This window comes from Nonomuraea typhae (genome assembly GCF_009760925.1).
Taxonomy (GTDB): domain Bacteria; phylum Actinomycetota; class Actinomycetes; order Streptosporangiales; family Streptosporangiaceae; genus Nonomuraea; species Nonomuraea typhae.
The window spans coordinates 337129-391741 of record NZ_VRLV01000001.1 but is presented as its reverse complement, the minus strand read 5'-3'; the positions used below and the strand labels follow the sequence as shown (position 1 = coordinate 391741).

Here is a 54613-nt window from a genome sequence, read left to right as displayed (position 1 = left end):
GATGCCGCGGACCACGCCTGCCTCGGCTGCGGCGCGCTTGGCGGCGCTCTGCGCGAAGTAGGCGGCCCACGGGGAGAGCTGGGGCTCGGCTTCGGGGAGGAGATCCCAGGCGCTGCGCAGGCGGCGTCTGCGGCCCTCCGTGGGGCGGGGGTGGGCGGCCAGGACCGCGGCGGCCGCCCTCAGGGCTGCCATATGGGCTGCTACGTATCGTGTCGCCGGGGTGCGGGCCGTCGTCGCCTCGGCCAGGCAGGCACGTGAATCCGCCAGGTGTGCCCGGACCGCGGGCGACAGCCGGGGGCCGGTGGTCTCTGTCTGCCGTCGGGACATCTTGCGCGCCTCCTTGGGGTTATGAGGGCTGCCGGCGTTTCCGCCGGTGGTGCTAACACTGTCAGAGCCCACCGACATTTCCGCCGGGCGGCCGGACGAGGAGCTTCCCCTCACCCCGTCCGGCCGGGACGCGCCCACTCGTCTCCGCCGACGACGAGGACGCGCCCTTTCGCCCGTGGACCCTGATCGCGGAGCCCCGCCATGGGGATGGCGATGCACCCGCGACCAGGTCCTGCAGACGTGAGCCGCGAGCCTCACATCCAGGATCGAACATAATTTCGATCACCTCGGATGTCAACCGATTCGCGAACACGGGTTCGATCACCCAGCAAAGATCGCTCACCTGACTTGCTCCACCCAGCTCACCGCCCCGACTAACTCGCCGCCTCACCCAGCTCACCGCCCCATCCGGCTCGTCGCCCCACCGCATACGGCTCTACGCGCCGGTTCGCCACACATGCCTCCCCGCACACACCTCCCCGCGCCTCGAGCGCCGCGCCCAGTTCACCGGCGACGGCCACCCGCGTCGCACCCCGCCGAGCCGACACCATCGCGGTCCCGCCCCGGTTCAGCCCCACCCGACTCACTCCACCCGGCCAAACCCCACCAGCCCGCAAGCAGCCAAGACCGGCCCGGCGGAGCAAACCTGTAGATGATCGTTTGCCGGGGCGTGGTGCAGCCTTCACCAAACGGACGGACGGAAACCGAAGGATCTACCGCGCAACACCCGACAATAGGAGCTTTGCGTGCGTTTCCCCCTTCGTGGCGCGGTCGTCCTCGCGGCCCTGGCCGTCCTGGGTTCCACCCAGGTCGCCGCCCTGGCCGCCACAGATCCGACCACCACCCCAGAACCCCAAGAAGTCCAAGAAGTCCAAGCACCCCAGGAATCGTCCGCTCACGGACGCAGGGACGTCGACGTCCAGCTGCTCTCCCTGACCGACTTCCACGGCTACATCCGCCCCCACAACGACACCGCCAACGGCACCATCCGGGACGCCCAGGGCAAGACGATCGTCGTCGGCGGCGCGCCGTACATCGCCACCCACCTCGAGAAGCTGCGCGCCGGCAAGCGCAACACGGTGACCTTCGCCACCGGGGACAGCTTCAGCGGCTGGCCCGCCGAGGTCGCGCGGCATGCCGACGAGCCGACGATCGAGTTCTTCAACAAGATCGGCGTCGGTTTCAACGCGGTGGGCAACCACGAACTGGACCTGTCGCTGGACTTCCTGCGCGAGCACATGGGCAAGGGCCGCTGTTTCGGCGAGCGCGAGGTGGACAGCTGTTTCCGCGACTCCGACGGCCGGCGTTTCCGCGGCGCGCGCTTCGACTTCGCCACCGCGAACATCACGCGCAAGGGCAGCACGCGCCCGGTGCTCAAGCCGTATGTGGTGGAGTACTTCCAGGGGGTGCCGGTCGGGTTCATCAACCTGACGACGCCGACGACGGTGGAGGGCTCCACGTCGTTCCAGCCGTCGCTGGACAACCTGCCGCTGGTGGAGACGGCCAACAAGTACGTGGCCGAGCTCAAGCGCCGCGGTGTCGAGGCGATCGTGGTCAACCTCCATGAGGGCGGTACGGCGGGCGGCGTCTATGACCGGTGCAACGCCAGTCCCAGCGGGCCGGCGTTCGACTTCGCCCGGCAGGCGTCGCCGGAGATCGACGCGATCGTGACCGGGCACTGGCACACCCAGTTCGTCTGCTCGGTGCCCGACCCGGAGGGGAATCCGCGGCCGGTGGTCGAGGCGGGGTTCCACGGCAAGCTGATCAACGAGATCAACCTCAAGATCGACCGGCGCACCCGTGACGTGATCCGTGAGGCGACCACCGCCGTGAACCACCCGGTGACCCGCGATGTCACGCCGAATCCGGGCATGGTGAAGATGGTGGACTACTGGGTGGCCAAGGAGAAGCAGACCTCCGCCCGCCGGGTCGGCACCATCACCGGCGACCTGACCAGGACCCGGGACGCCGACGGCGAGAGCACGCTCGGCAACGTGGTCGCCGACGCGGAAAAGGCCGACAGCGCGGACGCCGAGCTGGCCATGCTGGCGGTGGCGCCGCTCAAGGGCGCCCAGTCGCTCCGCGGCGACCTGCTCTTCGCCAAGGGCGCGGATCCGGCCGACGCCGACGGCGCGGTGCTGCTCGGCGAGTCCTGGAACGCGTGGGGCTACGCCAACCCGGTCGTCACCGTGAGCGTCAAGGGCAGCCAGATCGAGCAGGCCCTGGAACAGCAGTGGCAGACGCAGGCCAACGGCACGGTCGGCTTCGCCCCGCTCGCGGTGTCGGGCAACGTCCGCTTCTCGTATGACACGAGCCGGCCCGTCGGCGACCGGATCGCCCCCGAGCGCGTCCTGATCGACGGCAAGCCCCTGGACACCGGCCGGACCTACCGGCTGGCCCTGCTCGCCTTCACCCTGCTCGGCGCCGACGGGTACACCGCCTTCGCCGGCTACACCGACGCGGTCCGCGGCAGCCGGGACTACGAGGCCCTGCGCGCGTATCTCGCGAAGGGTCCCGTCACCCCGCCCGCCCTGGACCGCGCGGTGGCCCTGACTGCGCCCTGAGGCCCTCCGAGGGCGCCCTGACCACCCAGGGCGCCCTACAAGCCCTACAAGCCCTACAAGCCCTACAAAGCTCCGGAAACTCGCAAAGCACGGAAAGCCTGGAAGCGCCGAAGCGGTAAGCCTACAAACCCGGCAAGCCCCGCCCCTACACCCGCGCCGCGATGCTGATCGCGCCCGACGGGCAGGCGTGCACGGCCCGCTTCGCCACGCCCTCCTGCTCTTCCGGAACGGGTGACACGAGCACCACGACGGTCCCGTCCTCCTCGCTCTGATCGAACACCGCGGGCGCGGTCAGCGCGCACATCCCGGCCCCGATGCATACATCCGTGTCTGCCTTGATCTCCATGGTTATCTCTCTACCAGGTGACCGGGAGGCTATGCACACCGTATATGGCCATATCAGAGCGCATCGGCACCTCGGAGGGCTCGCACGCCAGCCGCAGCGTGGGGAAGCGCCGCAGCAGGGCGGGCAGCGCGATGCGCATCTCGATCCGGGCCAGCTGCTGCCCCAGGCACTGATGGATGCCGTGACCGAAGGACAGGTGGTGGCCGGCCTTCCGGGTGACGTCGAGGGTGTCGGGTGCGGAGAACTGTCCCGAATCCCGGTTGGCCGAGGGGATCGAGATCATGACCGACTCCCCCGCCTTGATGACGTGGCCGTCGATCTCGACGTCCTCCAGCGCCGCCCGGACCGGGCCCGCGTGGATGATCGACAGATAGCGCAGCAGTTCCTCGACCCCGCTGTCCACCGTGGATGGGTCGTCGCGCATGAGCGCGAGCTGGCCGGGGTTGGTCAGCAGGGTGAAGGTGCCTAGCCCGATCATGTTCGCGGTCGTCTCGTGCCCGGCGACGAGCAGTAGGAGCGCCACCCCGATCAGTTCGTCGTTCTCGAGGTCGAGCAGGCCGCTGAGCAGCGCGTCGTCGGGTTCGGCGCGTTTGCGCGCGATGAGCTCGTCCAGGTATCCGGCCAGCTCCTGGAAGGCGCCCATCAGGACGCCGGGGTCGGACTCGAGCGCGAGCATCCTCTCCGAGGCGCTCTGGAAGGTCTTCCTGTCCTCGTACGGCACGCCGAGCAGTTCGCAGATGACCAGGGACGGAATCGGCAGCGCGAAGTCCTTGACCAGGTCGCTCGGGGGCGTCATGGCGGCCAGCCGGTCCTCGGTGATCTCGGCGATCCGGGGTTCCAGCATCTTCATCCGGCGGACGGTGAACTGGCCGGTGAGCAGCTTGCGGAAGCGGGTGTGGTCCGGCGGGTCCATGCGCAGGAACATCCCTGGCTGCCGCCTGACGTCCTTGACCTGCTTCACGAACTCCGCCCGGGCCGGGATCGGCTGGTGCTGCAGTTCGGGGCGGTTGCTGAAGCGGTTGTCGGCGAGGATCGCCCGGGCCGCGCCGTACCCGGTGACGAGCCAGCCCTCGTGGCCGTCGGGGTAGGTCATGCGGTGCAGGACGTCCTGGGCGCGCAGGACGGCGAACTCGTCGGGCGGGTCGAGCGGACGCTGCCGTCGCATGGGGAAGGTTGTCATGCACTCCAGAAAACCGCACTTGATGCAAAACCTCAATGGATGCAAAACATAATCCGGTGTAGAGTTTCGCCATGACAGGGCTACGCGAGCGCAAGAAGGCGCGCACCAGGCACGCGCTGATCGCGGCGGCGCTGCGGCTCTTCGCCGAGAAGGGCTACGAGGAGACCACGCTGGCCGAGATCGCGGCGGCGGCCGACGTGTCCACCCGGACGTTCTTCAGCTACTTCGCCAGCAAAGAGGACGTGCTGTTCTTCGACGGCGAGGAGCGGCTGCAGGACGTGCTCGACATGGTTGGAGAGCGCGAGCCGGGCGAGCCGTTCACCTCGCTGCTGCGGCGGGTGGCCAGGGCGAGCCTGGAGCGCCACGCCGACCCCGAGAACCTGACCCTCGCCCTCAGCCCCGAGCGCCTGCACCTGGTCATGTCCGTCCCCGCGCTGCAGGCCAGGGCGTTGCGACTGCTGTTCGACAGCCAGCTGCGGCTGGCCAGGCGCCTGCACGCGGCCTACGCGGGCGAGATGTCCCTCGTCGAGGCGGCGGCGGCGGTGGGCTCGCTGGTGGGGGCGGCCAAGCTGGCGGTGATGGCGGCCGTCGAACAGGGCGACTCGCTGGAGGAGGTCGCGGCGGCCGCGTTCACGGCCACCGATCTCGCGCTGCGCGGGCTGGAGAGCGTCACGGACGTCCGCGGGCTGTCCAAGGCGGGATGAAGCCCTCCAGCGCGGGCTGAAGCCCGTCGCGGACGTCCGCGGAGCCGACCCGCGCGGGCTGAGCCCGTCACGCACGTCCGCGCGCCGTCCAAGGCCGGTTGACCAGGTCCGTGATGGTCACGGCCGCCGCGCCCCTGGCCCACGCGTGCGCCGGCAGCGGCCGGGTCACGAGCGGGCAGCCGCCGGCGGCGCCGAACGCCTGAGGCCCGTAGGCGGCCCTGATGTGCTCGGCCAGCAGGCCGGGCACGGCCTCCCCGGCGACCACCACCTTCTCCGGGCCGAACATGTTGACCATGGCCGCGATCCCCCTGCCCACGGCCCGGCCCGCGGCGGCGAACGCCTCCCGCGCCGCCCGGTCCCCCTCGGCGGCCAGGGCGAGGGCCTCGGGGAAGTCCACGCCGCGGCGGGCGGCGATGGCGTGCTCGGCGGCGATCGCCTCCACGCAGCCCCGTCCGCCGCAGGCGCAGGGCGGCCCGGCGCCGTCCACCGGGACGTGGCCGATCTCCCCGGCCACGCCGTACCCACCCTCGACCAGCGCGCCGTTGACCACGAGCCCGCAGCCGACCCGGGCGCCCACCGTCACCAGCGCGAACGAGCGGGTGCCCACACCCTCGCCGAACCACTGCTCGGTCACGGTGAGCGCCTTGACGTCGTTCTCCACGGTGACGGGCAGGCCGGTGGCCGCGCGCACCAGCGCGGCCAGGGGCACGTCGCGCCAGCCCTGGGACGGCCAGCGCCGGACGACGCCGGGGGCCTTGTCCACCTCGCCGGGCACCGCCACGCCGAGGCGCCGCACCGGAGGCAGGGTCTGTCTGAGGGCGGCCAGGGCCTCGGCGATCGCGGCCGCGACGGCCGCGGGGCCGGTGCCGGCCGGCCGTACCCGTCGCGTGCCGCGCACGCGGGCGCGCAGGTCGGTGACGACCGTGACCAGCTCGCCCGCGGTCACGCGCACCCCTGCGGAGAACTCCCGCTCGGCCCGTACGGCCAGCGGCGCCGCGGGCCGCCCGGACCCGGGCACCGCCCGGCCGACCGGCAGTTCGTCGAGGTAGCCCGCGGCGAGGATGGGCCGCACGGCCTTGGTCACGGCCGCGGACGACAGCCCGGTCATCCGCGACACCTCGGTCCTGGAGAGAGGCCCGCGGGTCAGGACGGCGGCGAAGACGGCGCTGGCCGCGGGCGTCAGCGTCACGGAGTCCATGGGCGCTCAGAGCCGTACCGGCAGGCCCGTCTCGATGGACGCGTTGGCGGCGATGCCGATGCCGGCGGCGCGGATGCCGTCGACGTGGCCGGCGCGGCGGCCCAGCGGGTCCGGTGCCGGGGTGCCGAACAGATCGTCCAGCAGGAGCCGGTCGCCGCCGCCGTGGCCGCCCTCGCCCTGGGGGATCTCGATCTCCCGGGCGGGCTCCCAGTGCCGCTGGAGGACGAGCCGCTCGCCGCGCACGCGGCCCTCGGTCAGCCGCCGGGCGCCCTTGCCCAGGCGGGCGGCGGAGGAGGGGTCGGCCCATTCGCGTTCGACGACGTCGAGCTCGATGCGGCCGAGGGTGCCGTTGAGCGCGACGCGGTAGCCCTCCCACGGCGCGTGGGCGTTGAGGGAGTAGGTGAGCATGGCGCGGGAGTCGTAGCGGACGAGCACCGCCATCGTGTCCTCGATGGTGACGCCGGGGGCGAAGACGTCCTGGTCGCGGTGGTAGCCGTCCTCGTGTTCCGCCCGCAGGTAGAGCCGGTCGAGGCGGGGGTCGGCGGCCAGGTCGATGGAGTAGCGGTCGGCGCCGATGAGGCCGGAGCCGCGGCTGCGCGGCGGGCGCGGGCCCGGGGCGTTGGCCTCGCCGTAGAAGCGCAGGTCGCCCTGGGCGTAGACGGTCTCGGGGGCGGCGTCCAGCCACCAGTTGACCAGGTCGAAGTGGTGGCCGGACTTGTGCACGAGCAGTCCGCCGGAGTTGGCCTTGTCGCGGTGCCAGCGGCGGAAGTAGTCGGCGCCGTGCATGGTGTCGAGCAGCCATTCGAAGTGCACGGAGGTGATCTCGCCGATGGCGCCCTCGGCGATGAGCCGCTTCACCGCGGAGTTGCGGGGCGAGTACCGGTAGTTGAACGTGATCGTCACCTCGCCCGCGGCCTTGGCGATCGCCGCGCAGCCTTCCGCGGTGATGGCCAAGGGCTTCTCGACGATGACCGCGCAGCCGCGCTCCAGGGCGGCGACGGCGTAGCCGTGGTGGGTGTGGTCGGGGCTGGTGACGATGACGACGCCGGGGGCGGCCGCCGCCAGCATCTCGGTGAAGTCGCCGTAGGCGGGCACGTCCGGGTCGTAGGAGGCCATGCGGGCGGCGTTGGGGTCGCAGAAGGCGACCAGCTCGCCCGCGTGGCTCCAGTCGCCCTTCAGCGCGTTGACGTACATCCCGGCGCGGTGGCCGAGCCCGGCGATGGCGTAGCGGCGGGTCACAACTGCTCCTTACGCAGGCGGATGAGGGCGCTGGCGTAGTCGTCGTGCGGGAAGGGGGGAATCAGGCCGCGCGCGGTCAGCAGCACGCCGTGGTGAACGGCGCCGGTGTCCTCGTCGCGGTAGCGGGCGTCGGGGTCCAGCCCGGACAGGCGCAGCGGCACCCCGGGCGCGCCGAACGCCGCCGGGCCCTTGTAGGCGAGCACGACGACGCGGTCGCCGAGCGTGTACTGCACGGCCCCGCGCAGCCGCCGCAGCTCGCCGTGCTGGACGACGTCACGGATGTCCTTGTACATGCCGACCAGCGCGGCGGCCTCGTCCAGCTCCTGCTCGCTCCAGTTGAGCAGGTCGCCGCCGAGGCCGAGCACGCCGGCCATGGCCACGTGGAAGCGGTAGGCCAGCGAGGTGCGACGGCCGGTGAGCGGGTTCGGGCTGTCGGTGACCCAGGCGGCCATGGCGCCCGCCGGGTAGATCTGGGTGAAGCCGTGCTGGATGGACAGGCGGTCGGCGGCGTCGGCGTTGTCGGAGGTCCAGACCTGGTCGGTGCGGGCCATCATGCCGAGGTCGGTGCGCCCGCCGCCGCCCGAGCACGCCTCGACGCGCAGGTGGGGGTGGTCGGCGCGCAGGCGGTCGAGGATGGAGTAGACGGCCCGCACGTGCCCGGCCCACATCTCGCCCGGATCGGCCTGGGTGAAGGTGCGGTTGCAGTCCCACTTGAGGAAGTCGATCGCGTGCTCGCTGACCAGCCGGTGCAGCCACTTGTGCGCCCAGTCGGCCACCTCGGGGCGGGAGAAGTCGAGGAAGAGCTGGTGGCGCAGCTCGGTGCGCTCCCGGCCCGGCTGGTGGATCACCCAGTCGGGATGCGCGCGGTAGAGGTCGCTGTCGGGGTTGACCATCTCGGGCTCGGCCCACAGGCCGAAGCGCATGCCGAGCCGGTGCACCTCCTCGATGAGCGGGGTCAGCCCGCCGGGGAAGCGCTCCGGGTTCGGCCACCAGTCGCCGAGCCCGGCCCGGTCGCTGGTGCGCCCGCCGAACCAGGCGTCGTCCATGACGAACACCTCGGCGCCAGCCCGGGCGGCCAGGGCGGCCAGGCGCTTCTGGCTCTCCTCGCCGACCTCGAAGCCGACCGCCTCCCAGGAGTTGTAGAGCACGGGCCGGGTCTCGCGCGCCGCCGGCCGTACGTGCTCGTTGACGTAGTGGTGCCAGGTACGGCTGGCCGCGCCGTACCCGCCGGTGGAGTAGAGGCCCGCGAAGACCGGCGTGGTCCAGGCGGCGCCCTGCCAGGTGAGGCCCTCGTGGCCGAAGCCGCCGGTCCAGGACAGGCGGCCGCCGGGGGTGCGGGCGACGGTGATGCGCCAGCTTCCGCTCCAGGCCAGGGCGGCGCTCCAGACCTCGCCGTGCTCCTCGGTGGCCTCGCCCGCGTCGATCATGAGCCAGGGGTTGGCCTGGTGGCTGGTGATGCCGCGCCGGCTGGTCAGGACGGTCTCGCCGACGGGCGGCTCGGCGCGGCGCAGGGTGTTCTCCGCCGCCCAGCCGCCGGTGGCGTGGCTGAGCCGGTAGCCGGGCAGCGGGGGCGGGTTCCAGGCGGCGGAGTCGCAGCGCAGGAGCGTGACGGGTGCTTCGGCGGCGATCTCGGTCCAGCGTTCGATGACGTCGGTGTCCGGCCGCAGGCGGTAGTGGAGGGTGACCTCGGCTGGGTGGACGCGGTCGCGCAGGCGCAGGGTGAGGTGGCCGGCGTCGATCGTGTGGCCGGTGTAGCGCCACTCGATGCCGGTGTCGCCGCCGGGGAAGCGGATCTGCAGGGAGGCGGCGCCGAAGCGGGCGCCGGCCTCGGTGAGCAGTTCCTCGCCGGTGCCGCTCTCGTCGAAGCTGCTGCCCATGAAGGCGGCGGGCTCGGGCAGCGCGGCGGCCTGGTCCGCGCTCAGCCTCGGACCCCAGTGCAGGCAGACGGGGGTGTCGTCGTCCTTGAGCCCGACGACGTAACTCGTGCGGGGAGTGGAGAGCAACCAGCGGCGGCGCGCCGCGTCGAAGGTCACGAGGCTCATGAGCTGGAGCCTAGGCACGGCCCTCCACGAATTCAATTCTTGACGAAGTTAATTACTGCTACTATGCGCTCATGCTCGATGCCTCGCGCGGGAGGGCCACGATCACCAGTCCGGCCTCCGCCGCCGTCTTCACCATGGTCCTCACGCAGGGTCCCGTCTCCCGGGTGGAGATCGCCAGGCGCACCGGCCTGTCCTCGGCCGCCGTCACCAAGGCCGCCCGGCCCTTCATCGACGCCGGCTACCTGTTCGAGATGGCCGCCACCGAACGCACCGGCCCCGGCGCCGGGCGCCCGGCCAGCCCGCTGGCCATCCAGCCCGGCCGCGAGTTCTTCACCGGCGTGAAGATCACCCACGACGACCTCATCGGGGTCGTCACCGACCTGCGCGCCGACGTCGTGGCCACCGCCCACCGCCCGCTGGCCGGGTGTGAGCCCGCCTACGTCGTGGCCGAGCTGGCCGCGCTGGCCGGCGAGCTGCGCGCGCTCTCCCCCGCCTTCGGCGAGCGCTGCCACGCGCTGGGCCTGGCCGTCTCCGGCGACGTGGACAAGGACACCGGCCTGGTGCGCTACTCCCCCTTCCTGCGCTGGCACGAGGTGCCGCTCGGCGAGCTGGCCGGGGCGGCGACCGGGCTGACGGTCACCGTCGAGAACGACGTCAAGGCGCTCACCGTGGCCGAGCACTGGTTCGGCGAGGGCGTGGGCGCCTCGTCGTTCGCGCTGGTGACGGTCGGGCTCGGCATCGGCTGCGCGGTCGTGGTCGAGGACCGGCTGGTGGCAGGGGCACGCGGGGTGGCCGGGGAGATCGGGCACGTCCCGGTCGGCGGGGACAGCCCGCCCTGCCACTGCGGCGGGCACGGCTGCGTGGAGGCCATCGCCGGGACCCCCGCCGTGGTCGAGGCGGCCCGCGCCGCGCTCGGCGACGACGCGCTGACGCTGGACGGGGCCATGGCGGCGGCCCGCGCCGGCGACCCGGCGGCCACCGCGGTCTTCGCCCGCGCCGGGGAGGCGATCGGCCGGGCGATGGCGGCCATGGCCAACCTCATCGGGCCCGAGCGCATCATCGTCAGCGGCGACATGCCGGGACTGGCCGCCTACGAGCTCTTCGAGGACGACGTCAGGAAGGCGTTCACCCGGCAGGCATTCGGTGCGGCCGCCGACTGCCGCCTCGTGCTGCGCCCCCAGCCGTTCGAGCAGTGGGCCCGCGGCGCCGCCGCGGTCGCCATCCAGACCCTCTTCACCCTCCAGGAGAGATGAGTGACCGCGACCATCTGGCAACCCCACGACAGCGCGGCGGCCGGGCGGGTGGTGGAGTTCCCCCTGGGCGTGCGCGACCTCACCGCCCAGGCGAGCTCGGCGGCGGGCCTGACGTGGGAGGTGGCCGCCCTCGGCCCCGGCGTGGCCGAGGTGCGCGTCACCCCGGACGCGCCCGCGGCCGTGCGGGTGGCCTGGCGGGTGCCGTGCGTGGACGTGACCGCGTTCTGGGTGCCCGACAGCGGCGAGCACCGGGGCCTGCCGCCCTTCTGGCGCAGGCCGCGCCGGACGTCCCTGGAGAAGGGCGCCCCGGTCGGCGCGCTCATCGGGGCCGGGGACGTGTCGCTGTGCACCTACGCGCTGGCCGAGGTGGTCAGGCCGGTGCTCATCAGGACCGGCGTGGTGGAGGAGACCGGCGACTTCGGCTTCTGGGCCGAGCACGAGGCGGCCCCGGACGCGGGGCTGGTGCTGCGCCTCGACTTCGGCGGCGGCCACTTCGCGCGGGCCCTGGACGCCGTCGTCTCCTGGTGGGGCGCGCACGAGCACCCGCAGGCGCCGCGCGCGGCCCGGGTGCCCGCCTACTCGACCTGGTACGCGATGCAGCAGCACGTGACCGCCGAGAGCGTGGAACGGCAGGCGGCGGCGGCCGCCGCGCTCGGCTGCGAGGCGATCATCGTGGACGACGGCTGGCACAGCGACGACCGGGGCCGGGGCTACGGCTACGTCGGCGAATGGCGGCCCTCCCCCGCCTTCCCCGACATGGCGGCGCACGTGGCGAAGGTCAAGGCACACGGCCTGGCCTACCTGCTGTGGTACGCGCTGCCGTTCGCCGGCCGCCACACCGCGCTCTGGGACCGCGTCCAGGACTACAGCCTGGCCCGCAAGCCCCACATGAACGCCGTCGTCCTCGACCCGCGCTACCCGCACATCCGCGCCCTGATCACCGGCAACCTCGCCCGCGCCGTGGACGACTGGGGCGCCGACGGCCTCAAGATCGACTTCATCGACCAGTTTGCCGTCGAGAACCCGCCGGAGCCGGGCCCCGAGGCCGACTGCGCCACCGTCAACGAGGGCGTGCGCCGCCTCATGGCCGAGCTGGCCGCGCGGCTGCCGGCCGGCGCGCCGATCGAGTTGCGCCAGCCGTACACGAGCCCGGGGCTGTGGCGGCACGCCTCCATGATCCGCGCCTCCGACTGCCCGCTGAGCGCCCTGCACAACCGGCAGCGCACGATCGACCTGCGCCTGATCGCCGGGCCGCTGGCCGTACACGCGGACATGCTGATGTGGCACCCGGCCGAAAGCGCCGAGCACGTGGCCGTGCAGCTGATCAACGTGTTGTTCGCGGTGCCGCAGATCTCGGTGGACCTGACCGCGCAGAGCGCCGCGCAGACGGCGGCGCTGCGCTTCTGGCTGGGCTTCGTCAAGGAGCACGCCGAGGTGCTCCAGCGCGGCGTGCTGACGCCGTCACGGCCGGACCTGCACTACCCGCTGGTCACCGCGGAGGGCGCCGGCGTGACGGTGGCCGCGCGGTACGCGCCGGTGCCGGTCGAGATCCCGGCCGGGGGCACGCTCCTGCTGGCCAACGCCGACGACAGCACCGCCGTCCTGCTGCGCTCCCCCCTGGCCGGTACGGCTGCCGCCACCGTGTACGACTGCCGGGGCGAGGTCGTGAGCCGGGGCGCGCACGCGTTCGAGGCCGCCGGCACGCACCAGATCACGGTGCCCACCGGCGGCCTGCTGAAGCTGGTCACTCCTGGATGACCGACAGCACGTTGCCCGCCGGGTCGGTGAACCAGGCGATCGGCGGCCCGCCCTCGCGCATGATGCCGGCTTCGTCCTGCTCGAAGCCGGGGTAGCGCGCGAAGCGCACGCCGCGCTCGGTGAGCTGCCCGACGGCCCGGTCGATGTCGTCCACGGGGAAGTTGAGGACGGTGTAGGTGGCCGGCTGGTGCGCCTCGCCCTTGGGGTAGACGAGGATGTCGCGCTCGCCGGCCACGTGCAGCGTGAGCATGCCGTGCTCCTCGGAGACGCGCAGGCCGAGGACGTCCTCGTAGAACGCCCTGGCCTTGGGGACGTCGTCCACGGAGAAGCCGCTGAACGCCTTGGTGTCGCCGAACATCACGCAGCCCCCATCTCGGCCTTGGTCTGCTCGCTGAGCTGGATGATCTGGACGTAGTTGCCGTCCGGGTCGACCGCGGTGGCGAACAGGTTGCCGTCGCGTTCCTCGAGCGGGGCCAGCCAGGTCACCCCGAGCCCGTCCATGCGGGCGGCGACCGCCCTGGCGTCCTCGACGTCGAAGTTGATGATGATCCGGCCCGGTTCCGGGTTCTTGGCGCTGACGTCGTCGCGCTGGTCGATGAGCACGTGGAAGGCGCCGAAGCGCAGGTAACGGTAGGTGTCGCCGACCATGGACGACTCGGCCGGCTCGAGCGCGCCGACGTACCAGTCGCGCAGCCGGTCGGGGTCGGTGCTGGCCAGCAGCATGCTGCCAAGGGTGGGGCTCATGGCTCCTCCAGAGTCTGTGTCGTCGTCTCCTTTCCCATGCAGACCCCGGAGGAGGCCGGAAGTCATCGGTGGCGGTCGAAATATTGCGCTTGGTAGAGCGAGGGCGGGAACAGGCCGGGCCGGTTGGCGCCCTCGATGAAGCCCGCGGGCTGGGCGAACGGGCCGTCGCCGGTGATCGTCCCCTTGCAGCCGATGGCGTGGTTCTGCGCGGTCGGCGGCTTCTGGACGATCAGCCTGCTGGTGGACACGTCGCAGTTCCAGGCCACGGAGTGGGCGGCCGACCAGCCGTGGGAGGTGCCGTAGCGGCCGCGGTTGTACAGGCCGAGCGTGTAGTCGTAGTGCGGGTCGACGTCGCGATGGCCGTCGAAGAGCAGGCCCTGCGTCCAGCGGCGGTGGCCCTCGCTGGAGTTGAGCGCGTGCTCGGCGAGGCCGCGCAGGAACACCACTCCGGACACGGTGCTGTGGCCGTTGGAGACGAAGGCGTGGCGGGCCTTCGAGGCGTGGCAGTCCTTGAACAGGACCTGCTGGGAGTAGGTGTAGGTGTTGAAGTTGTAGCGCCTGCTGCCGGTGATCTGGCTGACCGGGTCCAGGGCCCGGCAGTTCTGGATCGTGGCCCGGGTGGTCTCCTGGGTGGCGAACCCGGCCTGGGTGAAGTGCAGCGCCGTGCAGTCGCGCACCCAGGCGTCCTCGCAGCGCAGCAGGTAGATCGCGTTGTAGGCGTGGTTCTCGTCCTGGTCGGGGTCGCCGGTGTACTCGATGTCGACGCGCAGCCGTTCCACGCCGGCCTCGGTGACCAGCCCGGCCCGGTCCCAGGTGTAGAGGAAGGACGGGCCGTGGGCGCGGTCGAGGTGGTTGAAGACCGGCACGTCGACGGTCACTGTGGTGCCGGTGACGTCGCGGACGTAGCGGTTGTAGGGGATCGGGTGCTCGCCGGGCTTCCACGGCGGGCCGACGTCGTGGCCGCCGTGGTCGATGGCCTTCAGCCACTCCTCGGTGCAGGGGTGGGTGATGACGATGTTGTCGCCCGGCCGCAGCGCGCCCGGATCGGCGACCTGGAACTCCCGGGCGCCCACCTGGACGACGTCGGTGGTGATCTCGGTGCGGGTGCCGGGCACCTCGCCCCTCCAGCCGCCCCCGGCGGCGCCGCCGACCACGATGACGTTGCGGTTGGCAGGCGTGTTGCCGGTGGCCTTGATGATCGTGTTCGCGGCCGGGTCGTCGCCGTCGCCCGTGCCGCGCAGGACCAGGCCGTCGGCCCGCACATACACCGTGCCCGCCACCGGATAGAGGCCCGGCAGCAGGAGCAGGGCGCCGCGCCGCTCGCGCGGCAGCGCCGCCACCTCGTCGAGCGCCGCCTGGATGTGGGCGGTGTTGTCGCCCTCCACCGGCCGGATGACCTTGACCGTGCGCACGTGCGGCAGGGGCCGCTCGCCGTTGCGGTACCCGGCGTGGCTGAAGTCGGGGATGCGGTTGCCCTCGGCGTCGGCGGTGTAGGCCAGGCGGCCCCGCCGGTCGTAGCGCACGAGGCTGGACTGCCACAGCGTGCTCGCCTGCGCCGGGCGGGCGCCCGCGGCGGCGACGGCCAGGGCGCCGCCGGCCGCGAGCAGCCCGCGTCGGGTGAGTTCCATGCTCCGCTCCTAGCTGATGACGATCTTGTCGAGTTCGGGGGTGCGCGCGGTGAGGTTGAAGAAGCGGATCTGGTTGACGCCCGCGATGAGCGGCACCGGGACGGTCACCGTGGTGATCCTGTCCGGCGTGCCGGTCATGGGCACCTCGATCGAGTCGGCGCCGTTGACGCTGATCCGGTACGCCTGGGTGCCGTTGACCACGGCGTGGATCGTCAGCTGCCTGGTCGCGGCGGTCTCCGACAGGATGCCCTTGACCACGGTGTAGTCGTAGGTGTTGCCGCCGATGAGGATGGTCTTGAGCCCGCCGGAGCAGATTCGGCAGTAGACCGGCTCGGCGGCGCCCTCGAAGATCGTGCCCTTGCGCTCGGCCTCGTAGGCGCCGGCCGCGGTGTCCGGCGGCGGGAGCCGTACCGGCGGATTGACCGGGCCGAGCGTCCACGCCTTGAGGTCGCGCACGAGCATGTGGGTCTCCTGCAGCCCGGCGCTTCTGATGCTGCGGTAGATGCCCCACTTGGGACGGTTGTACTGCTCCTCGGTCCAGTAGAGGTCGATGTCGTCGATCCGCTGGTCCACCAGCGTGCGGTGCCCGTCCTTGAGCACCCAGCGCATGTAACCCCGGTCGCTGGACTTGATCTCGACCGTGGTGGTGACCCACCTGTCCTGGATCTTCTCCAGGTCGTAGGAGGCGAAGCCGTGCGTGGCGTTGTCGGGCAGCGTCCAGTAGCGGGCCTCGATCTTCTGCACGCCGTCCTTGATCGGCAGGGAGAGCTGGGCGACCGGGGTGCCGATGTCGGAGGTCTTCAGCTGCCAGATGTGGCTGAAACTGCTCGTGGCGTCCAGCGTGCCGGGGATGTACATCTGCCAGCTGATCCGCCAGGTCTCGTCCTTGCGCATCTCCAGCGCGCGGCCGCGGCCGTCGCGCATGCCGCGCACCTCGTTGCGCTGGCGGTCGCTGCCGTCGCGGTCGATCGTGTGCATGTCGAAGCGCCAGCCGTTGCCCTCGGTGGAGACGTGCGGCGCGGCCTCGGCGTGCGAGCCGCGCCGGTCGTCCTCCGGCGCCTCGAAGGCGTTGAGGCCGTCCCGCCAGGGGCTGGGGTTCCAGCGCAGTTCCCAGCGCTCGCCCGCCGCCTGCGCGGCCGACGGGGTGAAGGCGGCCAGCAGAACCAGCGCCGCCGCGATCCGCTTCATCATCGAACCTCTCCCACGGCGTAGACGTTGCCGGTCTGCACGGTCTGGTCCTGGGTGCCGGTGTTGGTCTCGGCGATCATCCGGACCGGGTCCCTGCCGCCCTCGATGACGTTGCCCTTCTGGAGCTTGGTGTCGGTCCAGACGTACGGGCCCTGGCGCCAGTGGCGGCCGCGGTCGAGGGTGAAGGTGGTGATGCCCGGCTCGCTGCCCCTGGTGGTGTACACCCGGAGCGTGTGCGGGCCGATCTTCTCGCTGTCGAGCAGGCCGTACTCCTGCGTGAGCCGGGTGAACTCCCACCGGCCGCCGGTCCAGCGGCCCGCGGTGAGCCAGGGACGCTGCCCGCCGGTCTGGTTGTCGTAGAAGACGATCACCGGCGTGCCGTCGGCCATGACCTGCACGGAGTGGGTGAACCCGGTGCCGTGCAGCAGCTCGCGGTTGCTGCGCCAGACGATCGCCCTGGTCAGCATCTCGCCCTGGTCGAGCCGGTCGCCGAGGTCCTCGCCCGCGGCGGTGGAGAAGCGCCGGGTCGCCGGGTCGAAGACGGCGTAGAACACGTCGTGGATCTGGGTGCCGTGACCGTGCACGTCCGGCCTGCCTCCGCCGGCCATGGTCCAGAGCATGTGGAAGCGGCCGCCGTGCTCGGTCATCTCGGCGACGTAGACCTCGTCCATGTTGTCCTCGCGCTCGGAGCCGAGGATGTAGGGGTGGCCGGTCAGCTCGCCGGAGCTCTTCCAGGTCGTGCCGTCGTCCGTGGACACGAGGTACTGCAGGGGGCGGTCGTCGACGAACTGCGTGCTGTCGTCCTCCTTGAGCGTGTCGCGGAAGAAGACGTAGACGTCGCCGTTGCGGGCCTTCAGCGCCATCGGGTACGAGGCGTGATAGGGCGCCACGTCGCCGAGGCTCCGGTCGCTCCAGGTGCCGTCGAGCGCGCGGGTGGCCAGGCGCAGGGGCGAGTTGTGCGCGCCGTGGAAGACCAGCAGGCGGCCATCGTCGGCCTGGACCATGACCGGGTAGTTGTGCTTGTCCTTGAAGGAGGAGCCGATCTTGACGGGCGTGCTCCAGCGTCCGCTTCCGTGGTCGTAGTCCTGGACGTAGGCGTCGGAGTCCTTGCCCATCCAGGAGACGTGGGTGCGCCGCGCCTTCGGGTCGTACAGGCCCGCGCCCATAGGGCGGCGATCGCTGTGGACGCGGGCGTGGGTGGCGGTGGTCTGCGCGACGAGGGCGCCGCCGGGTAAGCGCTGGGGGTCGGCCTGCGTGGGCGGGGTGAAGACGCCGAGGGCCAGGGTGGCCGCCGCTACGACGGCGCCGATCCGGGTGGGGTGCACGGGGTCCTCCTTCCGGTCAGGACGGCCGGCGCCGGGCCAGCCGTAAGGTGAAGCCGCCGTTGGCGGCCACGGGGACGTCGAGCTTGGCGCCCGCGACGACCTGGGTCTCCTCGACGGCCAGGCCGTCGTCGGGGGCGTCGTGGTAGATCTCGGCCGCCCACTCCCCCGCGCCGAGGAAGCCGAGCGGGACCGTGACGACGCGCGGGCCGCCGGCCGTGCCGCAGGCGACGTACCACTCCTCGCCGGAGCGGCGGGCCAGCACCAGGTGGTCGGCCGGGTCGCCGGCCAGCAGGCGGGTCTCGTCCCAGGCCACGGGGACCCGGCGGAGCAGGCGCCGGGCCACGGGCCGCGCGCCGTACGCCTGGATGCTGTCGGCGAAGTGCTGCACGCCCGACTCGAAGAGCACCGCGAGGGCGAGTTCGAAGCCGGCCGAGATCGTGCGGACGGCGGTGAAGGTGACGGGGGTGAAGTCCATCGGGCCCTGCACGTTGCGGGTGCAGGCCAGCGTCAGGTAGTGCGCGGGCGGGTAGAGCGGCTCCTTGCCGGGTCTCGGCTTGATCCACTCCGCGCCCTTGACCGCCTCCGCGGTCATGAAGTGCGGCCAGGTGCGCTCGGTGCCGCGCGGGATCGTGCCGCCGTGGAAGACGACCATGAGCTCGAGGCGGGCGGTGGCCTCGAGGATGGCGTCGAACCAGCGCATGCGGTCCTGGCCGTCGGACTCGGTGAAGTCGATCTTGACGCCGACGGCGCCCCATTCCTTCCAGAGCGCGAGCTTCTCGCGGTGCTCCAGCGGGGTGTCCACGTGCTGCCAGTGCGACCAGAGCCAGACGCCCACGCCGCGCTCGCGGGCGTAGGCGATGAGCTCGGGCATCCACTCCTTGTTCCAGCCCGCGTCGGCGAGGATGTACGGCCAGCCCATGGTCGCGGCGAAGTCGGCCCAGACTTTCTGGGCCTCCAGGTCACGGGTGGAGGGGCCGTCCGACCACCACGACCAGGCGGCGGCCCCCGGCTTGATCCAGGAGGTGTCGGGCACCCGGGACGGCTCGGCCAGGCTGGTGACCAGGTCGCCGGCGAGGATGCTCGCGAGGTCCCCCGCGATGATCGTGCGCCATGGGGTGACCAGGGGGCTCTCGGCGGTGACGTAGGGGTCGGGCAGGTCGAGGCGGAAGGCGCGGCCGTCGTGGCGCAGGCGGCTGCCGGCGTACCCGCTGCCGAGGTTGGACTCGGTGACGAGCATCCAGGTCTCGCCGATCTGGAAGAGCGACGGGTAGCCGTAGAGGATGCGGCCGGCCTCGGCGACGGTGGTGTGGTGGTGGATCTCCTCGTAGTCGCAGCGGCCGTTCTCGTAGGGCAGGAGGATGGCGCGGGCCTCCCCCGGCACCACATACTCCGAAATTTCCTCGCATATCGTGACGGGGCCCCGCCAGCCGACCCGATACCGGTACGCCACGCCGCCCGAGCCGATCCGCACCTGGAGCTCGAGGCCCTGGGCGAAGGACAGGGTCCATTCCGTGGCGGTGTAGCGGTGGTGGCGGCTCTTGCCGGTGACCGTCTCGTACTCCTCCTCGACGGCCCGTTCGGCGATTCCGGCGAACTCCAGCCCGCGGGTCAGGTCGGCGTGGGCGGCTCTGAGCCCGAGGCGCGACGGGCTCACGATCACCCGGCCGGCCCGCCGTACCTCCCATGAAAGCTCGCCGTCCGGCGAGAGCTCGATCACGGCTTCCAGATCGTCGGCAGCACACGTCCATTTGGGCATGAAAGCCTCCATGGCTAGCTCACAGTGCGCCTGAGCCTAGGTTGCAAGCGATTGCAATTCAATTCTTGACGAAGTTAATTACCAGGTCTACGGTACGGCCATGCCCCTGAGTCATCGGACCTTTGAGGCGAGACTGGCCGAGTTCCGTGAGCAACGCTTCGGACTGTTCATCCACTGGGGTCTGTATGCGCTGGCGGCCCGCCACGAATGGGTGAAGCAGCGCGAACGCCTCACGGACGCCGCCTACCAGCCCTACTTCGACCACTTCGACCCGGACCTGTTCGACCCCGAGGCGTGGGCGGAGACGGCCGCGGCGGCGGGCATGCGCTACATGGTCCTGACCACGAAGCACCACGACGGCTTCTGCTTATGGGACTCGGCGCTGACCGGCTACTCGGTGGCGCACACGCCGTACAAGAAGGATCTCGTCGGCTCGATCGTCGACGCCTTCCGCGCCCGCGGCCTGGGGGTGGGCTTCTACCACTCGCTCATCGACTGGCACCACCCCGACTTCCCCGTCGACGGGCTGCACCCCCGGTTCGGCACGGAGGAGGCCGAGGAGGCCCCCGCCCGCGATATCGCGAAATATCGCTCATATCTGCATGGTCAGGTCGAGGAGCTGCTGACCCGCTACGGCCGGATCGACACGATGTGGTTTGACTTCTCCTACTCCACCCGGCGGCGCGGCGGCCGGCTCACCCCGGGCGGCAAGGGCGCCGCCGACTGGGACTCCCCCGCCCTTCTGGACCTCGTGCGCCGGCTCCAGCCCGGCATCCTGGTCAACAACCGGCTGGAGATCCCCGGCGACTTCGTCACCCCCGAGCAGTTCCAGCCGCCGCAGCCGCCCGGCGAGGTGTGGGAGGCGTGCCAGACCCTCAACGGCAGCTGGGGCTACGACCGCGACAACCACGACTTCAAGCCCGTGGACCTGCTCGTGCGCATGCTCGTCGACACGGTCGCCAAGGACGGCAACCTGCTGCTCAACGTCGGCCCGAACGGGCGCGGCGCGTTCGAACCCCGGGCGCTGGAGACGCTGCGGGGCATCGGGGAGTGGATGCGGCTGCACGGCCGCTCCATCCACGGGGCGGGGCCGAGCACCTTCACGGCGCCGCCCGACTGCCGTTACACGCAGAAGGGCGACCGGCTCTACCTGCACCTGTTCGCCTGGCCGTACCGGCACGTGCACCTGCCCGGGCTGGCGGGCAGGGCCCGCTACGCGCAGCTGCTCGACGACGCCTCCGAGATCCGCTTCGTCACCACCGACCCGGCGGTGGACAGCGGCAACACCAGGCTCGCGCCGCTCCCGCCCGGCACCCTCACCCTCCAGCTACCGGTGCGGCGGCCCGACGTGGCGGTGCCGGTCATCGAGATCTTCCTCTGAAAGGTCACCCCCATGGACACGAACCTCAGTCGCCGCCGGATGCTGGCCCTGGCCGTGGCCGCCGCGAGCATGCCCGTCGTCGCCGCCTGCGGGGGCGACACCCGCCAGCAGAAGCAGGCCGCCGCGCCGGTGAAGACCGGCATCCAGACCATCGACCCGAACCGCCCCGGCAACGACACCTGGCCCTTCGCCGAGGCCGAGGCCCTCAACAACTCGCTGACCTGGCCGAAGACGAACGTCGCCGACCCGGCCGCGAAGGTCGTGATCACCATCGCCAGCACCTCGGACGTCATCGCCGAGGTGCGCAACATGCAGTTCGACCACTTCTTCAAGAAGCGTCACCCGAACATCGAGATCAAGCGCGAGACCTCGACCTTCGACGGCTTCCTCACCAAGTACATGGCCCAGGCCGCGGGCGGCAAGCTGCCCGACATCATGTACAACCACTACTCCTGGACGCAGAACTTCATCAGCAACGACATCGTCGCCCCGCTCGACGACTACATCGCCAGGTCACCCGGCTTCGCCCGCGACGACCTGCCCAAGGCGGGCCTGGCCTACTTCGAGCGCGGCGGCAAGCTGTACGGCCTGCCCACCGACATGGCACCCAAGCTGCTGTTCTACAACAAGGACCTCTTCGACAAGGCCGGGCTGGACTACCCGGACGAGACGTGGACCATCGAGAAGATGATCGAGACCGCCAAGAAGCTCAAGAGCGGCTCCGGCGCCTCCAAGATCTACGGCTTCTCGCCGACCCCGCAGCCGGCCCCCGACCTCTCGACGGTCTTCCTCATGCCGTACGGCGGGCGGTTCCTGTCGGCCGACGAGACGCAGGTCCAGATCAACTCCCCCGAAGCGGTCAAGACCATGAGCATGTGGCTCGACCTGCTGCTGAAGGACGGCGTCACCCCCAGCCTGGCCGAGCTGCAGCTCCTGGAGAAGGTGGACCCCTGGAAGTCCGGGCACGCCGCCCTGCACATCAACGGCGCCTGGATCATGACCGAGCTGGCCAAGCAGAAGGCGTTCAAGTGGGGCGCCACGCACGTGCCCAAGGGGCCGAACGGCCGCCACACCCCCGCCGTCGGCAGCGCGCTGGTCATCACCCAGGGCTCCCAGCAGAAGGAGGCGGCCTGGCTCTACATCTACGAGTACCTGTCCAGCTCCGGTTACCGATTCCGGCGGATCAGCGCGCCCGCCCGCCAGTCCGCGTGGATCCCCAACGCCGAGGCGCTCGGCATCCCCAAGGACGTGGCCGAACTGGTCAAGGAGATCCTGGCCGACTACGCCACCAGCGACGGCGTGATGCGGCTGCCCGCGACCAAGAAGGCCGTGGACACCGCCAAGCCCATCTGGGAACGCGCGATGCTCGGCAAGATCGACGCGAAGGCGGCCCTCGACGAGATCGCCGCGAAGGTCGGCCCGCTGCTCGCCGAGAACAAGATCGCGTGATGGCCACGCTCGCCCAGCGCGAGGCGCGGCGCTTCCACCTGTTCGTCTCCCCCTGGCTGCTCGGGTTCATCCTGTTCACCGGCGGCCCGATCCTCGCGGCCATCGTGATCAGCTTCATGAGCTGGAACCTGCTCAGGGCGCCGGAGTGGGTGGGCCTGGCCAACTACCAGCGCATGTTCGCCGACCCGGAGTTCTGGGAGTCGATCGAGAACACTGTGCAGTACGGCGTCGGGTACGTCGTGCTCGGCGTCACGTTCACGTTCGTGATGGCGCTGCTGCTCAACCAGCCGCTGCGCTTCCAGGGCCTGTTCCGGACCGTCATGTACATGCCGTCGGTGGTCTCCGGGCTGGCCACGGCGCTGCTGTGGCTGAACATCCTGCACCCCGACTACGGCCTGATCAACAAGATCCTGGCCACGGTCGGCATCACCGGGCCCGGCTGGCTGGCCTCGCAGGAGTGGGCCATCCCGGCCCTGGTGCTCATGGCGGTGTGGGGGGCGGGCAACACCATCGTCATCTACCTGGCCGGGCTCCAGGGCATCCCGAAGTCGCTGTACGAGGCGGCCGAGATCGACGGGGCGGGCTGGTGGCGGCGCTTCTGGAGCGTCACCGTGCCGATGATGTCGCCGGTCATCTTCTTCAACGTGGTGACCGGCTTCATCGGCGCCCTCCAGGGCTACGTGCTCATCCTGGCCATGACCGAGGGCGGGCCGGGCAACGCCACGATGGTGCTCGGCCTCTACATCTACCGCCACGCCTTCGTCTACTTCGACATGGGGTACGCCGCCGCCCTGTCGTGGGCCATGTTCGCCATCATCATCGCCGTGACCGGCATCCAGTTCGCCCTGGCCAGGCGCTGGGTGCACTACGAGTTCAAGTGAGGCCCCGCCCATGCTGCTGAAACGAGCGGAACCGAGGATCCTCACCCCGGCGCAGACCGAGCGCATCAGGCGCGCGCAGCGGGCGGGCGCCTACGTCATGCTCATCGCCAGCACCGTCGTGTTCGTGCTGCCGTTCCTGTGGATGATCACCACTTCGCTGAAGTCGGACGCGGAGAACCTCGCCTTCCCGCCCCAATGGCTGCCCGACTCCTTTCACTGGGAGAACTTCGTCCGCGGCTGGGCGGGCTCGCTGGACTACACCCGCTTCATGCTCAACACCGTGCTGATCACCGCGCTGTCGATGGTCGGCAACCTCATCTCCTGCGTCCTGCCCGCCTACGCCTTCGCGCGGATGCGGGCGCGGGCCTCCGCCCTGATGTTCGGGGCGCTGCTGGCCACCATGATGATCCCGCGCGAGATCACGCTGGTGCCCAAGTTCATCCTGTTCTCCAACATCGGCTGGGTGGACACGTACCTGCCGCTGATCGTGCCCGAGTTCTTCGGCGTGGCGCTCTACATCTTCCTGCTGCGCCAGTTCTTCACCACGATCCCCCAGGAGCTCATCGACGCCGCCCGCATCGACGGCGCCTCCGAGCTGCGCATCCTGTGGAAGATCATGCTGCCGCTGTCGAAGCCGGCGCTGGCGGCGATCTGCCTGTTCTCCTTCGTCGGCAACTGGAACCAGTACCTCGAGTCGGTCATCTACATCAGGACCACCGAGAAGTTCACCCTGCCCATGGGGCTCGGGCTGTTCACCGACCAGTTCGCCACGCAGTACAACCAGATGATGGCCGTGGCGCTGATCGCCATGATGCCCATCGTGGTCATCTTCTTCATCGCCCAGAAGACGTTCATCCGGGGCGTCACGCTGACCGGAATAGCGGGAAGGTAGCCCGTGGAGTATCGACGGTGCGGGCGCAGCGGGCTGCTGCTGCCCGCGATCTCCCTCGGCCTCTGGCACAACTTCGGCGAGGGCCGCACGCTGGAGTCCCAGCGCGCCATCGTGCGCCGGGCCCTGGACCTCGGCATCACCCACCTCGACATCGCCGACCGGTACGGCCCGCCGCTCGGCGCCGCCGAGCGCACGTTCGGCACGATCTTCCGGCGGGATCTGCGCGGCAGGCGCGACGAGATCGTCGTCACCACCAAGGGCGGCAACCCCATGTGGGAGGGCCCCTACGGCGCGGGCAACTCGCGCAAGCACCTGCTGGCCACGCTGGACCGGTCGCTGGAGCGCCTCGGGCTGGACCACGTCGACGTCTACTACCTGCATCGCGACGACCGGGAGACCCCGCTGGAGGAGCAGGCGGGCGCGCTGGACCACATGGTCCGCAGCGGCCGCGTGCTCTACGCGGGCGTGTCGAACTTCGCGCCCGATCGGACGGCGGCCATCGCCGGGCTGCTGCGGTCGCTGGGGACGCCCCTGCTGGTGCACCAGCCGGCGTACTCGCTGCTGCGGCGGGAGATCGAGGGCGAGCTGCTGGCGGTGCTGGAGCGGGAGGGCGTGGGGTGCGTGGTCTACTCGCCGCTGGCCCAGGGGCTGCTGACCGAGCGGTACCTGGAGGGCATTCCGGCGGACTCGCGGGCGGCGGAGGGGAGGTTCCTGACCGCTGACCGGGTGACGCCGGAAGTGCTGGCCTTCGTCCGAGCATTGTCTGAAATTTCGGCAGATAGAGGGCAGTCGGTGGCGCAGCTCGCGCTGGCCTGGGCCCTGCGCGACCCCCGGGTCACCTCCGTGCTCGTCGGCGCCTCCAGCCCCGAGCAGCTCGCCGCCAACGCCGCCGCGATCGGCCGCCTCGCCTTCACCGGCGAGGAACTGGCCGCCATCGACCGGGCCGCCAAGGAGAGCGGCGTCACCGGCTGACCCCACAGACGGCGTGCGCGTCCGGTGCCAGGGACGCGCACGCCCCCTTCTCCAGGAGGCCGATCGGCATGCGCAGAAGCACCCTCGCGGAGTACGGCGGCGGCGTCACGTTACCCGGCTACCGGGTGGAGTCCGGCGGCGTCTCCTCCCTCGCCCCGGGCGAGGTCAGCCACGCCCGGGGCCGCCACACCCATCCGGACCCGGAGATCTTCCTCATCCTGTCGGGCGCCGGCCGCATCCACCTCGACGGCCGGGCGGAGGACTTCGCCGCCGGCGACGTGCTCATCGTCGAGCCCGGCGAGGATCATCACCTGGAGGCGGTCACCGGGGTCGTCACCACGTGGCTCCACCTGGAACCCGTCCCGTGACCCCGCCCCGCCTGCCCGAGCTCGGCCTGGGCGGCGGCCCGCTCGGCAACTACCTGCGCGCCATCACCGACGACCAGGCCGGCGCCGTCGTCGAGGCGGCCTGGGCCGAGGGCATCCGCTACTTCGACACCGCCCCCTATTACGGTCTGGGCCTGGCCGAACGCCGCCTGGGCGCGGCCCTGCGCGGCCGTGCGCGCGCGGAGTACGTCCTGTCCACCAAGGCCGGCCGCCTGGTCCGCCCGGGACCCGGCCGCCCGGACGGCTTCGTCGTCCCCGACGACCGCCACGCCGAGTGGGACTTCTCCCGCGACGGCGTCCTGCGCAGCCTGGAGGAGTCCCTGACCCGCCTGGGCACCGATCACGTGGACATCCTGCTCATCCACGACCCGGACCGCCACTGGCCCCAGGCCCTCGACGAGGGCTTCGCCGCGCTCGCCGAGCTGCGCTCGCAGGGGGTGGTGAAGGCGATCGGCGTCGGCATGAACCAGTCGCCGATGCTCGTGGACTTCGTCCGGCGGGCCGACCCCGACGTGCTGCTGGCCGCCGGCCAGTGCACGCTCCTGCGCCGCCCGGCCTTCGCCGAACTGCTGCCGCTGTGCCTGGAGCGCGGCATCCCCGTGATCGCCGCCGGCCTGTTCCACCGCGGCCTGCTGGCCGATCCGCCGCCCGAGCCGCCGGCGGAGCTGCGCCCGATCCTGGCGGCCTGTGACGACTACGGGGTGCCGGTGGCCACCGCGGCCATGCGCTTCCCGCTGCGCCATCCGGCGGTCCGCTCGATCCTGATCGGCGCCCACACCGCCGGGCAGGTGCGGGCGAACGTGGCCGGCTTCCACCGGCCCGTGCCGGAGGGGTTGTGGCAGGCGCTGGGCGGCGCCGTACCGGAAGGCTAGGAAGCGCCGACGACGGCGGCCACGCCGGCCTCGAGCGGGTAGGGGCGCTCGGCGGGCAGCAGCGGCGAGACGTCACGCCCCGCGCGCAGCTCGGCGTGCACCCGGCCGGCCAGCGGGGTGACGTCGTGGATGGCGGTGATCCACTCGTCGGCGTAGCGGCGGACCGCCTCGCCCGACAGCCCGATCTGGATGGAGCGGTAGGGCAGCGGGTTGTGGTGCGCGTCGCGCTCGGGGTCCCACTGCACGCGGACGGGGCTGCGCCGTACCTCCTCGCCGCCCTCGTGGCTGAGCGTGGCGTGGGACAGCGCCCAGGCGAAGCCCGCGCGGGTGATCTCGATGGCCAGCACGCGCGCCTGGCCGGGCTTGGTGGCGTAGCCGCAGCGGTACATCATCCAGAGAAAGGAGGGTTTGATCCAGGTCATCCGCTCGCGCTTGAACGGCGGGACGAAACGCTGCGCGGCCAGCGCGGGTACGGCGATGGCCGGGTCGTACGCCTGGTAGACGGTGATGGTCTCCTCCGTGTAGACGGCACGGACCTGCCGATAGGGCATGTTCATCCCCACAGCGTGGCCAACCGGCCGCGACACGCGCAACGCGATTTGTCGAGACTCGTAGCCGCCGTTCGTGTAGAGGAAAAGGGTCCGCGTCCGCGAAGGAGTGCCCACGATGACGTTCACCGGCGAGGAGCTCGCCTACCTGCACGCCCATTCCCTGGCCAGGCTCGCCACCCTGGGCGAGGAGGAGCAGCCCGACGTGATGCCGGTCGCCTACGAGTTCGACGGGACGCACTTCTGGGTGGGCGGCGGCGACGGCGTGGTGAGCACGCGCAAGTTCCGCAACGTGGCCGCCGGACGGACCAAGGTGGCGCTGGTGGTGGACGACCTGCCGTCCCCGGACCCGTTCGTGGCGCGCGGGATCCGCGTGTACGGCGTGGCCGAGCAGCCCTTCCACCGCACCGGCATGGTCGGGCCCGGCACCTACCTGCGCATCACCCCCACGGTGTCGTGGAGCTGGAACCTGGCCGGCGAGCCGGTCGGCGAGACGTGGTACGACTCCCGCCGGGCCGTCCATCGGCCCTGAGCTGTCGGTGCCGGGGCCTAAGGTGGGCGGCATGACGCGGAGCTGGGATGACGCCGACGTCGGGCGCGTGGGCGAGCGCATCGCCGAGCTGGCCGCCGGGCTGCCGGGCGTGGTGGTCGAGGAGTCGTTCGGCCACCTCTCGATCCGGCTGGGCAGCAAGCGGCTGGCCTGGGTGCTGGTCGACCACCACGGCGACGGGCGGCTCGCGCTGTGCGTGAAGGCGCCGCCCGGCGAGCTGGAGTCGCTGCTCGAGGCCGACCCGGCCCGCTACTTCCGGCCGAAGTACGTGCGGCACTGGGTCGGGGTGGAGCTGTTCGAGGTGGCGCCCGACTGGGCGGAGATCGGGGCCCTGCTGGAGCAGGCCTGGCGCATGCTGGCCGGAAAGCGCGCGGTCCTGGCCTACGACGCGGCCAAGGAGCGGTAGCCCTCGCCGAACACCCACGGATCGGCCTCGCACTCGGCCAGGAAGTCGCCGGGGAAGCCCGGCTCGAACGCCGCCGCTCCCTCCAGCGCCCGCAGCGCCTCCTCCGTGAGCGTCACGTCCGCCGCGCCCAGGTTGTCGGCCAGCTGCGCGGCGTCCCGGGCGCCGACGATCGGATGCACGAACGGGTGCCGGGCCCGCGTCCAGGCGATCGCCACCTGCGCCGGGCTCGCGCCCGTCTCCGCGGCCACCTTGACCACGGCCTCGGCCACCGCGTGATCACGGGCGGTCAGCGTGCCCGGATCGACCCGGGTACCCTCCCCCGCCGCCCGCCCTCCCCCGCTGAACTTGCCCGACAGCACGCCGCCGGCCAGCGGCCCCCACGCGGCCACGCTCACCCCGAGCGCGCCCGCCATCGGCAGCAGTTCCCGCTCGACGTCCCGCTTCAGCAGGCTGTACGGCACCTGCAATCCGGCGAACGGCGTCCACCCGCGCCACTCCGCCAGCGTGTTGGCCCGGCTCACCACCCACGCGGGAGCATCTGAGATGCCCACGTACAACACCTTCCCGGCGCGCACCACGTCGTCCAGCGCCCGCATCGTCTCCTCCAGCGGGGTGCGCCGGTCCCACAGGTGCACCCAGTACAGGTCGAGGTAGTCGGTGCGCAGGCGGCGCAGGCTCCGCTCCAGCGAGTGCACGAGGTTCTTGCGATGGTTGCCCGCCGCGTTGACGTCACTCTGGTCGCGTGACAGGGAGTACTTCGTGGCCAGCACGAACCGGTCCCGCCGCCCGGCCAGCAGCTCGCCCAGCACGCTCTCGCTCTCCCCGTAGGCCGAGGCGGTGTCGATGACGTTGCCGCCCGCCCGCTCGTAGGCGTCGATCATGGCCCGGTGCTCCTCGGGCGCGCCGCCCGCGTAGAAGCCCATGGCCTTTCTCCGGGCCAGGCGTGAGGCGACGCCGCCCGCCGTCGCGGGGTTCCCGGAGTGGCCGCGCCGCCGTACCCCCGGGCTGCGCCGCGCGGAGCTGGCCGCCGCGGCGGGCGTCAGCGTGGACTATCTGACCCGCCTGGAGCAGGGCCGCGACCGGCGGCCGTCCACCGAGATCCGCACCGCGCTGGCCGACGCGCTCTCCCTCAGCGGGGACGAGCGCGTGCACCTGCACCGCCTGCTGAAGGCGTCCTCCGGCATCTGCGCGATGAGCGCACCGCTCTCGCGCGAGGTGCGTCCCACGGTCGCGCTGCTGCCCGCCCGGGTCGGCACCGAACGCTGGCGCGACCCGGACGGCGGGGAGCTGGTGCTCCCCTACGAGACGCTGGACCTGGCCGGGGCCGACGACCAGCGCCTGGTCGTCTACCTACCGGCCGACGTGCCCGCGTACCCGCTCAGATCCCGAACGGCGCCGCGTACCGGATGACGCCGGCCGGCGGCGCCTGCGCCGGGTCGAGGGAGAGCGCCATGAGCGCCTCGTCGGGCACCTCGAAGCTCACCCCGATCCCGTGGGCGGAGGCGCGGCCGAACCCGAACCTCGGGTAGTACCCGGGATGCCCGAGGACGACGACGAACCGCTCGCCCATGGCCGCGGCCTGCGCGAGCGCGGCCCGGATGGCCGCCCCTCCGGCGCCGGAGCGCTGGTGCCCGGGCAGCACGGCCACCGGCGCCAGGCACAGGGCCGGCGTCTGCCCGATGTGGCAGCGGGTCAGCAGGGCGTGCCCGACGGGCCGGTCGCCGTCGTCGACGGTGACGATGGACAGCTCCGGGATCCAGGAGGAGTCGGCCCGGAGCGCGTCGACGAGGTCGGCCTCGCCCGGGGTCTCGAACGCCGCCAGGACGATCTTCCGGATGGCGGGGACGTCGGCCGGGGTCTCGGCGCGCGTGATCCACTCAGTGTGTGGTGACATGATGTCCGTTTCGTGGTTGATGATCGCACCCGGCCGTGGCCGGGTGTGGATGGGCGAGGTCAGGCCGTCGCCCGGGGCGCGAGGATGGTCCGGACGCTGGGCACGGCCTTGAGCGCGGTCATCAACCTCACCTCCCGAAATCTCCACCTTGATCCGCACGAAACATCGACACCCTACCATCGTCCTCACTGGGTAGAGTTCATCTATGTAGATGGCAGCTACATAGATGGAGACTCCCATGTTCATCGGCAGGAGAGCCGAGCTGGCGCTGCTGGACAAGCGCCTGGCCCGGGTCAGGGAGACGGGCGCGGGAGTCGCCCTCGCCCTGCGCGGGCGGCGGCAGGTCGGCAAGTCCCGGCTCGTCCAGGAGTTCTGCGATCGCGCCGGGGTCCCCTACCTCTTCGCGACGGCGACCAAGGGCGCCTCACCGGTCGACGCCGTGGCGTCGTTCCTGTCCGACCTGCGGGAGTCGGAACTGCCCGCGCAGCCGGACCTGGTCCCGGCCGGGTCGGGAGGGAACTGGCCGGACACGTTCCGCGCGCTGGCGGCCGTGCTGCCCGCGCGGCCGTGCGTGCTCGTCCTGGACGAGGTGCCCTGGCTGTCGGAGCAGGACGGCCTGTTCGAGGGCGCCCTGCAGACCGCCTGGGATCGCCTCCTGGCGCCGCGCCCCGTCCTGCTGCTGCTCCTGGGCAGCGACCTGCACATGATGGAGCGCCTGACCGCCTACGACCGCCCCTTCTACGGCCGCGCGGACAACCTGGTGCTCGGCCCGCTCAACCCCGCCGACGTCGCCGGCGGCCTCGGCCTGGACGACGCCGCCGCCGTCGACGCCCACCTGGTGACCGGGGGGCTGCCCGGCATCGTCCGGACGTGGCCACGGGGCCTGTCACCCCTGGAGTTCCTGCGCCGGGAGGCCGGCGACCCGGGCGCGGCGGTGTTCGGCGTCCCCGAGGCGGCCCTGATGGCCGAGTTCCCGAATCCCGACGTCTCGCGCCGGGTCCTGGAGGCGGTCGGCGCGGGCGACCGTACCCACGCCAACATCGCGGCCACCGCGGGCAACCGGGGCGCCTCGCTGCCGTCCGGCACGCTCTCCCCGCTGCTGCGCCGGCTCACGGAGGAGAAGCGGGTCCTGGCCCTGGACGAGCCCGTCTCGACCCGGCCGGGCAAGCCGGGGCTGTACCGGGTCGCCGACAGCAGCCTCCGGCTCTACCTGGGCGTGCTCCGCGCCGTTCAGGAGCAGGCGCGGCGCGGGCGGCCGGAGGCGGGCTTCCGGCTCATCGAGCGCCGCTGGCCGGCGTGGCGGGGACGCGCGGTCGAGCCGCTGGTGCGGCAGTCGCTGGAGCTGTCCCCGCGGCTCCCGTGGCCGGAGGTCGAGGCGGTGGGCGGCTGGTGGAACCGCCGTTTCGACCCCGAGGTCGACCTGGTCGGCGCCGACCGCGCCCCGATCGCGGGGCAGGTGCGCTTCATCGGATCGATCAAGTGGCTGAACTCCCCCTTCGACGCCCACGACCTCGCCGCCCTGAGTCGCTCGGCGGCCCAGGTGCCCGGCTACGACCCCGCCTCCACCGGCCTGGTCGCCGCGGCGCTCAACGGGCTGGCGCCCGGCCTCGGCCCGCGGGCTGTGGATCTTCTGTGGACCCCGCGGGAGGTCATCGAATCCTGGCGCTGACGCCACTTTTTGTCAGTGTGACAAAAACCTACCGTGGGCCCATGGCCGACGACGACTGGGAGCCGCCGAGCGTGTTGCTGGCGGTCGATCTGGTGATCTTGACATTGCGTGCGGACCGCCTGCACGTGCTGCTCATCGAGCGCGGCATCGAGCCCTTCGCCGGCGCCCTCGCCCTGCCGGGCGGATTCCTGCGCGACCTCCGCGAGGACATCCCCGCCGCCGCGCGGCGGGAGCTCGCCGAGGAAGCGGGGCTGGTGGACGTCCCGCACCTGGAACCCCTCGGCGTGTACGGCGAGCCGGGCCGCGACCCCCGCGGCCGGGTCGTCTCGGTCGCCCACCTGGCCATCGCCCCGCGCCTGCCCGAACCCACGGCCGGGACCGACGCCTCCGGCGCCCGATGGGAACCCACCGGCCCCGTCCTGACCGGTCGGGTGCCGCTCGCCTTCGACCACGGGCGGATCGTGGCCGACGGCGTCGAACGCGCCCGCCGCAAGCTCGAGCACTCCGCTCTGGCCACCGCCTTCTGCGGCGAGACCTTCACGATCTCCGAGCTTCAGCAGGTGTACGAGGCGGTGTGGGACGTCCGCCTGGACCCCCGGAACTTCTACCGCAAGGTGCAGAGCGCCCGGGGCTTCATCGTCCCCGCCGGCCCGGCCCGGCGCACCGAGAACGGCCGCCCGGCTCGGTTGTTCACAGCGGGCCCGCAGCAGGCGCTGCATCCGCCGATGGCCCGCGCGAAGGACCTCTGACCACTCACCACGCCCGAAGGATGCGTGCACCGATGAACGAGCGTCCCCTAGTGCTCCTCACCGCCCTGGACCTGGAATACCAGGCCGTCCGGCAGTACCTCACCGGCCCTCGTCCGCACCGCCACCGTGCCGGCACCCGCTTCGAGGTCGGCCGGCTCGGCCGCAGCAGGGTCGCCCTCGGCCTCGTGGGCAAGGGCAACCACCCCGCGGCCGTGCTCACCGAACGGGCGATCGCCGAGTTCGACCCGTTCGCCCTGCTGTTCGTCGGCGTCGCCGGCGCCCTGTGGCCGGACGTACGGCTCGGCGACGTCGTGGTCGCCACCCATGTCTACGCCTACCACGGCGGCACCAGCGAGGACGACGGCCTCAAGGCCCGGCCACGCGTGTGGGAGGCGCCGCACGCCACCGACCAGCTCGCCCGCGAACTGGTCAGGAGCCGGTCGTGGACCAGCCGGCTGCCCGAGGGCGCCGCCGTACCCGAGGTGGTGTTCGGGCCGATCGCGGCCGGTGAGGTCGTGCAGGACTCGGCCATCTCCGCGCAGGCCCGCTGGGTCCGGCAGACCTACAACGACGCGGTCGCGATCGAGATGGAGGCGGCCGGCGTCGCCCAGGCGGCCCACTACAACATGTCCCTGCCGATGGTCGTGATCCGCGGCGTGAGCGACCGGGCCGACGGGACCAAGAGCACCACCGACGGCCGCGGCTGGCAGCCCAGGGCCGTGGCCAACGCGGCGGCGTTCGCCGTCGCCCTCGCCGAAGCGCTCGCCCAGGACCCCTATCTCGCGAAAACGGAGGGCACCACCATGACGGACCAGGTCAAGAACGTCGCGAGCGGCCACGCGAGCGTGGGCGTGCAGGCCGGGCAGATCCACGGGAACGTGACCGTCGGCGCGCCGTCCCGGGCCGCGCTCGACTGGGCGGCGCAGCTCGCCGAGCTGCGGGAGCGGCTGGCGAAGGCGCGCACGGCCGGGGAGGTGGACGAGGGCACGTTCGCCGCGGCCGCGGACGAACTCGCCGTGGTGGAGACGTCCATGGAGCCGCCCGCCGAGCAGAGCAGGGCGCTGCTCGCGCTGAAGAAGCTGCGCGGGCTGCTCATGGACGTGACCGAGCTCGCGGCGCGGGTGACCGCGATCATCGCGGCGATCCGGGGCGCGTGATGAACGTCGCGGAGGACACCGCCACCGTGGGCGTGCAGGCGGAGACCGTTCACGGCGATGTCACCGTCTACCAGATACCGGCCGACCCCACGCCGGAGGAGAGGTTCGCGGGTGGCGTCCACCGGCTGCTCGGCGGCATGGCGGACGAGGCGCGCGAGCCCATCAAGCAGGCTGTCGCGGACGGGTACGTCACCGGGCGATCCTGCTTCTACCTGATACTCGCGCTGCTCAGCGGGCGGACGGTCCAGCAGCTGTCGAAGGACGATCTCCACCTGCTGCACGACGTGCGGGGCAAGCTCACCGAGCCGCCCAGCAGGTGGACCGACGCGATCAGGGTGGTGAACCGCATCCTGCTGGCGCTGGAGAAGGATGCCGACGCCGACGCGGTCGAGGACGAGCTCAAGGTGCTTGACGCCGATCTGAGGGAGGAGGTCCAGCGGCACCTCGAGATCTTTCTCAACGGCCCGGTCCAGGCCAAGATCTGGGCTCGCGTGTTCGACGCGGCGAAGGAGGAACGCCTCGCGAACGAGCGGCTGGAACGAGCCTGGAAGTTCTTCCACGCCGACCCCGCCCCACCACGCGTGCGCCGCGCCCGCCCGGTCACGATCACCGTGGGCGCCTGGGTGCTGACCGTCGCCTCCACCGTCCTCGCGGCGGGGACGCTCGCCTACCTCGCCGCGCTGGCCTGGCAGAAGGCGATTCCCGCCCTCCTGCTGTGCGCGGCCGGGGCCTGGGTCTTCGGCAGACATGCGGCAATCTGGCGGTTCCGGGCCCAGCGCCGGTGGGCCACGGATCGGGCCTACGACCCGGCCAGGTCACGCCCGGCCCCCATCGTGGACCGGAGCTTCGTCAGGAAGCTCGACCACCAGCTCCGCCGGTACTTCCGGCGCTATCTCCCGGTGGGCGCGGAGCGGGAGCGCTGGCTCGCCGAGACGGCCGGCATCCGCCAGGCGCTGCGTGACGAGGTCGCGGAGCTCTACCGGGAAGACAGGATCCCCGCCGATCGCGTCATCTGGCTGATCCGCCATCTCGTCTGCGACGTCAGGGATCGGTGGGAGCGGGGGACCCTGTGGGCGTATCGCGAGCAGTTGCGGATCCCCTTCTCGGTCAAGGCCCGATGCGTGCTCGGCGCGGCCGCCCTGGCCACCGGGGCCGGGATGCTGGCGTGGAACGCGATCCAGGTGAACCCGTTCGCGGCCGTGCTCGGACTGATCCTGGGCGCTGCCGGCGGGTGGTTCTCCGGCTTCGGGTGGGTCGGCTTCGCCGTGGAGCGCAGGCGGCACCGCGCCGACAAGGAGGTGGCCGACCGGCAGCGCGCCGACCGGCAGCGCGACTTCGAGCGCTGGACCGCCAAGCTCGCGGGCAAGCCGGCCGACCAGGAGATGGCCCACTGGCTGGAGTGTGATCGCAAGGCGCTGATGGAGAAGGCGATGCGGCACTACAAGCTGGAGGCCAAGGACATCATCACCCATGCCTTCATCGAGGCCCCCGCCTTCCCCTGCAAGAGGGCCAGCGTCCCCGACGGGCCGTGGCGCTACAGCCGCTACACCCTGCTGGTCTTCCTCCTCACCGCCGACGGCGTCCGGCAGATGAGCGCCGTGCTCGACTTCGAGAAGGCCGGCTTCCACGGTCAGCGGCGGGACAACTACCGCTACGACCAGGTCGGCGCCGTCCACGTCAGTCAGGCCGACGACGGCTACCTGACCTTCGAGCTGACCCTGGTCAACGGCAAGGAGATCACGCTGGAGATCAGCGGGCCCGATCCGGACGCCGACGAGCCGGAGGAGGAGGACGAGCGGACCGTGAACCAGGTGACGCTCGACACCGCCGGCCTCGGGAACACCCTCCACGTGCTCGAGGGCATCGCGGCAGAGGGCAAGGAATGGATCGCGCAGGAGCGCAGGCGCGAGGAACGCCGCCTGCCCCTCCTCGCCGACGCCACCGCCGGGCTGCTGGCCTGACCGCCGGCTCAGAAGCCGCACAGGGTGCGGATGTCGCGGCAGGCGCCGACGATGCGGTCGATGTCCTGGTCGGACAGGGCCGCGTGCAGCGACAGGCGGACCAGGCCGCGTTCGCCGGAGCCGGCGGGCGGGAAGTGGGCCGCGCCGTACACGCCGCGTTGTTCGAGCAGGTCGCGGGCGAGGATGACGTCGGTGTCGCGGCCGGCGCCCAGGGCGAGGATGTGGGCGTGGCCGGGTTCGAGGTCGTAGCCCATGGCGGTGAACTCCTGGCGCAGGCGGCGGGTGATCTCGCGCAGCCGGGTGCGGCGCCAGTCTTCGGCCTTGACCAGGGACAGGGTGGCGGACAGGCCCGCGAGGTCGTGCGGGAGGAGGGGGGAGCTGAAGACGGCGGGGTAGGCCAGGTGGCGGAAGTACGGGACGAACTCGGGGCGGTCGCAGACGATCAGGCCGGCGCGGCCGGGGATGGCCTTGGCGAGGCTGGCGGTGCGGAAGTCGGCGCCCACCCGGGCGGCCAGGCCCTCTCCGCGGGCGCCGTGGGTGCCCAGGGAGTGGGACTCGTCGACGACCAGGAGGCAGTTGTGGGCGCGGGCGGCCTCGGCCACGTCGGCCAGGGGGCAGATGGCGCCGTCGGTGCCGTAGACGGCGTCGACCGCGATGACGCCGGAGCCGTGCTTGGACAGGTGCGCGAGCAGGTCGTCGACGTCGTTGTGGCGGAAGCCCACGACGGGGGCGCGGGCGCCGCGGGCGCCTTCGCGGAGTGAGCGGTGTGCGCGTTCGTCCAGGTAGACGGGGATGTCGCGGTCGGCGATGAGTTGCATGAGGCCGGTGTTGGCGGCCCAGCCGGAGGGGCAGAGGACGGCGGCCGTGGCTCCCAGGAAACCGGCGAACTCGGCTTCCGTTCTGTCCTGTCTCTGGTGTACGGCGGGCGTGCGCAGCGCGTGGGTCATGGCGGCCACGATGGCCGGGTGGTGGGCCAGCGCCAGATAGTCGCCGCCGGTGAGGATGATGGCGTCGGGGTCCTGCTCGCGGCGGGTGAGCATGAGCCGGCCGGCCCAGGTGCCCGAGACACGTTCCAGGTGGAAGGCGTTGAGCCGCTCGTCGAGCCGGTCCGGGGCGCTGGGCATGGCGACCCCTTCTGTGCGTCAAGGGATGGTAACCGTGTGCGATCGAATGGATGCCCGGAGTCATCATCGTCAAACGCCGACGCGGGTCAAGAAAGGGGGAGGGGGCGGCCGACGATCGCGTATTCCTCGTAGCCGCCGGGGAAGACGAAGCGGGTGAGCAGGTCGGTGAAGCCGAGCGTGCGGTAAAGGTGACGGGCGGCGGTGGGACGGTCGTGGGTGGACAGGACGCCCGCGCGTTCCTTGCGGCCCGCGCAGAGCGTGTTGATCATCGCCCGGCCGATGCCGTGGTCGTGGAAGTCCGGGTGCACGTGGATCTCGGCGAGTTCGAAGGCGTCGCCGAGCCAGGCGTCCGCCGCCTCGCAGCCGGATTTCTCGGCCAGCGCCCGGTAGACGACGTCATGCCACCACTGCCCGGACGTTCCGTGGAAGCCGTAGGCGAAGCCGACCACGCGTGGCAGATCCTGCGCGTCCGGCTCCTCCCCCAGGTCCACGGCTCCCGCCCGCGGTTCGGGGACCTCGCGCAGCTCGGCGAAATAGCACTGGAACAGCGGATAGGTGCTGTGGTTGTGCATGATGCCCTTACGACCGGTGATCTGCTCGGCAGGAGGCCGCATGGCCGCCGTGTAGACGTCGATCACCGTGTCCAGGCGCTCGACGAACTCCGCCGGTCCCGCGCCGCGAAACTCGATCACCCGGCGCACGCTACTCCACGTCCACCGGTGTGCCACCCGTCATCTGCAGCAATTCCCCGAACGTGGTGGGAAAAACGGTGTGCGGATGGCCGCCCGCCGCCCACACCACCTCGTGCTTGTCCAGCCAGGTGTCCACCAGGGTCCGCACCGGGGCCGGATGACCCACGGGCGCCACTCCGCCGATCGGCTGGCCCGTCGCCTCCCGCACGAACTCCGGCGTGGCCCGCCGTACCTTCCGAACCCCGGCCGTGCGGGCGATCAGCTCGGTGTCCACGCGGTGCGCGCCGCTCGTCAGCACCAGCAGCGGCACCCCGTCGGCGTCGAAGATCAGGCTGTTGGCGATGGCCCCGACCTCGCATCCCAGCTGCGCCGCGGCGGTCGCGGCCGTAGGCGCCTTCTCCGGCAATATCACGATCTCGCCCGTCGCACCGAGTCCTCGCAGGACGTCGGCCACATGGGCGGCGTTGGACGGCAACTTCTCCGGCATGCCGCCACTCTAAACAGGTTGACCCTTCGATTACCTCGACATGGTGGTGGTGTAGGGTCCCTTGATTCGATTGTTAATGATATGAGGGGAGATACACGTGGGGGGACGTCGTCGGCGCGGGGCCCTCGGCCTAGCAACTCTCCTGACGGCAGGAGCCGTCGCGCTCACGGGCTTCGGTACGGCCGGCGCCGCGGCAGCCGCGCCCGTGACCACGGCGGTGACGGCCCCGACCGGCTCGCAGGCGGAGACGGTCGTGGCCCCGGACAAGGCGCTCAAACTCGGTGCCAAGGGCAAGAACGTCGTATGGCTGCAGAAGCGGCTCAGGGAACTGGGCTACCGCCCGGGCAAGGCCGACGGCAAGTACGGCGGCACGACCCTGGCGGCGGTGTGGGCCTTCCAGAAGGTCAACGGCATCAAGCCGACCAGCACGGTGGCCGGCCGTACCTGGAACGCTCTGGAGAACCCGAAGGCGCCCAAGGTCCTGGTGAAGAACGGCAAGCCCACGCGCGCCGAGGTGAACCTGAAGACCCAGATCATGGTCCTGTATGTGAAGGGCGAGCCCGCGCTCATCACCCACGTCTCGTCCGGCAGCGGCGTGCCGTACTGCGAGACGACGACGTGGCAGGGCAAGTCGCAGCGGTTCTGCGGCTCGGCCAGGACCCCGACGGGCGACTACAAGACCACCTGGCGGCGCAGCGGCTGGCACAAGAGCTACCTGGGCCAGCTGTACAACCCGATCTTCTTCAACGGGGGCATCGCCTTCCACGGGGCGCTGTCGGTGCCGTTGTACCCGGCTTCGCACGGGTGCGTCCGGCTGCCGATGAACGTGGCCGGGGAACTGCCCGGGCTGCTCGGCAAGGGCGTCCCGGTGCACGTCAAGGGCGCCTTCAGGCGCTGAACCCGGGCCTTCGGGCACGGAATCCGTGAAGGGGAGCCCCGCCCGGGGCTCCCCTTCCGGCTGTCAGGCGACCTCTGCGGGCGGCGCCGTCCAGGTGTTGCACGAGCCCGGGTCACCGGAGGCGTACCCCCGGCCCAGCCAGGCGCGGACGTTGGCCGTCTTGCCCCAGAGCCGCTCGTACCCCGCGACGTCACCCTGCAGCAGCTTCTGCAGGTACTTCCAGTCTCGCGAGCTGCGCCCCTCGAGCGGGGAGACGCTCTTGATGAACACCCCCGCCAGGCAGTCGGCCTGCAGGTTGTAGCGGCGCAGCCGCTCGGCGCGCTCGGCCTTGCTGTCGTAGAACGCCTCGGAGTCCACGTTGTACACGATGTCGGTCAGGCGCTGGACGTGGTTGGCGTACCGGGCGGCCGTGATGTACATGAGGAACAGGTCCGACGGGTCCTCCAGCACGGTCTTGCCCAGCTTGACCACCACGGCGCGAGGGTCGTGGCAGTAGACGCTGTCGGAGTCCGTCCTGGCCTCGATGCCGCAGTACGACCCGGTCACGAACTTGAGCCGGGCCCCCTCGAAGGCCACCCCGGTCTCCGACAGAGGCGACTCCCAGGCGGCCTCCAGGCACTGCATGACCGTGCCGATGTAGTGCTTGGCGTCCCCGCGGTTGCCCGGCCGCACGACCGGCTCCTCGCAGGTGGACTTGGGCAGCTTGCCCAGGCGGTACAGGACGTTGTCGGTGAGCACCTTCTGTTTGACCGGATACGCAGACGCCGCCGCCCCCGTCCCGCCCAGGCACAGGGTCGCAGCGCATGCCAGGACGGTGATCAGACGAAATTTCATGACCGGAGCCTAGGGGATCTACACCCCCACGGGCTGGGCCGGATGGTTGAGCCGCTGGAAGACCTCGGCCGAGGCGCTGGAGCGGTTGAACGTGATGAAGTGGATGCCCGGCGCCCCTTCGTCCAGCAGGCGCTGGCAGAGTTCGGCGCCGTGGTCGATGCCCAGGCGGCGGACGGCGGCCGGGTCGTCGGCCACCGCCTCGAAGCGGGCGGCGACGTCCGGCGGGAACGGGGCGCCGGACAACTGCTCGGAGCGGGCGATCGTGCTCATCTGGGTGACCGGCATGATGCACGGGATGATCGGCGTGTCACAGCCCTTGGCCGCCACGCGGTCGCGCAGGCGCAGGTAGTCCTCGGCCTGGAAGAACATCTGCGTGATCGCGTAGTCGGCGCCGGCCCGGCACTTCTGGACGAAGTAGTCGGTGTCGGAGTCGATGGACGGCGACCGGGGGTGCTTGTAGGGGAAGGCGGCCACGCCGACGCAGAAGTCGCCGGCCTGGCGGATCAGCCGGACGAGTTCCTCGGCGTACAGCACGCCCTCGGGGTGCTGGACCCACTCGCCGGACGGGTCGCCGGGCGGGTCGCCCCTGACCGCGAGGATGTTGCGGACGCCCGCGTCGGCGAAGCGGCCCACCAGGTGGCGCAGCTCGCGCACCGAGTGGTTGACCGCGGTGAAATGCGCCACAGGGGTCAGGGTGGTTTCGTGGGCGACTCGTTCGACGATGTCGACGGTGCGGTCGCGGGTGGTTCCGCCCGCGCCGTACGTGACCGAGACGAAGGTCGGGCGCAGCGACTCCAGCTCGCGGATGGCCCGCCACAGCTGCCGCTCGCCCTCGTCGGTCTTCGGCGGGAAGAACTCGAACGAGAACGACCGCCCGCCGGAGGCGAGCAGCTCTCGCACGGTGGGAACACGATCGGGCAGGATGGAGGGTCGACCAAGCGCCATGCCCCAAGGTTACCGCGCACGGGCCGAGCGGAGATCTGAGCCTGGTGCACCGCCCGTTAGTCTCATGGACATGACCACTGACGCCCTGCGCCAGCAGGTGGACCGTTCGCTCAGGCTGTTCGTCGACCGGCAGGAGCCTGCCTTCGGCAACCCCGGCCTGGAGCCGCTGCTCGCGGCGGCGCACGATCTGCTGGCCGGGGGCAAGCGGCTGCGGCCGGCCTTCTGTTACTGGGGCTGGCGGGGCGCCGGTGGTGCCGACCTTCCCGGCATTTTCGCCGCGGCGGCCTCGCTGGAGCTGCTGCAGGCCAGTGCGCTGGTGCACGACGACGTCATGGACAAGAGCGATCTGCGGCGCGGCATGCCGTCGGCGCACCGGCGGTTCCAGGCCCTCCACGAGAAGGGGGGCTGGCACGGCTCGGCCGAGCAGTTCGGCGAGGGGGCCGCGATCCTGCTGGGCAACCTCATGCTCATCTGGGCCGGGGAGATGTGGCGCACCAGCGGGCTGCCGCCCGAGTCGCTGGCCGCCGCGCAGCCGCTGCACGACCACATGCGCACCGAGCTGATGTGCGGGCAGTACCTCGACCTGCTGGAGCAGGCCCACGGGGAGAACACGTTCGACTCGGCGCTGCGGGTGGCGCTCTACAAGAGCGGCAAGTACTCCGTGGAGCAGCCGCTGCGGCTCGGGCTGGTGCTCGCCGCGCGGGCCGAGGAGCCGTGGATCGACGAGCTGTGCGTCGAGTACGGCAGGCGCGTCGGCATCGCCTTCCAGCTGCGCGACGACGTCCTGGGCGTGTTCGGCGACCCGGCGGAGACCGGCAAGCCGGCTGGCGACGACCTGCGGGAGGGCAAGCGCACGATGCTGGTGGCGCGGACCCTGGCCGCCGCCTCCGCGCGGGACGCGCAGGTCGTCCGGCGGCTGCTCGGCGACCCGGCGCTGGACGAGCGGGGCGTGGCCACGCTGCGCGGCATCATCGAGGACACCGGCGCGCTGCGCGAGTGCGAGAACCTGATCGCGACCTACCTGGACGAGGCGCTGGCCGCGCTGGACAAGGCGCCGATCACCGACGAGGCGCGGAAGGCCCTGGACGACCTGGCCGTGGCCGCCACCTCGCGCACGTTCTGAAACTGCGCTGAAGCAGGCCCGGGTGCCGGACCGGCACCCGGGCGGGGTCGGATGTCAGATGCCGGCCGCCAGCCGTTTGGCGAACTCGGCGGCCGCGGCGCCCGGATCGGCGGCCTCGGTGATGGCGCGCACGACCACGACGCGGGTCACGCCGTGCGCACGCACCTCGTCGAGGTTGTCCAGGTCGATGCCGCCGATGCCGAACCAGGGCCGGTCACCGCCCAGCGCCGCCGCGTGCCGCAGCAGCGCGGGCCCGGGCGCGGGGCGGCCGGGCTTGGTCGGCGTGGGCCAGATGGGGCCGCAGCAGAAGTAGTCGACGCCCGCCTCCACCGCGGCGGCGGAAGCCTCCGTGGCGGAGTGGGTGGACCGTCCGATGACGATGTCGTCGCCGAGGATCTCTCGGGCGACCGGCACGGGAAGGTCGTCCTGCCCCAGGTGGAGCACGTCGGGGCGGGCGGCGTGGGCGATGTCGGCCCGGTCGTTGACGGCCAGCAGTGTGCCGTGCCGGTCGCAGGCGTCGCGGAAGACTTCCAGGAGGGCGAGCTCTTCGCGTGCCTCCAGGCCCTTCTCCCGCAACTGGATGATGTCCACGCCGTTGGCGAGCACGGCGTCGAGGAAGTCGGCCAGGTCGCCGCGTCCTCGCCGCCCGTCGGTGCAGAGGTAGAGCCGGGCGTCAGAAAGCGAGGGCTTGGGCACGCCTCTTGACCTCTGTGTGGCGACCGGCCTTGATCGCGTCAATGGGGGCTCCGGGCAGCGATGCGTCCGGGGTGAACAGCCAGCGCAACGACTCGATGTCGTCGTAGCCGGCGTCCTGCAGGACGGTCAGCGTGCCGGGCAGGCCCTTACGTACTTCCTTTCCGTCGAGGAAGACCGCGGGCACCTGGGGCCCGCCGCTGCCTCGCCGTACGCCGAGGAGCTTGTGGTCTTTGAGGAGCTGCTTGGCCCGCCCGATCGTGAGATCGAGGCGTGCGGCCACTTCGGGGAGAGTGAGCCACTCGTCGACGAGCTGCTCCGTCTCCCGGTCGATCTGTGCAACAGAAAGCGTCACGAAACCACAACTACCACATGGCGTGCTTGCTCAAACAACACAATCCCGTAGGGCGACGTCCGGATCTACCAGGCGTTCCGCGTCCAGCCGGGCCCCGGCTTCGATGAGGCGGCGGCCCTGGACGAGGTCGCGCGGGCGATCGGCGGCCAGGACGGCGGTGATGCGGTCGTCGGCGGTGAGCCAGACGACTGACCACTTCTGGCCATCGCGGTGGACCAGGCGCGCGCCCGCCGGGTGGTAGCCGGCGTACTGGAGCATGTGCCCGAACTGCTCCGACCAGAAGTACGGCACCGGGTCGTACACCGCCTCCTCCCCCAGCAGCGTGGCGGCGGCCACGTCGGGGGCGTTCAGGGCGGTGTCCCAGTGCTCGACGCGCATGCGGGTGGCGAAGCGGCGCGACCACCAGTTGGCGCAGTCGCCGACGGCCACGACGCCGGGCATGGAGGTGCGCAGGTGCTCGTCGGTGACGACGCCGTTGTGCAGGTCGAGGTCGGCGTCGGCGAGCCATTCGAGGACCGGGCGGGCGCCGATGCCGGAGACGACGACGTGCGCGGGCAGGAACTCGCCGCCGACCAGTTCGACGCCGCCCTCGACGACCTCGCTGACCATGGTGTTCAGGCGCAGGCCGATGCCGTCGTACCAGGGCAGCGTGCGGGCGCCGAGCTCGCCGATCGCGTGGGCGAGCGGCGTGGCGGCGGCCTCGATCACCGTGACCTCGCACCCCGCCTTGCGGGCGGCGGTGGCCACCTCGGCGCCGATCCAGCCCGCGCCGGCGACGCAGACGCGGGCGCCGGGCACGAGCGCGGCGCGCAGCACGTGCGCGTCGTCGAGTGTGCGCAGCACCAGCTGGGGGCCCTCACCGGGCAGCCGGATCGGCTCCGAGCCGGTCGCGATCACCAGGCCGTCGTAGGCCAGCTCGCCCTCGGTCGTCTCCACGAAGCCCGCCCGCAGGCCCTTCGCGGCCACCCCGGGCCGGAAGTCGACGCGCAGCGCGGCCAGGTCGGTGTCGACGAAGCTGTCGTCGCTCGTGCCGAGCAGCACCGCCTTCGACAGCGGCGGGCGGTCGTAGGGCCGGTGCCGCTCCTCGCCCAGGAGCGTGATCCTGCCGTCATACCCGCGCCCGCGCAGCGACTCGACGCTGCGCACCCCGGCCAGGCCGGCTCCCACCACCACGACGTGATCCACGGTTCCGACCCTACCGGGGCCGTTCGCGGGCGGGTGCGGCGAGGCCGTAGGCTGGGGGTGCAAGACGCGCGGGAGTCCGGCCGTCACCGGGCTGAGAGGAAGGCATCGATCGGGCCTTCGACCGCAAGACACCTGATCCGGATCATGCCGGCGAAGGGAGCGGACATGGACGTGATCGTGGGCGGGGGCGTCGCCGGGCTCAGCGTGGCCTGGCGCCTGGCACGGGCCGGGCGGCCCGTCACCGTCGTGGACCCCGCGCCCGCCTCGGGCGCCTCCCACGCGGCCGCGGGCATGCTGGCGCCGGTCAGCGAGGTGACCTTCACCGAGGAGCCGCTGCTGCGCCTGGGGGCGGCCTCCCTGGCCCGATGGCCCGCCTTCGCCGCCGAACTGGCCGCCGACGCCGGGCTGTCGTCGCCGGCCGACCTCGGCTACCGCGCGGACGGGACGCTGGACGTGGCCTTCTCCGCCGACGACCTGGCCGCGCTGGACGAGACCGCCGGATTCATGGAGAAGCTGGGGCTCCGGGTGCAGCGGCTGACCGGCCGCGAGTGCCGCCGCCTGGAGCCCATGCTGGCGCCGTCGGTGCGCGGCGGCCTGCTGGCCCCGGACGACGCGTGGGTGGACCCGCGCCGGGTCACCGCCGCGCTGCTGACCGCGCTGGAGTGGCTCGGGGTCGCGGTGGTGCGGGCCCGGGCCGGGGAGCTGGTGCGGGACGAGAGGGGCGTGCGCGGGGTACGGCTGAGCGCGGGTGCCGGCGATTCGTGGGTACGGCACGGCGGTCCGCGGGCACGGCAGGACGATCTTGAGGTACGGCAGGGCGGCCGGGGGGCTTCGCGGGGCGGGGCGTCCCGGGACGGGTCTTACCCGGAGGAGATCGGCGCGGAGCGCGTGGTGCTGGCGGCGGGGGCGTGGAGCGGCGGGCTGGCTCCGGTCCCGGTGCGGCCGGTGAAGGGGCAGATCATGCGCCTGCGCTCCCCCGAGCCCCTGCTGGGCCGGTGCGTGCGGGGGATGGTGCACGGGCAGCCGGTGTACCTGGTGCCGCGCGGCGACGGCGAGCTGGTCGTGGGGGCCACACAGGAGGAGCTGGGCTTCGACACCCGGGTGACCGCGGGCGGGCTGTACGAGCTGCTGCGCGATGCGCGCGAGCTGGTGCCCGGGGTGACGGAGCTGGAGGTGGCCGACGTCGTGGCGGGGCTGCGGCCGGGCACGCCGGACAACCTCCCGCTGATCGGGCCCGGCGGCGAACCGGGCCTGTTCCTGGCCACGGGTCACCACCGCGGCGGCGTCCTGCTGGCCCCGCTCACGGCCGCGATCCTCCTGGCCGGGATGACGGCCCCGGGTGCCCGGGCGGCCCCGAGCGCCGCGGACGTTACGGCACACCGGGGTCCGGCGGCCCTGGCAGGCCCCGCAGATCCGGTGGACCAGACGGACCCGGCCGGTCCGGCAGGCCGGATGCGCCCGGCAGAGCGGGCGGACCCGGTGGACCCGGCCGGTCCGGCAGGCCGGATGCGCCCGGCAGAGCGGGTGGACCCGGCCGACCCGGCGGGCCGGACGAGCCCCGCAGGCCGGGTGCCGGCAGCCCGGGTGGACCCGGCAGGCCGGGTGGGCGGGGATGCCCTGGTGGGGCCGGATGCGGCGGTGGCGCGGGATTTGGTGGCGTTGTGTTCGCCCGGGCGGTTCGGGAGCTGACGGCGTCCTGTCCACGGCCAAGCCGGGACACCCTCCAAGATTTCACCCTGAAAGGGGATATTTCATGAATGTGCTGATCAATGGCACCCCCCACGAGGTGCCCCAGGGAACGACGGTGGCGCAAGCCGTACAGACGCTGACCCAGGCCACCACCGGCGTGGCCGTCGCCGTCAACGACGAGGTGGTGCGGCGAGGCGCGTGGGAGACCACCGCGCTGGCCGACCGCGACCGGGTCGAGGTGCTCACGGCGGTGCAAGGTGGATGACCTGATCCTCGGCGGCGAGAAGTTCTCCTCCCGCCTCATCATGGGCACCGGCGGCGCCCCTTCGCTGGACGTGCTCGACCAGGCGCTGGCCGCCTCCGGCACCGAGCTGACCACCGTCGCCATGCGGCGCCTGGACCCCGGCGCCCCCGGCTCGGTCCTGGACGTGCTGCGCGAGCGCGGCATCAAGGTGCTGCCCAACACCGCGGGGTGCTTCACGGCCGGGGAGGCCGTGCTGACGGCGCGGCTGGCCCGTGAGGCGCTGGGGACCGACTGGGTGAAGCTGGAGGTCATCGCGGACGAGCGGACGCTGCTGCCCGACCCGATCGAGACGTTCGACGCCGCCGAGCGCCTGGTGGCCGACGGCTTCGTGGTGCTGCCCTACATCGGCGACGACCCGGCGCTGGCCCGGCGGCTGGAGCAGGCCGGCTGCGCGGCGGTCATGCCGCTCGGGGCGCCCATCGGCTCCGGGCTGGGCATCCGCAACCCGCACAACATCGAGCTCATCGTGGAGGCCGCCTCGGTCCCGGTCATCCTGGACGCCGGGATCGGCACCGCCAGCGACGCCGCCCTCGCCATGGAGCTGGGCTGCGACGCCGTCCTGCTGGCCACGGCTGTCACACGGGCGCAGCGGCCCGACCTGATGGCCGCGGCGATGAAGGGGGCCGTGCAGGCGGGACGGCTGGCGCGGCGGGCCGGGCGGATCCCGCGCCGCCGCTACGCCGAAGCGTCATCCCCCATGCACCCATAGTGACAAGGAAACGCCACGTAATGGCATCGGTTTCGGATGGTCAGGCCCCTCCAGTCGCAAAACGACCGTAAACTCGGCGGCGTGGACACGACGACCGCGGACCCCCTCGTCGGGCGGCTGCTCGACGGGCGCTATCGCATCGAGTCCCGGATCGCCCGGGGCGGGATGGCGACCGTCTACCTGGCGCTGGACGTCAGGCTCGACCGCACGGTCGCGCTGAAGGTCATGCATCGTTCCCTCGCCGAGGACCCCGCGTTCGTCCGCAGGTTCATCGGCGAGGCCAAGTCCGTGGCGAGCCTGTCCCATCCGAACGTGGTGCACGTCTTCGACCAGGGCACCGACGGCGACGTGGTCTACCTGTCGATGGAGTACGTGCCGGGCAGGACGCTGCGCGACATCCTGCGCGAGCGCGGCAGGCTGCCCGCCCGCGAGGCCCTGGAGATCATGATCCCGGTGCTGGCCGCGCTCGGCGCCGCCCACCAGGCCGGGATGGTCCACCGCGACGTCAAGCCGGAGAACGTCCTGCTCACCGACGACGGCCGGGTCAAGGTCGTAGACTTCGGCCTGGCCCGCGCCATCGAGGCGACCAACCAGACGCGCACCGGCGTCATGATCGGCACGATCGGCTACATGTCGCCCGAGCAGGTCACGACCGGCGGCGCCGACGTGCGCAGCGACGTGTACGCCGCCGGGATCATGCTGTTCGAGCTGGTCACCGGGCAGCAGCCGTACGACGGCGAGACGCCCATGTCGGTGGCCTACCGGCACGTTCACGACAGCGTGCCGCCGCCCTCGCGCCTGGTGCCCGAGACGCCGCCGCTCATCGACACGCTGGTCCTGCACGCCACCGCCCGCGACCCGCAGGACCGGCCCGCCGACGCCACCGCGATGCTCGTGTCCGCGGTGGACGCCCACCGGATGCTGCCGCGCCACTCCAGCCCGCCGTACGCCGGGGGCTCCGGCGCCCACGCCGCGCCGGGGCCGCAGGCCGCCTCCGGCGCCCACCCGGCGACGGCGCCCAGCCCGCACGCCGCCGGCCACACGCTCATCCAGCCCCGCACCGGCCTGCACACCACGCCGCCCGAGCCTCCGCGCCCGCGGGGCAAGGGGTTCAAGCCCAACTGGTTCCTGATCGTGCTGAGCGTCGTCATGGTCGCGGCCGTCGCGCTGACCGGGGCGTACTTCTCCCAGGCCCGCTATGTCAAGGTGCCCGACCTGGTCGGCAAGAACCTCGACGTGGCCATCGGCAACGCCCGCGGGCTCGGCTTCGTGGTGAAGACCGCCGAGGGCCGCAACGACGAGAAGCTCGGCAAGGGCCTCGTGCTCGCCACCGACCCCGTCGCCGGGGCCGAGCTGGAGGAGGGCTCGACGCTCACGCTCGTGCCCTCGCTGGGGCCGAAGCGGGTGACCGTACCCAAGACGCAGGGCATGGGCGAGGCCGACGCCCGCGCCGCCATCGCCGCGGCCGGGCTGCAGGTCGGCACCGTGCGGCGGGTGGAGAACCTCGAGGTGCCGCGCAACACCGTGATCCGCTCCTCCCCCGACGTGGGCGAGCAGGTCAAGGAGAATGCGAAGGTCGGGCTGTTCGTCAGCGCCGGGCTGATCATGCCGGACGTGAGCGGCATGCCCAAGGACGAGGCCGCCGCCTATCTCGGCGAACGCGGCTTCCCCGTGCAGGTCAACGAGGTCGCCGACGACGCCGAGCCGTGCACCGTGATCGCGCAGAGCCCCAAGGCCAAGAGCGAGGTGGACAAGGCCACCCCGGCGCAGCTGACGGTCTCGCGCTGCGGCGACTTCCTCGACTGGTTCCGCAACGGCGACAACGAGGCCAGGGACGACACCGAGTTCCGGATCGTGCCCCAGGTGATCGGCAAGACCGTGCGCGACGCCAAGAGCGAGCTGGAGGCGCAGGGCTTCCAGGTCAGGATCCGCAACCTGCTGGGCGGTGACGTGGTCAAGTTCCAGCGCCCCGCGCCCCTCAGCGAGCGGCCGCCCGGGTCGCAGGTCTTCCTCTGGCGGTGAAACCTTTCGCCGTCCCGGACTGTAGGTGAGGTGAGGGTCCGAGGCGGAGGTGGGTCGTGCGGGTGGCTGCGGTGCTGGTCGCGGTGGTGATGGTGGCGGGGTGCACATCCGGTACGGCAGGCGGCGTCCGTCCGGGTGCCGTGGCGCCTGCGGATCGGCTCATGCCGCCGGTCTCCGGGGTGCCGCTGGTCGCCGGCGGGTTGCGGCTGCTGGTGACCGGGCCCGGCGCGTTCCTGCTCGACGTGGACTCCGGGCGGCGGACCGCGATCCACGGCCTGCCGGAGGGCAGCGAGTACCGAGGGTTCGTCGCCGGGCGGCGGATCGTGATCGGCGCGTTCACCCCGGGCGTGGCCGGGCCGGAGCGGCTCCACGTGCTGGACGGCACGCGGGCCAGGCCGCTGGCCGAGGGGCAGTGGGCGTTCGCCGCGCGGGACGGGCTCGGGGTGTGGGTGATCCGGCAGGCCGGAGGCGAGCGGTGTGAGGTGCGGGAGCTGGGGTTCACGGGCAGGCCGCGGCGGCCGGGCTTCCCGCTCCGCTGCGACGCGGCGCCGTTCGCCGACTCCGCGCTGGGGCTGCTGGTCAACCGGGCCGACGGGCGGATGGAGGTGCTCGACCGCAGGACGGGGGCGCCGACCGGCAGGTGGCGGGCCGTACCGGGGTGGCAGGTGCTCGGCGCCACCCCGCGGGCGGCGCTGACCCGATCGGTGGGGCGGCCGGCCCGGGAGCGGCTGAGCCTGCTGGACCCGGCCACGTTCCGCTCGGCCGGGGTGCCGGTGCCGCCGACCGAGGGGCGGCCGGTCGTGGGGACGCCGGATCCCGGCGGGCGGAGGATGGCGGTCAGGTTCGTCGATCCGGCCTTCCCGGGGCCGCGGCAGTACCTGGACGTGTGGGTCCTCGATCTGCGCACCAGGACGTGGAGCAGGGTGCCCTCGATGCCGGCGCCCGCCGCGATCAAGACCGTGGCCATGGGCTGGACTCCGGACGGGCTCCTGGTGGTGACCGGTGACTTCATCATGACGGACCAGGTTCACCCGGCGGAGTCCGACTACGCGACGCTGGTGCTCGCCTGGCGGCCCGGGGAGACACGGGTGTCACTCAAGCGGCTGCCGATCGGACGGCGCCACCTGGCCGAGCTCGTCCCGTAGCAGCGGCCCTAGGAGCACAGCAGGTCCGCGCCCGCCTGGGCGATGGCCTTGATGACGGTGAGGTCCTGGGCGGCCTCCAGGGTGGTGGAGACCGCGACGTGCCGGCGCCCGTCGAGCGTGCTGATCGTGGCCGAGGTGAACCCGGCGGCGCCGCCGTTCGTCTGCACGAGCTTCCCCCCGCAGGGCGGGGGCGGCGGCGCTGGAACGCCCTCGGGCGGGTCGGTGATCACCTTCTGCAGGCCGGCGGGCAGCAGCTCGCCCTGGATGAAGGCGGCGCGGTAGGCGGCCATGTCCCGGGCGGTGGAGATCACGCCTCCGGCCCCGTGGCCCCAGCTGGCGTTGAGCCGGTCCATGTCGTGCAGGGTGCCGTCGGGTCCCGGCGTGTACCCGTGGCCGTGGGGCCCCTTGATGCCCTCGGGCGGCCGGACGGGCAGGTAGGTCCCGGTCATGCCGAGCGGCCGGAACAACCGGCGGTCGAACTCGGCGGCCAGGCTCCGGCCGGTGATCCGCTCGATGATCATGGTGAGCAGCGTGTAGTTGGCGCTGGAGTAGGAGAACCTCTCCCCCGGCTCCTGGGCGCGGGGCTGTGAGCGGGAGACCTTCATGAGGTCGGCGGGCCGGTAGTAGGTCGTGGTGTCGAAGACGTCCACGAGGCCGGGGCGGAACCACTCGGGAACCCCGGAGGTGTGCCGGATCAGCTGCCGGACGGTGATCTCCTCGGCCCGCTCGACCAGGTCCTTCTCGGCCACGACCGGCAGGACGGCGCTGAGCTTGTCGTCCAGGCCGAGCCTGCCCTCCTTCATCAGTTGCAGGGCCACGGTCGCGGTCATGCCCTTGGTCTGGGAGCCGATCCGGTAACGCGCGCCGGCCGGGATCGTCCCGCCGCGGCCGTCGAGCAGGCGCGATCCGGCGCTGCCCCGCCCGGCGCGCTTGCCGTCCACGTACATCTCCGCGATGGCCCCCAGCACCCCCGGGGTGGCCGCCAGCCTCTCGGCCACCGTTTGCACGTCGGGCCGGGTATGGGCCTGGGCGGGCTGGGCCGCGCCCAGCAGCAGCACCGCGCAGGCCAGAGCGGCGTATCTCATCACGATGATCCTTTCCTCGCGTGGCGGTTCGAGGATCTTCGCCGGGGTGCTAACTCCCGATAAGGACCATCCGGAGATAGTCGATCATGTCCCGTCTGCGGGCGAACCGGCTGCGGTAGAGGGGGCCCGGCTCGCCGCGGCGGATGCGCAGCCCCTCGCGCACGATGCGATGCCAGCGCTCGTCGTAGGCGCCGAGCGCCCACGCTCCGGCGGCGCCCTTGGAGGTCACCTCTCCGGCGGCCAGCGTGTGCCGCAGGCGGGTGGCGCCGAGCACGCCCCAGGTGATGCGGAAGTCGAGCAGCCCGACCGCTCCGGCCAGGCCGAACGGCCGCGCGCTCCGGTCGGTCCAGCGCTGCCAGTAGGTGCGGAGGTTGTTCTCGGTGAAGGCGGCGAGTTTCTCCCAGTCGGTGTAGATCTCGGGTTTCTCCGGCCCGCGTACGGCGACGCCGCCCTGCTTGAGCGTGTGCCAGGTGACGAGGTGGCGCTCGTTCGCGGCCGACTCCCGGATCCGCTTGCCGAGGACGTGCGGGCCCGGCGGGCACAGGCCGGGGTCCTTGGCCAGGTCCGCCCAGCTCACGTACGGGCCGTCGAAGTCGGGCCGCACGCCTTTCTCCCGCAGCTCGGCGTGGATCCGCCGCACGGCGGCGAGGTCGGGGGGCGCGGCTGTCACCGCCACGAAGTCCACGTCGCTGTGTCCCGGCACGTAGTCCCCGAGCGCGACGGACCCGGACAGGTAGAGCCCTTCCACGAGCCCGGGAGCGTGCCGGTCGGCCAGCTCGAGATAGAGGCGGCCGATCTCGATCGGATCATTCATCCGCGACAAACTAGCGCAATCGACCCGCCTCCAGGGTCAGGCAGAGGTCGGCGTCCAGGGCGGCCCCGCGGTCGTGCGTGGCCTGGACGACGGTCGTCCCCTGCGCCACGGCCGCCGCCAGCACCTCGCGGATGCGCTCGCGGGCGGCCTCGTCCACGCCGGTGGCGGGCTCGTCGAGCAGCAGCACCTCCGCCTCCTGGGCCAGCCCCTGGGCCACGAGCACCCGCTGGCGCTGCCCGCCCGAGAGCGTGCCGAACTGGCGCTCGGCCAGGTCGAGCACGCCGAGCTCGGCCAGGCGCCGGTCCACGGCCGCGCGATCACGCCGGGTCGCCGGCCGCCAGGGCCCGCTCCACCGGGCCATGGCCACGACCTGGCGCACGGTGATCGGCATGGCCCGGGCGGCCGGGCCGTCCTGGACGACCAGGGCGCAGCGCCCCGGCAGGCTCAGGTGGCCGCTCATCGGGCGGACGAGCCCGGCGAACACGCTCAGCAGCGTGGACTTGCCGCTGCCGTTCGCGCCCATGACGACGGTGTGCCGGGCCCGCGGCACGACGGCGGTCAGGTCGTGCAGGACGGCGCGCCGCCGGTATCCGGCCGTGAGGGCTCGCATCTCGATCATGAAATTTCCTGACTTGAAATTGATAATGGTTTTCATTGTAGAGTGCCGGGCTATGGAATGGTTGTCCGATCCCTTCCAGGTGTCCTTCGTACGGCAGGCACTGTGGGCCGGGATCCTCGTGTCGTTTCTGTGCGCCCTGGCGGGCACATGGGTGGTTCTGCGTGGCATGGCGTTCCTGGGCGACGCCGTCTCCCACGCCCTTCTCCCCGGCGTGGCCATCGCCGCGCTGCTCGGCGGCAGCATCCTGGCCGGGGCCGCGGCCGGCGCCGCGGCCATGGCGCTGGGCGTGACCGCGCTCGGCCGCTCCCCCCGGCTCTCCCAGGACACCGGCATCGGGCTGCTGTTCGCCGGGATGCTGGCGCTGGGCGTCATCGTCGTCTCCCACTCGCGCTCGTTCGCCGTGGACCTGACCGGCTACCTGTTCGGCGACGTGCTGGCCGTACGCGCCGAGGACCTGCTGCTCATCGGCGCGGCGCTGACCCTGGCCGCGCTGGTCTCCCTGCTCGGCCACCGCGCCTTCACCGCGCTGACCTTCGACCCGCGCAAGGCGCACACGCTGGGGTTGCGGCCCGGGGTGGCGCACGCGGCGATGCTGGGCCTGATCACGCTGGCCGTGGTTGCCTGCTTCCACGTGGTGGGCACGATGCTGGTCTTCGGCCTGCTCGTCGCGCCGCCCGCCGCGGCGCTGCTGTGGGCGCGGCGGGTGCCCGCGGTCATGCTCGGCGCCGCGCTCATCGGCAGCGCGGCGACCGCCGCCGGGCTCCTGCTGTCCTGGCACCTCGGGACCGCGGCCGGGGCGACGATCACCGCCGTCGCGGTGGCCGCGTTCTTCGTCTCGGCGCTGGCCCGCCGCCTGATCGGGGGCGCCGCGTGAAGGCGTTCGGTACGGCTTGCGCCGCCCTCCTCCTCGCCTCCTGCGCCACGGTTCCCCAGGCGACGGCGGCCCCCGAGACGCCGCACGGCTACGTGGCCGGGGCCGAGGAGGTGGCCGAGCCCCAGCCCAGGCTCGTGCTGGCCGACCCGGGCACCGGCGCCGTCCACGTCCTGGACCTGACCACCGGGGAGGTGACCCTGGTCGCCCACGTCCCCGGGGCCGACGGCATCGGCGGCGACGGCCGCCACGCCTACCTGAGCGCGGGCGGCCGGACGGTCCGCGCGGTGGACGGCGGCTCCTGGACCGTCGACCACGGCGACCACAAGCACCACTACCGCACCCGGCCCCGCGACCTCGGCCCCCGGACGGACGGCGCCCCGCCGCGCACGCGCACCTGCGAGAAGACGGACGCGGGCAGGCTGTGCCTGACCCGCGACGGAACCCTGCGCGCCTACGACCGCAAGGGACGCCAGCGTGCCCGGGTCAAGCTGCTCACGCCCCCGATCGGCGGCGCCACCGTCCAGGCCGACCCGGCCCGCGCCTACGTCAGCGACCCCCGCGGCAGGGCCGTACACGAGATCGACTACCGCGACGGCCTGCGCCGGGCGCGCACGTTCCGGCTCGGCTTCACGCCCGGGCTCATGGTGGAGACGGGCCGATGAGACGCGTCCTGTCCTGCCTCCTCCTCGTGCTCGCCCTGGCCGGGTGCGGCCGATCCCCCGACGCCGACGTGGTCGTCACCACCAACATCCTCGGCGACCTCGTCCGCGCCGTGGCGGGCGGGGAAGCGACGGTCAGCGTGCTGATGAAGGCCGACGCCGATCCCCACTCCTTCGGCGTCTCCGCGGCCCAGGCCGCCGGGCTGGAACGCGCCCAGCTCATCGTGCACAACGGCCTCGGCCTCGAGGAAGGCGTGCTGCGGCACGTGCGGGCGGCCCGGCGCACGCCCGCGCTCGCGGTCGCGGAGGGCGTGGGCCCGATCGGGTCCGACCCGCACTTCTGGACCGACCCCCGCCGCGTCCGCCGGGCCGTGGACCTGATAGCCGCCCGGATCGCGGCGGAGGTGGACGGCGTGGACGCCGCCGCGATCCGGGCCAACGCCGAGGCGTACAAGAAGCGGCTGGACGACCTGGACGCCTGGATCGGGGCGCGGGTCGCGACCGTGCCGCCGGAACGCCGCAAGCTCATCACCAACCACCACGTCTTCGGGTACTTCGCCGCCCGCTACGGCTTCACCGTGATCGGGGCGGTCATCCCGAGCGGAACCACGCTGGCCTCCCCCAGCGCCGCCGACCTGGCCGGGCTCAGCCGGGCCGTGCGCGCCCACCGGGTCGGCGCGATCTTCGCCGACTCCTCCCACCCCGACCGCCTGGCCCGGGCGCTGGCCACCCAGGCCGGGCTCGACGTCCGGGTCGTCCCCCTCTACTCGGAGTCGCTGACCGCCCGCGGTCCCGCCTCCACCTATCTCGGCCTCATGCGGGCCAACACCGACGCCATCGTCACTCACCTGAAAGGCTCCCCATGACGAAGTCCCTCCTCGCCGCCGGGCTGCTGGCCGCCCTGTGCGCCTGCGGCACACCCGCGCAGGCCGGTGCGAACCCCCTCGTCCTCACCTACGACGGCGGCCTGTACGTCCTGGACGGCGACCGGCTCACCCTGTCCAAGGACCTGCCGCTGCCCGGCTTCAACCGGGTCAATCCGGCCGGGGACGACCGGCACGTGCTGGTCTCCACCGCCACCGGGTTCCGCGTGCTCGACGCCGCCGCCGGCGAGCTGAAGGCCGACGAGTTCAAGGCGGCCGAACCCGGCCACGTCGTACGGCACGCCGGCAAGACCGTCCTCTTCGCCGACGGCAGCGGCGTGGTCACCAGCTTCGACCCGGAGAAGCTGGGCGACGGCCTGCCCCCGGTCACGACGTACACCGCGGCCGCGCCCCACCACGGCGTCGCGGTCGAACTGGCCGGCGGCGAGCTCGTGGTCACGCTGGGCACCGAGAA

At 72.2% G+C, this 54613-nt stretch carries 54 protein-coding genes, 1 pseudogene and 1 riboswitch (2 of these 56 running past the window's edge); of the genes and pseudogenes, 29 read left to right on the top strand and 26 right to left on the bottom strand.

Annotation, left to right across the window (positions count from 1 at the left end; all coding sequences use genetic code 11):
* Window positions 1–192 carry the 5' portion of an SAV_6107 family HEPN domain-containing protein gene (locus tag FVE25_RS01880; protein WP_246266517.1) on the bottom strand. Its footprint begins 120 nt before the window's first position, so only the first 192 of its 312 coding nucleotides appear in the window; the start codon lies at window positions 190–192; the stop codon falls past the left edge of the window.
* Window positions 193–1073: 881 nt separating this feature from the next.
* Between FVE25_RS01880 and FVE25_RS01875 the strand changes: the two genes are divergently transcribed.
* On the top strand, window positions 1074–2891 hold the full coding sequence (locus FVE25_RS01875; protein ID WP_219825263.1) for a bifunctional metallophosphatase/5'-nucleotidase: 1818 nt from the start codon (window positions 1074–1076) through the stop codon (window positions 2889–2891).
* A gap of 145 nt (window positions 2892–3036) precedes the next feature.
* Here FVE25_RS01875 and FVE25_RS01870 read toward each other — a convergent pair whose 3' ends face one another.
* Both FVE25_RS01870 and FVE25_RS01865 read right to left on the bottom strand, forming a co-directional pair.
* Window positions 3037–3237, bottom strand: coding sequence for a ferredoxin (locus tag FVE25_RS01870; RefSeq protein ID WP_157244616.1), 201 nt, complete (start codon window positions 3235–3237; stop codon window positions 3037–3039).
* 10 nt (window positions 3238–3247) lie between these two features.
* Window positions 3248–4402 carry a cytochrome P450 gene (locus FVE25_RS01865; protein WP_246266515.1) on the bottom strand — a complete coding sequence of 385 codons (1155 nt, stop codon included), beginning with the start codon at window positions 4400–4402 and terminating at the stop codon, window positions 3248–3250.
* Window positions 4403–4488: 86 nt separating this feature from the next.
* On the opposite strand from FVE25_RS01865, the gene FVE25_RS01860 reads away from it, so the two are divergent.
* Window positions 4489–5121: a TetR/AcrR family transcriptional regulator gene (locus tag FVE25_RS01860; protein ID WP_157244614.1), complete on the top strand. Its 633-nt coding sequence runs from the start codon at window positions 4489–4491 to the stop codon at window positions 5119–5121.
* Window positions 5122–5188: 67 nt separating this feature from the next.
* Here FVE25_RS01860 and FVE25_RS01855 read toward each other — a convergent pair whose 3' ends face one another.
* The 3 genes from FVE25_RS01855 to FVE25_RS01845 are packed head-to-tail and all read right to left on the bottom strand — an operon-like array spanning window position 5189 to window position 9600.
* Window positions 5189–6319, bottom strand: coding sequence for an ROK family transcriptional regulator (locus FVE25_RS01855; RefSeq protein WP_157244613.1), 1131 nt, complete (start codon window positions 6317–6319; stop codon window positions 5189–5191).
* 6 nt (window positions 6320–6325) lie between these two features.
* Complete coding sequence (locus FVE25_RS01850; RefSeq protein ID WP_157244612.1) at window positions 6326–7558, bottom strand: Gfo/Idh/MocA family protein; 1233 nt, start codon at window positions 7556–7558, stop codon at window positions 6326–6328.
* Entirely contained in the window at window positions 7555–9600 is a 2046-nt protein-coding gene (locus FVE25_RS01845) for an alpha-galactosidase (RefSeq protein WP_157244611.1), read from the bottom strand. The genes FVE25_RS01850 and FVE25_RS01845 overlap by 4 nt, the downstream gene beginning before the upstream one ends.
* Window positions 9601–9671: 71 nt before the next feature.
* On the opposite strand from FVE25_RS01845, the gene FVE25_RS01840 reads away from it, so the two are divergent.
* Together FVE25_RS01840 and FVE25_RS01835 are read left to right on the top strand one after the other, a co-directional pair.
* Window positions 9672–10853, top strand: a complete 1182-nt coding sequence (locus FVE25_RS01840; protein ID WP_157244610.1) for an ROK family protein — start codon at window positions 9672–9674, stop codon at window positions 10851–10853.
* Complete coding sequence (locus tag FVE25_RS01835; protein ID WP_246266513.1) at window positions 10854–12611, top strand: glycoside hydrolase family 36 protein; 1758 nt, start codon at window positions 10854–10856, stop codon at window positions 12609–12611.
* On the opposite strand, the gene FVE25_RS01830 is transcribed toward FVE25_RS01835, so the two are convergent.
* From FVE25_RS01830 to FVE25_RS01805, 6 genes are all read right to left on the bottom strand, one after another.
* Window positions 12598–12969 carry a VOC family protein gene (locus FVE25_RS01830; protein WP_157245446.1) on the bottom strand — a complete coding sequence of 124 codons (372 nt, stop codon included), beginning with the start codon at window positions 12967–12969 and terminating at the stop codon, window positions 12598–12600. The two genes, FVE25_RS01835 and FVE25_RS01830, sit on opposite strands and share 14 nt — an antisense overlap.
* On the bottom strand, window positions 12969–13355 hold the full coding sequence (locus tag FVE25_RS01825) for a VOC family protein (RefSeq protein ID WP_157244609.1): 387 nt from the start codon (window positions 13353–13355) through the stop codon (window positions 12969–12971). The genes FVE25_RS01830 and FVE25_RS01825 overlap by 1 nt, the downstream gene beginning before the upstream one ends.
* 62 nt (window positions 13356–13417) lie before the next feature.
* Complete coding sequence (locus FVE25_RS01820) at window positions 13418–14983, bottom strand: right-handed parallel beta-helix repeat-containing protein (protein ID WP_157244608.1); 1566 nt, start codon at window positions 14981–14983, stop codon at window positions 13418–13420.
* Window positions 14984–14992: 9 nt separating this feature from the next.
* Window positions 14993–16174, bottom strand: a complete 1182-nt coding sequence (locus tag FVE25_RS01815) for a carbohydrate-binding protein (RefSeq protein ID WP_157244607.1) — start codon at window positions 16172–16174, stop codon at window positions 14993–14995.
* On the bottom strand, window positions 16171–17496 hold the full coding sequence (locus FVE25_RS01810; RefSeq protein WP_157244606.1) for a BNR-4 repeat-containing protein: 1326 nt from the start codon (window positions 17494–17496) through the stop codon (window positions 16171–16173). Before FVE25_RS01810 ends, FVE25_RS01815 begins: the two co-directional genes overlap by 4 nt.
* A gap of 16 nt (window positions 17497–17512) precedes the next feature.
* Window positions 17513–19252, bottom strand: coding sequence for a glycoside hydrolase family 97 protein (locus FVE25_RS01805; RefSeq protein ID WP_181019419.1), 1740 nt, complete (start codon window positions 19250–19252; stop codon window positions 17513–17515).
* A gap of 100 nt (window positions 19253–19352) precedes the next feature.
* Here FVE25_RS01805 and FVE25_RS01800 point away from each other — a divergent pair, with 100 nt between their 5' ends.
* From FVE25_RS01800 to FVE25_RS01770, 7 genes are all read left to right on the top strand, one after another.
* The gene (locus FVE25_RS01800) at window positions 19353–20633 is read left to right on the top strand and encodes an alpha-L-fucosidase (protein ID WP_157244604.1); all 1281 of its coding nucleotides are present in this window, start codon (window positions 19353–19355) and stop codon (window positions 20631–20633) included.
* Window positions 20634–20645: 12 nt separating this feature from the next.
* Window positions 20646–22082: an ABC transporter substrate-binding protein gene (locus FVE25_RS01795; protein WP_157244603.1), complete on the top strand. Its 1437-nt coding sequence runs from the start codon at window positions 20646–20648 to the stop codon at window positions 22080–22082.
* A complete protein-coding gene (locus tag FVE25_RS01790; protein WP_157244602.1) occupies window positions 22082–22963 on the top strand; it encodes a carbohydrate ABC transporter permease in 882 nt (293 codons plus the stop codon). Before FVE25_RS01795 ends, FVE25_RS01790 begins: the two co-directional genes overlap by 1 nt.
* A gap of 10 nt (window positions 22964–22973) precedes the next feature.
* Window positions 22974–23855 carry a carbohydrate ABC transporter permease gene (locus tag FVE25_RS01785; RefSeq protein ID WP_157244601.1) on the top strand — a complete coding sequence of 294 codons (882 nt, stop codon included), beginning with the start codon at window positions 22974–22976 and terminating at the stop codon, window positions 23853–23855.
* Window positions 23856–23858: 3 nt separating this feature from the next.
* The gene (locus tag FVE25_RS01780) at window positions 23859–24827 is read left to right on the top strand and encodes an aldo/keto reductase (RefSeq protein WP_157244600.1); all 969 of its coding nucleotides are present in this window, start codon (window positions 23859–23861) and stop codon (window positions 24825–24827) included.
* A 68-nt stretch (window positions 24828–24895) separates the two neighbouring features.
* On the top strand, window positions 24896–25195 hold the full coding sequence (locus FVE25_RS01775; protein WP_157244599.1) for a cupin domain-containing protein: 300 nt from the start codon (window positions 24896–24898) through the stop codon (window positions 25193–25195).
* Window positions 25192–26085, top strand: coding sequence for an aldo/keto reductase (locus FVE25_RS01770; RefSeq protein ID WP_157244598.1), 894 nt, complete (start codon window positions 25192–25194; stop codon window positions 26083–26085). The genes FVE25_RS01775 and FVE25_RS01770 overlap by 4 nt, the downstream gene beginning before the upstream one ends.
* Here FVE25_RS01770 and FVE25_RS01765 read toward each other — a convergent pair.
* Window positions 26082–26642: a DUF4291 domain-containing protein gene (locus tag FVE25_RS01765; protein ID WP_157244597.1), complete on the bottom strand. Its 561-nt coding sequence runs from the start codon at window positions 26640–26642 to the stop codon at window positions 26082–26084. The two genes, FVE25_RS01770 and FVE25_RS01765, sit on opposite strands and share 4 nt — an antisense overlap.
* A 109-nt stretch (window positions 26643–26751) precedes the next feature.
* Between FVE25_RS01765 and FVE25_RS01760 the strand changes: the two genes are divergently transcribed.
* Window positions 26752–27165: a PPOX class F420-dependent oxidoreductase gene (locus FVE25_RS01760; RefSeq protein WP_157244596.1), complete on the top strand. Its 414-nt coding sequence runs from the start codon at window positions 26752–26754 to the stop codon at window positions 27163–27165.
* 31 nt (window positions 27166–27196) lie between these two features.
* Complete coding sequence (locus FVE25_RS01755; protein ID WP_157244594.1) at window positions 27197–27589, top strand: MmcQ/YjbR family DNA-binding protein; 393 nt, start codon at window positions 27197–27199, stop codon at window positions 27587–27589.
* Here FVE25_RS01755 and FVE25_RS01750 read toward each other — a convergent pair.
* Window positions 27565–28512, bottom strand: coding sequence for an aldo/keto reductase (locus tag FVE25_RS01750; protein WP_157244593.1), 948 nt, complete (start codon window positions 28510–28512; stop codon window positions 27565–27567). The two genes, FVE25_RS01755 and FVE25_RS01750, sit on opposite strands and share 25 nt — an antisense overlap.
* Between FVE25_RS01750 and FVE25_RS01745 the strand changes: the two genes are divergently transcribed.
* Window positions 28511–28999: a helix-turn-helix domain-containing protein gene (locus tag FVE25_RS01745; protein WP_157244591.1), complete on the top strand. Its 489-nt coding sequence runs from the start codon at window positions 28511–28513 to the stop codon at window positions 28997–28999. The genes FVE25_RS01750 and FVE25_RS01745 overlap by 2 nt on opposite strands.
* On the opposite strand, the gene FVE25_RS01740 is transcribed toward FVE25_RS01745, so the two are convergent.
* A complete protein-coding gene (locus tag FVE25_RS01740) occupies window positions 28968–29483 on the bottom strand; it encodes a GNAT family N-acetyltransferase (RefSeq protein WP_157244590.1) in 516 nt (171 codons plus the stop codon). The genes FVE25_RS01745 and FVE25_RS01740 overlap by 32 nt on opposite strands.
* 238 nt (window positions 29484–29721) lie before the next feature.
* Here FVE25_RS01740 and FVE25_RS01735 point away from each other — a divergent pair, with 238 nt between their 5' ends.
* Genes FVE25_RS01735 through FVE25_RS01720 form a run of 4 tightly spaced genes read left to right on the top strand, consistent with a single transcriptional unit; the run spans window position 29722 to window position 35019 of the window.
* Window positions 29722–31152 (top strand): AAA family ATPase, encoded by a 1431-nt coding sequence (locus FVE25_RS01735; protein ID WP_219825262.1) that lies wholly within the window; start codon window positions 29722–29724, stop codon window positions 31150–31152.
* Between the two features lie 41 nt (window positions 31153–31193).
* Window positions 31194–31901, top strand: a complete 708-nt coding sequence (locus FVE25_RS01730; protein WP_157244586.1) for an NUDIX hydrolase — start codon at window positions 31194–31196, stop codon at window positions 31899–31901.
* A 32-nt stretch (window positions 31902–31933) separates the two neighbouring features.
* Window positions 31934–33058 (top strand): 5'-methylthioadenosine/S-adenosylhomocysteine nucleosidase family protein, encoded by a 1125-nt coding sequence (locus FVE25_RS01725; RefSeq protein WP_157244585.1) that lies wholly within the window; start codon window positions 31934–31936, stop codon window positions 33056–33058.
* The gene (locus FVE25_RS01720; protein ID WP_157244584.1) at window positions 33058–35019 is read left to right on the top strand and encodes a hypothetical protein; all 1962 of its coding nucleotides are present in this window, start codon (window positions 33058–33060) and stop codon (window positions 35017–35019) included. The genes FVE25_RS01725 and FVE25_RS01720 overlap by 1 nt, the downstream gene beginning before the upstream one ends.
* An 8-nt stretch (window positions 35020–35027) precedes the next feature.
* Here the strand turns inward: FVE25_RS01720 and FVE25_RS01715 are convergent, their stop codons facing one another.
* The 3 genes from FVE25_RS01715 to FVE25_RS01705 all read right to left on the bottom strand — a co-directional run bounded on the left by FVE25_RS01715 (window position 35028) and on the right by FVE25_RS01705 (window position 37322).
* Window positions 35028–36143 (bottom strand): aminotransferase class I/II-fold pyridoxal phosphate-dependent enzyme, encoded by a 1116-nt coding sequence (locus tag FVE25_RS01715; protein WP_157244582.1) that lies wholly within the window; start codon window positions 36141–36143, stop codon window positions 35028–35030.
* Between the two features lie 86 nt (window positions 36144–36229).
* Window positions 36230–36835 carry a GNAT family N-acetyltransferase gene (locus FVE25_RS01710; protein WP_157244581.1) on the bottom strand — a complete coding sequence of 202 codons (606 nt, stop codon included), beginning with the start codon at window positions 36833–36835 and terminating at the stop codon, window positions 36230–36232.
* 10 nt (window positions 36836–36845) lie between these two features.
* The gene (locus FVE25_RS01705; protein WP_157244579.1) at window positions 36846–37322 is read right to left on the bottom strand and encodes a YbaK/EbsC family protein; all 477 of its coding nucleotides are present in this window, start codon (window positions 37320–37322) and stop codon (window positions 36846–36848) included.
* 97 nt (window positions 37323–37419) lie between these two features.
* On the opposite strand from FVE25_RS01705, the gene FVE25_RS01700 reads away from it, so the two are divergent.
* The gene (locus tag FVE25_RS01700; protein WP_157244577.1) at window positions 37420–38220 is read left to right on the top strand and encodes a L,D-transpeptidase family protein; all 801 of its coding nucleotides are present in this window, start codon (window positions 37420–37422) and stop codon (window positions 38218–38220) included.
* A gap of 63 nt (window positions 38221–38283) precedes the next feature.
* Here the strand turns inward: FVE25_RS01700 and FVE25_RS01695 are convergent, their stop codons facing one another.
* Window positions 38284–39054, bottom strand: a complete 771-nt coding sequence (locus tag FVE25_RS01695; protein WP_157244575.1) for a neutral zinc metallopeptidase — start codon at window positions 39052–39054, stop codon at window positions 38284–38286.
* An 18-nt stretch (window positions 39055–39072) separates the two neighbouring features.
* Window positions 39073–39999, bottom strand: a complete 927-nt coding sequence (gene metF / locus FVE25_RS01690) for a methylenetetrahydrofolate reductase [NAD(P)H] (RefSeq protein ID WP_157244574.1) — start codon at window positions 39997–39999, stop codon at window positions 39073–39075.
* A gap of 70 nt (window positions 40000–40069) precedes the next feature.
* Here metF and FVE25_RS01685 point away from each other — a divergent pair, with 70 nt between their 5' ends.
* Window positions 40070–41122, top strand: a complete 1053-nt coding sequence (locus FVE25_RS01685; protein WP_157244573.1) for a polyprenyl synthetase family protein — start codon at window positions 40070–40072, stop codon at window positions 41120–41122.
* A gap of 54 nt (window positions 41123–41176) precedes the next feature.
* Here the strand turns inward: FVE25_RS01685 and thiE are convergent, their stop codons facing one another.
* From thiE to FVE25_RS01670, 3 genes are read right to left on the bottom strand one after another with little or no spacing between them, the layout of a single operon-like run.
* Window positions 41177–41818: a thiamine phosphate synthase gene (gene thiE, locus FVE25_RS01680; protein ID WP_157244572.1), complete on the bottom strand. Its 642-nt coding sequence runs from the start codon at window positions 41816–41818 to the stop codon at window positions 41177–41179.
* Window positions 41796–42170, bottom strand: a complete 375-nt coding sequence (locus FVE25_RS01675; protein ID WP_157244570.1) for an Rv2175c family DNA-binding protein — start codon at window positions 42168–42170, stop codon at window positions 41796–41798. Before FVE25_RS01675 ends, thiE begins: the two co-directional genes overlap by 23 nt.
* A gap of 30 nt (window positions 42171–42200) precedes the next feature.
* On the bottom strand, window positions 42201–43355 hold the full coding sequence (locus FVE25_RS01670) for an NAD(P)/FAD-dependent oxidoreductase (RefSeq protein WP_157244569.1): 1155 nt from the start codon (window positions 43353–43355) through the stop codon (window positions 42201–42203).
* Window positions 43356–43413: 58 nt separating this feature from the next.
* A riboswitch (TPP riboswitch) is annotated at window positions 43414–43531 on the top strand.
* Here FVE25_RS01670 and FVE25_RS01665 point away from each other — a divergent pair.
* From FVE25_RS01665 to FVE25_RS01645, 5 genes and pseudogenes are all read left to right on the top strand, one after another.
* Window positions 43500–44684: pseudogene (locus tag FVE25_RS01665) on the top strand (FAD-dependent oxidoreductase); the annotation flags it as partial. Its footprint overlaps the riboswitch before it by 32 nt.
* A 424-nt stretch (window positions 44685–45108) precedes the next feature.
* Window positions 45109–45309 carry a sulfur carrier protein ThiS gene (gene thiS, locus FVE25_RS01660; RefSeq protein WP_157244568.1) on the top strand — a complete coding sequence of 67 codons (201 nt, stop codon included), beginning with the start codon at window positions 45109–45111 and terminating at the stop codon, window positions 45307–45309.
* Complete coding sequence (locus FVE25_RS01655; protein ID WP_157244566.1) at window positions 45302–46057, top strand: thiazole synthase; 756 nt, start codon at window positions 45302–45304, stop codon at window positions 46055–46057. Before thiS ends, FVE25_RS01655 begins: the two co-directional genes overlap by 8 nt.
* Window positions 46058–46138: 81 nt before the next feature.
* Complete coding sequence (pknB, locus tag FVE25_RS01650) at window positions 46139–48079, top strand: Stk1 family PASTA domain-containing Ser/Thr kinase (protein ID WP_181019418.1); 1941 nt, start codon at window positions 46139–46141, stop codon at window positions 48077–48079.
* Window positions 48080–48135: 56 nt separating this feature from the next.
* Window positions 48136–49224: a hypothetical protein gene (locus tag FVE25_RS01645; RefSeq protein ID WP_157244563.1), complete on the top strand. Its 1089-nt coding sequence runs from the start codon at window positions 48136–48138 to the stop codon at window positions 49222–49224.
* 8 nt (window positions 49225–49232) lie between these two features.
* On the opposite strand, the gene FVE25_RS01640 is transcribed toward FVE25_RS01645, so the two are convergent.
* From FVE25_RS01640 to aztA, 3 genes are read right to left on the bottom strand one after another with little or no spacing between them, the layout of a single operon-like run.
* Window positions 49233–50309: a serine hydrolase domain-containing protein gene (locus tag FVE25_RS01640; RefSeq protein ID WP_157244562.1), complete on the bottom strand. Its 1077-nt coding sequence runs from the start codon at window positions 50307–50309 to the stop codon at window positions 49233–49235.
* Between the two features lie 49 nt (window positions 50310–50358).
* Entirely contained in the window at window positions 50359–51123 is a 765-nt protein-coding gene (locus FVE25_RS01635; RefSeq protein WP_157244560.1) for a nucleotidyltransferase domain-containing protein, read from the bottom strand.
* 10 nt (window positions 51124–51133) lie between these two features.
* Window positions 51134–51742, bottom strand: a complete 609-nt coding sequence (aztA, locus tag FVE25_RS01630) for a zinc ABC transporter ATP-binding protein AztA (protein ID WP_157244559.1) — start codon at window positions 51740–51742, stop codon at window positions 51134–51136.
* Window positions 51743–51794: 52 nt separating this feature from the next.
* Here aztA and aztB point away from each other — a divergent pair, with 52 nt between their 5' ends.
* The 4 genes in view from aztB to aztD are tightly spaced (each overlapping or abutting the next) and all read left to right on the top strand, a layout consistent with a single transcriptional unit that may run on beyond the window.
* Window positions 51795–52616 carry a zinc ABC transporter permease AztB gene (aztB, locus tag FVE25_RS01625; RefSeq protein ID WP_157244557.1) on the top strand — a complete coding sequence of 274 codons (822 nt, stop codon included), beginning with the start codon at window positions 51795–51797 and terminating at the stop codon, window positions 52614–52616.
* Complete coding sequence (locus FVE25_RS01620) at window positions 52613–53278, top strand: hypothetical protein (protein WP_157244555.1); 666 nt, start codon at window positions 52613–52615, stop codon at window positions 53276–53278. Before aztB ends, FVE25_RS01620 begins: the two co-directional genes overlap by 4 nt.
* Window positions 53275–54141: a metal ABC transporter substrate-binding protein gene (locus FVE25_RS01615; protein WP_157244554.1), complete on the top strand. Its 867-nt coding sequence runs from the start codon at window positions 53275–53277 to the stop codon at window positions 54139–54141. Before FVE25_RS01620 ends, FVE25_RS01615 begins: the two co-directional genes overlap by 4 nt.
* On the top strand, window positions 54138–54613 hold the 5' end (the start) of the coding sequence (aztD, locus tag FVE25_RS01610; RefSeq protein ID WP_157244553.1) for a zinc metallochaperone AztD. Its footprint extends 637 nt past the window's final position; the window shows 476 of its 1113 coding nt (coding positions 1–476); the start codon lies at window positions 54138–54140; the stop codon falls past the right edge of the window. Before FVE25_RS01615 ends, aztD begins: the two co-directional genes overlap by 4 nt.

What these genes read in the sequence shown, in the direction of transcription:
- FVE25_RS01640 (WP_157244562.1), bottom strand. Translation starts at nt 50,309, where the DNA reads ATGAGATACGCCGCTCTGGCCTGCGCGGTGCTGCTGCTGGGCGCGGCC.
- FVE25_RS01820 (WP_157244608.1), bottom strand. Translation starts at nt 14,983, where the DNA reads ATGGAACTCACCCGACGCGGGCTGCTCGCGGCCGGCGGCGCCCTGGCC.
- FVE25_RS01760 (WP_157244596.1), top strand. Translation starts at nt 26,752, where the DNA reads ATGACGTTCACCGGCGAGGAGCTCGCCTACCTGCACGCCCATTCCCTG.
- FVE25_RS01755 (WP_157244594.1), top strand. Translation starts at nt 27,197, where the DNA reads ATGACGCGGAGCTGGGATGACGCCGACGTCGGGCGCGTGGGCGAGCGC.
- aztB (WP_157244557.1), top strand. Translation starts at nt 51,795, where the DNA reads ATGGAATGGTTGTCCGATCCCTTCCAGGTGTCCTTCGTACGGCAGGCA.
- FVE25_RS01715 (WP_157244582.1), bottom strand. Translation starts at nt 36,143, where the DNA reads ATGCCCAGCGCCCCGGACCGGCTCGACGAGCGGCTCAACGCCTTCCAC.
- FVE25_RS01795 (WP_157244603.1), top strand. Translation starts at nt 20,646, where the DNA reads ATGGACACGAACCTCAGTCGCCGCCGGATGCTGGCCCTGGCCGTGGCC.
- FVE25_RS01860 (WP_157244614.1), top strand. Translation starts at nt 4,489, where the DNA reads ATGACAGGGCTACGCGAGCGCAAGAAGGCGCGCACCAGGCACGCGCTG.
- FVE25_RS01830 (WP_157245446.1), bottom strand. Translation starts at nt 12,969, where the DNA reads ATGTTCGGCGACACCAAGGCGTTCAGCGGCTTCTCCGTGGACGACGTC.
- FVE25_RS01730 (WP_157244586.1), top strand. Translation starts at nt 31,194, where the DNA reads ATGGCCGACGACGACTGGGAGCCGCCGAGCGTGTTGCTGGCGGTCGAT.
- FVE25_RS01765 (WP_157244597.1), bottom strand. Translation starts at nt 26,642, where the DNA reads ATGAACATGCCCTATCGGCAGGTCCGTGCCGTCTACACGGAGGAGACC.
- FVE25_RS01785 (WP_157244601.1), top strand. Translation starts at nt 22,974, where the DNA reads ATGCTGCTGAAACGAGCGGAACCGAGGATCCTCACCCCGGCGCAGACC.
- FVE25_RS01695 (WP_157244575.1), bottom strand. Translation starts at nt 39,054, where the DNA reads ATGAAATTTCGTCTGATCACCGTCCTGGCATGCGCTGCGACCCTGTGC.
- FVE25_RS01865 (WP_246266515.1), bottom strand. Translation starts at nt 4,402, where the DNA reads ATGCGACGGCAGCGTCCGCTCGACCCGCCCGACGAGTTCGCCGTCCTG.
- FVE25_RS01635 (WP_157244560.1), bottom strand. Translation starts at nt 51,123, where the DNA reads ATGAATGATCCGATCGAGATCGGCCGCCTCTATCTCGAGCTGGCCGAC.
- FVE25_RS01825 (WP_157244609.1), bottom strand. Translation starts at nt 13,355, where the DNA reads ATGAGCCCCACCCTTGGCAGCATGCTGCTGGCCAGCACCGACCCCGAC.
- metF (WP_157244574.1), bottom strand. Translation starts at nt 39,999, where the DNA reads ATGGCGCTTGGTCGACCCTCCATCCTGCCCGATCGTGTTCCCACCGTG.
- FVE25_RS01745 (WP_157244591.1), top strand. Translation starts at nt 28,511, where the DNA reads ATGGCCTTTCTCCGGGCCAGGCGTGAGGCGACGCCGCCCGCCGTCGCG.
- FVE25_RS01735 (WP_219825262.1), top strand. Translation starts at nt 29,722, where the DNA reads ATGTTCATCGGCAGGAGAGCCGAGCTGGCGCTGCTGGACAAGCGCCTG.
- FVE25_RS01840 (WP_157244610.1), top strand. Translation starts at nt 9,672, where the DNA reads ATGCTCGATGCCTCGCGCGGGAGGGCCACGATCACCAGTCCGGCCTCC.
- FVE25_RS01740 (WP_157244590.1), bottom strand. Translation starts at nt 29,483, where the DNA reads ATGTCACCACACACTGAGTGGATCACGCGCGCCGAGACCCCGGCCGAC.
- FVE25_RS01775 (WP_157244599.1), top strand. Translation starts at nt 24,896, where the DNA reads ATGCGCAGAAGCACCCTCGCGGAGTACGGCGGCGGCGTCACGTTACCC.
- FVE25_RS01845 (WP_157244611.1), bottom strand. Translation starts at nt 9,600, where the DNA reads ATGAGCCTCGTGACCTTCGACGCGGCGCGCCGCCGCTGGTTGCTCTCC.
- thiS (WP_157244568.1), top strand. Translation starts at nt 45,109, where the DNA reads ATGAATGTGCTGATCAATGGCACCCCCCACGAGGTGCCCCAGGGAACG.
- FVE25_RS01615 (WP_157244554.1), top strand. Translation starts at nt 53,275, where the DNA reads ATGAGACGCGTCCTGTCCTGCCTCCTCCTCGTGCTCGCCCTGGCCGGG.
- FVE25_RS01805 (WP_181019419.1), bottom strand. Translation starts at nt 19,252, where the DNA reads ATGCCCAAATGGACGTGTGCTGCCGACGATCTGGAAGCCGTGATCGAG.
- FVE25_RS01705 (WP_157244579.1), bottom strand. Translation starts at nt 37,322, where the DNA reads ATGCCGGAGAAGTTGCCGTCCAACGCCGCCCATGTGGCCGACGTCCTG.
- FVE25_RS01790 (WP_157244602.1), top strand. Translation starts at nt 22,082, where the DNA reads ATGGCCACGCTCGCCCAGCGCGAGGCGCGGCGCTTCCACCTGTTCGTC.
- aztA (WP_157244559.1), bottom strand. Translation starts at nt 51,742, where the DNA reads ATGATCGAGATGCGAGCCCTCACGGCCGGATACCGGCGGCGCGCCGTC.
- FVE25_RS01815 (WP_157244607.1), bottom strand. Translation starts at nt 16,174, where the DNA reads ATGATGAAGCGGATCGCGGCGGCGCTGGTTCTGCTGGCCGCCTTCACC.
- FVE25_RS01725 (WP_157244585.1), top strand. Translation starts at nt 31,934, where the DNA reads ATGAACGAGCGTCCCCTAGTGCTCCTCACCGCCCTGGACCTGGAATAC.
- FVE25_RS01800 (WP_157244604.1), top strand. Translation starts at nt 19,353, where the DNA reads ATGCCCCTGAGTCATCGGACCTTTGAGGCGAGACTGGCCGAGTTCCGT.
- FVE25_RS01685 (WP_157244573.1), top strand. Translation starts at nt 40,070, where the DNA reads ATGACCACTGACGCCCTGCGCCAGCAGGTGGACCGTTCGCTCAGGCTG.
- FVE25_RS01720 (WP_157244584.1), top strand. Translation starts at nt 33,058, where the DNA reads ATGAACGTCGCGGAGGACACCGCCACCGTGGGCGTGCAGGCGGAGACC.
- FVE25_RS01870 (WP_157244616.1), bottom strand. Translation starts at nt 3,237, where the DNA reads ATGGAGATCAAGGCAGACACGGATGTATGCATCGGGGCCGGGATGTGC.
- FVE25_RS01855 (WP_157244613.1), bottom strand. Translation starts at nt 6,319, where the DNA reads ATGGACTCCGTGACGCTGACGCCCGCGGCCAGCGCCGTCTTCGCCGCC.
- FVE25_RS01750 (WP_157244593.1), bottom strand. Translation starts at nt 28,512, where the DNA reads ATGGGCTTCTACGCGGGCGGCGCGCCCGAGGAGCACCGGGCCATGATC.